Source organism: Lacibacter cauensis (genome assembly GCF_007830055.1).
In the GTDB taxonomy this organism is placed as follows: Bacteria; Bacteroidota; Bacteroidia; order Chitinophagales; family Chitinophagaceae; genus Lacibacter; species Lacibacter cauensis.
Genome location: NZ_VLLE01000004.1, coordinates 1 through 57,671 on the forward strand (window position 1 = coordinate 1; position 57,671 = coordinate 57,671).

A 57,671-nucleotide genomic window follows, 5' to 3' on the forward strand; every position below is an offset into this window, starting at 1 on the left:
ACGCCGCATTCAACCAATTTTTAGGGATAGGTTAGCAAGGTCTGTACTGAGGGCTGATATAGGTACATAAAAAAACCCCTTCATGATATTGAAGGGGTTTAGAATAAATATGGCAGCTACCTACTCTCCCGCATTGTAGTGCAGTACCATCGGCCATGAGGGGCTTAACTTCTCTGTTCGGTATGGGAAGAGGTGAACACCCTCGGAAAAACCACCATAAACTCTTAAATAAGATCATATTGGGAAAAGTTGTAATTGCAGTTGGCAATTAAAAAAAATTAAAGCTTACGGGTAATTAGTACTACTCGACTTTACTGTTACCAGTTTTACATCTGTAGCCTATCAACGTCATCGTCTTTGACGGCCCTTAAAAGTAAACTCATCTTGTAGAAGGTTTCACGCTTAGATGCTTTCAGCGTTTATCCTTTCCGTACATAGCTACTCTGCACTGCACCTGGCGGCACAACAGATACACCAGCGGTACGTACGACCCGGTCCTCTCGTACTAAGGTCATGCCTACTCAATTTACTAACGCCCACCACAGATAGGGACCGAACTGTCTTGCGACGTTCTGAACCCAGTTCACGTGCCACTTTAATCGGCGAACAGCCGAACCCTTGGGACCTTCTCCAGCCCCAGGATGTGACGAACCGACATCGAGGTGCCAAACCTCCCCGTCGATATGAGCTCTTGGGGGAGATCAGCCTGTTATCCCCGGAGTACCTTTTATCCTTTGAGCGACGGCCCTTCCATGCAGAACCGCCGGATCACTTTAGCCAGCTTTCGCTCCTGCTCGACCTGTATGTCTCACAGTCAAGCACCCTTATACTAATGCGCTCTACGTACGATTACCAACCGTACTGAGGGTACCTTTGCGAGCCTCCGTTACTTTTTAGGAGGCGACCACCCCAGTCAAACTACCCACCATGCACTGTCACCCGTCAGGGTTTAGATTCTAAATCAAAGAAGGTTGGTATTTCAACGACCGCTCCACAACTGCTGGCGCAGCTGCTTCAAAGCGTCCCAACTATGCTACACATCCGTAATTCAAAATCAATGCAAAGTTGTAGTGAAGGTTCACGGGGTCTTTCCGTCCCGTGGCGGGTAACCGGCATCTTCACCGATACTACAATTTCACCGGGCTCGTGGAGGAGACAGTGTTCAACTCATTAGACCATTCGTGCAGGTCGGAACTTACCCGACAAGGAATTTCGCTACCTTAGGACCGTTATAGTTACGGCCGCCGTTTACTGGGGCTTCAGTCAGAAGCTTTGGCTTGCGCCGAACATCCTTCCTTAACCTTCCAGCACCGGGCAGGTATCAGGCTCTATACGTCATCTTTCGATTTTGCAGGGCCCTGTGTTTTTGCTAAACAGTTGGTTGAACCATTTTACTGAGACCATCCGAAGATGGTACGCTTTATCCCGAAGTTACAGCGTCAATTTGCCTAGTTCCTTCTCCACGGCTCACCCGAGCGCCTGAGAATATTCATCCCGTCCACCTGTGTCGGTTTACGGTACGGGTTGTTTATGCCTAGCCTTAGAGGTTTTTCTCGGAGGTCTGATTAGGATCACTATCCACGCTGCCGAAGCTTTGCGGTACTATCACGTTCGACATCTCTTGCGGATTTACCTGCAAAAAATATATCTACACGCTTTAACCTGGTATTCCGTAACCAGGCGGATCTTTCACTACCCCGTCACCCCATCGAAACATAAACAAGTGTTGGAATATTAACCAACTTGCCATCAGGTGCGCCTTTCGGCTTTCCCTAAGGACCCGACTAACCCTGATCTGATTAACATTGATCAGGAAACCTTGGACTTACGGCGAAGTAGTTTTTCACTACTTTTATCGCTACTCATTCCTACATTTTCTTTTGAAATCGCTCCAGCATCCATCACCAGACACCTTCGCAGCAGATTTCAATGCTCCCCTACCAATTGTACAAGTACAATTTTAGAACTTCGGTTCGTAGTTTGATGCCCGATCATTTTCCGTGCAAGACCTCTCGACCAGTGAGCTGTTACGCACTCTTTAAATGAATTGCTGCTTCCAAGCAAACATCCTGGCTGTTATAGAAGTCTCACCTCGTTTGTTCAACTTAACTACGTATTAGGGACCTTAGTTGCTAATCTGGGTTATTTCCCTCTCGGCCACGGACCTTAGCGCCCGCAGCCTCACTCCCGGAGATATGTATAAGCATTCGGAGTTTGTCAGGGTTTGGTAGGCGGTGAAGCCCCCTAGCCCAATCAGTAGCTCTACCTCTTATACACTTCTTAAATCCGAGGCTGTTCCTAAAAACATTTCGGGGAGAACGAGCTATCTCTCAGTTTGATTGGCCTTTCACCCCTATCCACAGGTCATCCCATAACTTTTCAACGTTAATGAGTTCGGTCCTCCATTCTGTGTTACCAGAACTTCAACCTGCCCATGGATAGATCACAAAGTTTCGCGTCTACCCCCACTGACTAAGCGCCCTGTTCGGACTCGCTTTCGCTTCGGCTCCGTTACTGAAGAACTTAACCTCGCCAGTGAGGAGTAACTCGTAGGATCATTATGCAAAAGGCACGCCGTCATCCATTGCTGGACTCCGACCGCTTGTAGGCGCACGGTTTCAGGTACTATTTCACTCCCCTGTTTCGGGGTACTTTTCACCTTTCCCTTACGGTACTGGTTCACTATCGGTGTCTGAGGAGTATTTAGCCTTACCGGATGGTGCCGGCAGATTCAGGCAGGATTCCTCCGGTCCCGCCTTACTCAGGATACTGCTCGTCCATCTCAATTTCTATCTACAGGGCTATCACCTGCTATGGCCCAACTTTCCAGAAGGTTCAATTTGATGAGATTTTCTAAATGCAGTCCTACAACCCCTAAGCGGCACGCCGCTTAAGTTTGGGCTCTTCCCGTTTCGCTCGCCACTACTCAGGGAATCATTGTTATTTTCTTTTCCTCTCCCTACTTAGATGTTTCAGTTCAGGAGGTTGGCTTCCTTTCGGATAACACACCTTCAGTGTGCTGGGTTGTCCCATTCGGAAATCTTCGGATATAATGCTTGTGTGCAGCTCCCCGAAGCTTATCGCAGCTTACCACGTCCTTCTTCGCCTCTCAGACCCAAGGCATCCACCATGCGCCCTTATTCGCTTTAAAAGAGTTATTATACTTAAATCGCCTTACTAAACAATTACAACTTGTTACATCCCAATATGTCAAAGAACTTTAACCCCCATCCCCTAAAGGGGAGTAAGAATTATGTTTGATAACACGGTTACGAACCGACAGGCCTTAAGCCATTATCAAAGAAGTAAAGAACTAATTTTCGTGGAGGATATCGGAGTCGAACCGATGACCCTCTGCGTGCAAGGCAGATGCTCTAGCCAACTGAGCTAACCCCCCGAGGTTATTTGTAGACCCGCCCAGATTTGAACTGGGGACCCCTACATTATCAGTGTAGTGCTCTAACCAGGCTGAGCTACGGATCTATTTAATCTTTAGCCTAGTGGCCTCAACAATCCATAGCAACTGGCCAACTAACCATTTATAAGAACTTATTTCTTGAAAGTGGAAAAGCAACAGCATGTAAATCTAAGCATGCTCTAAAAAGGAGGTATTCCAGCCGCACCTTCCGGTACGGCTACCTTGTTACGACTTAGCCCCAGTCACTAGTTTTACCCTAGGCGGCTCCTTGCGGTTACCGACTTTAGGTACACCCAGCTTCCATGGCTTGACGGGCGGTGTGTGCAAGGTCCGGGAACGTATTCACCGTATCATTGCTGATATACGATTACTAGTGATTCCAGCTTCATGGAGTCGAGTTGCAGACTCCAATCTGAACTGAGAGAGGGTTTTTGGGATTAGCTCCTTATCGCTAAGTGGCAGCCCTTTGTCCCCCCCATTGTAGCACGTGTGTAGCCCTGGGCATAAAGGCCATGATGACTTGACATCATCCCCTCCTTCCTCACGTCTTACGACGGCAGTTTCTTTAGAGTTCCCAGCATTACCTGATGGCAACTAAAGATAGGGGTTGCGCTCGTTGCGGGACTTAACCCAACACCTCACGGCACGAGCTGACGACAGCCATGCAGCACCTTACTGGCAGTGTATTGCTACAAAACAGGCTTTCACCTGCGGTCTCCCAGCATTCTAGCCCAGGTAAGGTTCCTCGCGTATCATCGAATTAAACCACATGCTCCACCACTTGTGCGGACCCCCGCCAATTCCTTTGAGTTTCAACCTTGCGGTCGTACTTCCCAGGTGGATTACTTAATGCTTTCGCTTAGACACTAACTGTAATATCGCTAATGTCGAGTAATCATCGTTTAGGGCGTGGACTACCAGGGTATCTAATCCTGTTTGATCCCCACGCTTTCGAGCCTCAGTGTCAATGTCTCCGTAGTAAGCTGCCTTCGCAATGGGTGTTCTATGTCATATCTAAGCATTTCACCGCTACATGACATATTCCGCTTACCTCCAGAGAATTCAAGACTAATAGTATCAATGGCAGTTTTCGGGTTAAGCCCAAAGATTTCACCACTGACTTAAAAGCCCACCTACGCTCCCTTTAAACCCAGTGAATCCGGATAACGCTTGCACCCTCCGTATTACCGCGGCTGCTGGCACGGAGTTAGCCGGTGCTTATTCCTCTGGTACCGTCAGTCCCCGTAGAAACAGGGGTTTCGTCCCAAAGAAAAGAAGTTTACAACCCAGAGGGCCTTCATCCTCCACGCGGCATGGCTGGTTCAGACTTGCGTCCATTGACCAATATTCCTTACTGCTGCCTCCCGTAGGAGTCGGGCCCGTGTCTCAGTGCCCGTGTGGCTGATCATGCTCTCACATCAGCTACTGATCGTGGGCTTGGTGGGCCGTTACCCCGCCAACTACCTAATCAGACGCACGCCCATCTTTAACCGCCGGAGCTTTAATATCTAAGTGATGCCACTCAAATATACTATGGGATATTAATCCACCTTTCGGTGGGCTATCTCCCAGTTAAAGGAAGGTTGCGTACGTGTTCCGCACCCGTTTGCCGGTCGCCAGCCCCTGTATTGCTACAAAGCTGCTGCCCCTCGACTTGCATGTATTAAGCCTGCCGCTAGCGTTCATCCTGAGCCAGGATCAAACTCTCCATTGTAAATGAAGTTTGATACTGACTATTAATTCTCAAGAATTAACAGTTCAAAATCGAATTTTATTACGCTTAAAATTTACCCGTTCTATTTTCATAAAACGTTGCTGTTGCTTCCATTCTTTCAAAGATCTTTTGTTTTTCTTTCTACCCGTTTTTCGAACGGAGTGCAAAGGTAAGGGCCTCGCTTATTCTAACCAAACTTTTTTCAATTTATTTTTTAAGATATCTCCTAACTAACTCATTGAATATCACACCCTCTAACCTCATAAAGAACTACCGCTTTTGTCTTGCGGGTTGCAAAGGTAAGGAGTTAACACCTTTCAATCCAAAGCTTTTTAAAAGTATTTTTAAATGAAAAATTGAAAGCCTTTACTGGCAAGCATTTCAAAGGAAAAATAATTTTCAGCGCTCCTTAAAAACTGTATCGGGATAGCTCACGTTTATTAAAAACAACCCTTTTGCAGGTGCGGAAAAATCTGCTGTAGCTATTTGGGGTTCATGCAATAATTGATCGAATGCATACATTTCTGTTCCACCACGTGCAACACGAACCATTGTTCCAACTAAACCACGAACCATGCCACGCAAAAAACGGTTCGCTTTTACATGATAGACCAGACAACCATTTTCTTGAAGCCATTCACTCTCTAAAATGGAACATTGAAATGTTTTAACCTGGGTGTTACGCTTGGAGAAAGCGGAAAAGTCTTTGTTCGTAAGAATCTTTTGTGCACAAACATTCAAAAGGTCAATATTAAGCTTGTATGGGAAGTACCAGGCCCTGTCATCAATGAACGGATTTTTGGCATCGTAAATAAAATACTTGTACTCCCGGGCTGTTGCATGAAAACGAGAATGTGCATCGGGCACCACTTCTCTTACCGACTTAACAACAATATCGGCAGGCAGTATGGCATTAAGATTATAAATAGCCTGCTGCGGAAATTCATCTTCCCAATCAAAATGAAAATAGTTCTGTAATGCATGTACTCCTGCGTCTGTACGGGAAGATCCGGTGAGTTCAACGGATTTGCGAAAGAATACAGCAAATGCTTTTTCAACTTCAGACTGAATTGTTGCAGCATTCTGCTGTACCTGGAAACCGCTGTACCGCTCACCCTTATAGCTTAGTTCGAGAAAGTAACGGTACATGGGTTATTGATTGGGTAGCAAAGCCATGAAACGACGCTTATAATACTCGTCCTGTATTGTTTCGCCCAGTGATTTGAAGTTGACAAAATCGGTAACATAAGGCAATGCTGCATCGAAAAAGCGATAGCGGCCTTCATCTGTTAAAAAAGCAACTGAAAGATTGCGTAACTGAGCAGATGTAAAACATTTGTTGCGGAATACTTTTTTTGCTTCATCAACCATTTGCTCATCTTTTCGCTGCGAAGCCATTTTACGGCGAAGCTTAATCAAATCATCTTCGGTAGCAAAATCTTTACAATTGCTGTTAGGCAATGACTGTGCTTCCTTTTTGGGTGCCGGTTCAGCGGCAGGCGGAGTACTAACCTCTTCTTTCTTTACAACAACTTCTTCGGTTTTTATCTGCGGTTGTGTTACCAATGGTGCTGTTGCCACAGTATCCTTTTTCACTTCAGTTTGTACAGGAGTAACAATCGGCGTAACTACTGCTTGCTGTTGTGTGGTGTCTTTTTCAATAAACAGGCGCACCGTATCTTTTGATGCATTCTCAGCTTCTATTTCAAATACGAAATCTGCGCCTTCTCTGCTTTCGAATTTGCGAATTTGCTTAACAAACGATTTAGCAGGGGCTTTCCATTCCGGCTCTGTTACAACAGGCGCTTTCTTTTCAACTTCTTCTTTCTTTGTTTCTGCGGGAGGTGCTACCGTTACTTTTGCCACAGTATCTTTTACTGTTTGGACAGGTTGTTCTGTTTTAGCCACAATATCGGGTTTCGTTACTTTAGGCGTATCTGGCTTAACAACCGGCTTCGTTTCAACTGGTGCTTTTACTACCGTTACTGTTTTAACCGTACTATCCTGTGTAACTTTCGACAGCATGTTCGAAAAAGGATCGTTCGCTGGCGGAGCAGTTACTGTTTGTGTGTTTGTTTCAACAGCTGTTTTTACCTGTGCATACACAACAGAAGACGATTGCAGATCGTACAAACCCCAGCCCTTTTCATTAAAATTCTTTACCAGAAAGCCTTTATCAGCTTTATCAATAACACATTGAAATTGCTGTTCTTCTGCATTAGTTTTTGGGAAACCCAAAGCGAACTCCACTATACCGTCTTTCAGTTTTGGCAGAATTAAATAGCCAGAGGCAGAAGAACTGATAATGCGATTATTATACTTTATGTAAAAAGGCTGCTGATTATCGGTTTGCAGGTAAATAAAATGATTTAACTGAGCTAATGCCCCGGACATAAAAAGCCCGAAAGCTAGAACTACTGAAACAAATCTGCTGATCTTGAACATACGCATGGCAACAAAGCTAATTTTTTTTGCTTATCCGATTTACAAACCATTTGCCAAATTCTGCCACATCAGGGAAGCGCTTATATTTACACACTAAATAATTATATGGAAATGACCAGAAAGGCAGTTCCTGATTTTACTAAACGAATCAATTTTATGAAGAAAAATCTTACCATCTTAAGCTTACTTGCGCTAAGCTTAACAAGCGCATTTGCGCAAACTGAAGAAAAAGCGGATACCGCCTGGAAACACGAATACCGTGCAACTCCGGAAAAAACACATGCCCTCATTCACACTAAGCTGGAAGCGAGTTTCGACATTCCTAACTCGCAGTTGAAAGGTAATGTGTGGCTGACGTTGAAACCACATTTCTACCCTTCGAACACACTGGTGCTTGATGCAAAAGGAATGGAAATTGGCTACGTTGGTATACAAAAAGGAGCAAACCGCACTAAACTGGACTTTACATACGACGGCTTGCTCCTAAACATCAAACTCGATAAAGTTTACAAGAACAATGAACCCTATACTGTTTACATTCAGTATCTGGCAAAACCAAGTGAATTTAAGAGTAAAGGAAGCAATGCCATTACCGATGCACGTGGTATGTATTTCATCAATCCTAAAGGAGTTGAGAAAAACAAACCTACGCAAATATGGACGCAGGGCGAAACCGAAGCAACCAGTGTTTGGGTGCCGATTATTGATAAAACCAATCAAAAAACCACACAGGAGTTTTATTTAACAGTTCCGGCAAAATGGGTTACCCTGAGCAACGGTAAACTCATGAGCCAAAAACCAAATACGAACGGAACCCGCACCGACTACTGGAAAATGGACCAGCCGCATTCTCCCTACCTGTTTTTTGTAGGTGCCGGCGATTTTGCAGTTGTAAAAGACAGCTGGAGAGGAAAAGAAGTGAATTACTATGTAGACAAGGAATACGCTTCGGTTGCTAAAAAGATCTTTGGTCTTACACCCGAAATGATGACCTTCTTTTCGAAGATTACAGGCGTTGATTATCCTTGGGTGAAGTATAGCCAGATAACCGGACATGACTACGTAAGTGGTGCGATGGAAAATACAACCGCTACTTTACACAGCGATGCTGCGCACCAGGATGCACGTGAACTGGTTGACGGTAACAACTGGGAAGGCACCATTGCCCACGAATTATTTCACCAATGGTTTGGCGATTATGTAACAACTGAGAGCTGGAGCAATCTTACGCTCAACGAATCGTTTGCCAATTACAGTGAATACTTATGGGATGAATACAAGTATGGAAAGGACAGAGCTGATGCTACCCATTACAGTGCGATGCAAGGCTATTTAGGCAGCGGCAGCGAAAAGAAAGATCTGGTTCGTTTTTACTACAGCGATAAAGAAGACATGTTTGATGCGGTTAGCTATAACAAAGGCGGACGTATTTTACACATGCTCCGCAACTACATCGGCGACAGTGCATTTTTCAAATCACTCAACCTGTATTTAACTACCAACAAATACAAAACAGCAGAAGCACACCAGCTGCGTTTGGCTTTTGAAGAAGTTACCGGTAAAGACCTGAACTGGTTCTTTAACCAATGGTACTTTGGTGCAGGACATCCCACACTTGATATTACTTACAGCTACGACGACGCTTCTAAAAAAGCAATGGTGGTTGTAAAACAAACTCAAAAAGATAAACTGTTTCAACTACCCGTTGCCATTGATATTTATAACGGAAGCAATAAGATTCGTCACCAGGTTTGGGTAAAAAATGCTGTTGATACGTTTTCGTTTGATGCAGCAGTAAAACCTGATCTGATCAACTTTGATGGCGATAAAATTTTATTAGGTGTTAAGAAAGAAAACAAAACACTGGAAGAATATATTCACCAGTACAAATATGCAGGTTTATACCTCGACAGACGTGAAGCCATTGACTTTGTTGCGAAAAAACAAGACGACGCAAAAGCCGTTGCGTTTATGAAAGAAGCCCTTAACGATAAATACAGTGGTTTACGCAGTTTTGCTTTAACAAAACTGGATCTAAAAAAAGCAGCTGTTATTGAAGCAACTGTAGAAAGCATTGCCAAAAAAGATCCGAGCCGCATTACACGCAGCCGTGCAGTTGAAATACTGGGCAATCTTAAAAAGCCTGCATATAAAGCTCTCTTTACTTCTTTGTTAAACGATTCTTCGTATACATTAAGTGCTGCAGCTTTAACTGCACTTGAAAAAATAGATGCAACTGCTGCTCTGGCAGAAGCAAAGCGTTTATCAAAACAACCAATGAAAGGCAATTTGGTAGAAGCTATTGCCACAGCGCTGATCAAAAGCGGTGATGAAAGCAGCTTCGACGAAATCATTGAGTCGTACAGTAAAATGGGTGTAACACAAGCGAAATTCAACCTTACATCATCACTTGCAAATTTCCTCGGCATTATTAAAAACACCGAAAAAGTAAAGCGTGGTGTTGATGAAATTGTACAGTTCCGCAATGCAATTCCCGAACAATTTGGCGTAACACCGGTTATTGACAGTTTCCTGAAAACTGTGATCGGCAAAAAAGAAACTGCTAAAAAGAGCGGTGAAGATGTAACTGCATTACAAGAGCAAATCGATTACATCAAGAGCAAGTTGAAAAGTTAATTTGTTCTTCCCGAAAGACAGATAAGAAACAGCCGGTCAAATGACCGGCTGTTTTATTTACATCGAAAACAACAATGCTTTAGGCATACGGAATACTTGCCACTCATCCTGCTTTACTGCGCATCAAACAAAAACAATCCCTGCAGATATAAATCTGTCGCAAATACAGGAAGCTGAAAGCCGCATTACTGTAGCTTTGCTGCCCAATAAATGAGTATATGATGAAACGTTTCAGCATTGCAGTGGTATTTTTTATTGCTCTTTCTATTCCGTACATAAGCATGGCATGGGGTACACAAGGGCATCGTATTACAGGAGAAATAGCAAACAGTTATTTAACCAAAAAAGCAAGAAAAGCAATTATTGCTATTCTCGGCAATGAATCAATTGCCATGAGCAGCAACTGGGCTGATTTTGTAAAATCAGATACCGGCTACCGTTATCTCTCCAATTGGCATTACATCAATTTACCAGCAGCATTAACTAAAAATGCAGTAGAAAATTTTCTTGCTGCAGATACAGCTACTGATGTGTACACGAAAATCAACTGGCTAACCGAACAATTAAAAAATAAATTGCTCAGCTCCGATAAGCAGCAGCTCTATCTTCGTGTACTTATTCATTTGGTTGAAGATGTGCATCAGCCGATGCATGTTGGTCGCCCCGATGATTTAGGTGGCAACAGAGTAACCGTAAATTGGTTCAGCGAAGCTTCGAACCTGCACCAGGTATGGGATTCGAAGCTGATCGATTTTCAGCAATTGAGTTATACCGAATATGTTGCTGCAATCAATTTCACAACCAAGCAGCAACGTAAACAATGGATGGCAGAACCGGTAAGTGAATGGATCTGGCAATCGTATCAGCAGGCAGAAAAAATTTATGCAGGAGTTAAAACAGGCGACCGTTTAGGCTTCGATTACAACTACAAATACATTGCTACTTTGAATGAGCAACTGTTAAAAGCTGGTGTACATTTAGCAGGTTTGCTGAACAGCATATTTGGATAGACTTTTCTATACAACTATCGCATTAAGAACTTTCTTGTCAATAAAAGAAGCCAACCCAAAAGGTTGGCTTCTTTTATTATTGCCTTTAATAACATTCCATAACTTCTTTACCAATCGCCACCGGCACCACCACCACCAAAACTTCCACCACCGAAACCGCCGAAGCCACCTCCACCACTGCTTCCGCCGCCGCCCCAGCCGCCTCCGCCACCACCGGGGAACCAGATAGGCGGTGTGTTATCCCAACGTCGGTAACCTCTTCTGCTCATCATACCACCGCCACCACGTTTATTGATGTTTGACACAATGATGAGTATAATTACAACAACGATAATTGTTCCTAACGGAAGACCACCACCTTTTCCTTTACCTCGTTTACTATAACCTGCAGGCGCTTTGTACTCGCCGGCTGCAGCACGCATCAAATCGCTGGTACCTTCATCAAGACCACGATAAATATCCTGCGCTTTAAAATTGGGTACAATATCATTTTCAATAATCTGCTTGGCAGTAATATCGGGTATTGCACCTTCCAGTCCATAGCCTGTGGCAATCCATACTTTGCGTTTGCCACGTTCTTTATCTTCCAACACCACAATCAGCACACCATTGTTGAATTCCTTACCACCAATGCCCCACTTACGGCCAAGTGCAACCGCAAAATCGCTGATGTCGTAATCGCCGATATCGCCAATGGTAACAATAGCGATCTGGTTGCTGGTGCTGTCGTCGTAAGCAACAAGCTTACGCTCCAGCGCATCTTTCTGTTCGGGCGTAAGCTTACCAATAAAATCATTCACCAGCCTGGGCGGGTTGGGCGCAGGCGGAATATATTTTTCTATTCCCTGTGCGCCGGCAAACATGGCCTGCACAAGAAACAGTAACAACAGTATGGAGGAGGATAAAATTTTCATGTTATACTATCGTCCGAAAACGATATCGTCGGGTAATTCATTCCTGTCTTCTTTCTCGTAAGGGAAATGATGAACAAGAGCGTTTCCTATTTCTGTTATAATCTGAACAAGACCATCAGCATAATCCTGCTTGCCGAAAGAAGCAATCATCTTCTTCACTTCTTCATTCCAGAAAGCAGTGCCCACTTTTTCATGAATACCTTCATCGCCAAATACAGCCAGCTGATGATCTTTCATGGCAATGTAGAGCAGCACACCATTCCGGTCTTCCGTTTTATCCATCTGCAACCCAAAAAACACTTCGGCTGCACGATGCACGGGATCAACGTAACTGCAGCGGCTTTCAACGAATAGCCGTATTTCGCCCGATGTACGTTTCTCCGCTGCACGAATGGCCTCAACGATCGATTCGTGTTCAGCTGCTGTAAACCAATCTTGCTTTTTGGTAAAGAATGAAAAGATGCCCATGGGGTTGTTATCAGAATTTTACTTCGGGTGCTTTATCACTACCAGGTTCTGCTTCAAAATAACCTTTTGCTTTGAAGCCCATTAAACCTGAATAGATGTTATTCGGGAAACGTTTGATCAATGTATTAAACTCCTGTGTTGCACTGTTAAAGTCGTTACGTGCAACTTTAATTCTGTTCTCCGTTCCCTCGAGCTGTGTTTGCAGGTTACGGAAACCTTCGTTTGCTTTCAGGTTTGGATAATTTTCAGTGATCATTAACAAACGACCCAACGCCTGCGATAACTGACCCTGTGCAGCCTGAAATTCCTTTAATTTTTCCGGACTCAGATCATTCGGGTCAACCTTTATCTGTGTAGCTTTTGAACGGGCTTCAACAATATCTGTAAGCGTTTTCTGTTCGAAATTCGCTTCACCTTTAACGGTATTCACCAGGTTTGGAATAAGATCTGTACGACGCTGGTATTCGCTTTGTACGTTCGCCCACTTGCCTTTAATATTTTCCTCTGCGGTTACGCCTTTACGTTGAAAATTAATAGCTCCACAACCTCCAAACAGAACGATTGCGCCAATTATTGCCACCAGTATAAGTGTACTTCTTTTCATGTTATACTTTTTTGTTTTAGTAAATGATAAGTATTGTGTTATTTGAAATTGTTACAACTGCAGATAAATAAACAAGTCGTGAAGCTGTTGTTATACCCTTTAAATTTACTTGAAACATTTTATTTGCCAAGGTGAATTTTAAATAACACAAAGGGTGCCGACTTTAAAAAGCTGACACCCTGACGTTTTATTTCAAGTAAAACTAGTTATGCTTTCACCGCAGCAATACCCGGCAAAGTTTTTCCTTCGAAGAACTCAAGCATTGCACCGCCGCCGGTTGAAATGTAGCTTACCTTATCGGCGTAGCCAAAATCATTAACCGCAGCCACACTGTCGCCGCCGCCTACCAATGAGAATGCTCCCTTAGCAGTTGCTTCAGCTGCAGCCTGTGCAATAGTTTTTGTTCCATGCTGAAACTTTTCCATTTCAAACACACCCATCGGGCCATTCCATAAAATGGTTTTGGAATGCAACAATACATTTCTGAACTGTTCGCATGCGTTCGCACCAATATCTAATCCCATCCAGCCATCAGGTACCTGGTTGCTTGGTGCGGTTGACGTATTGGCATCTGCAGCAAATTTGTCGGCAATTACCGAATCGCTCGGCAGGTGAATAGCTACACCTTTTGCAGCTGCTTTTTCCAAAATAGCTTTTGCCGTATCCAAACGATCTTCTTCGCAAAGCGAATTTCCGATATGACCGCCCATGGCTTTCATAAATGTATACGCCATGCCACCGCCAATGATAATATCGGTTGCACGTTCCAGTAAGTTTTCAAGGATGAGGATTTTATCACTCACCTTCGCACCACCAATGATTGCTGTAAAAGGTTTTTCAGCCTGCAACAATACTTTTTCTGCTGCAGCCACTTCACCTTCCATCAACAAACCAAACATTTTCTTTTCTGCAGGGAAAAACTGTGCAATTACAGCTGTAGAAGCATGTGCACGGTGAGCGGTACCAAAGGCATCGTTTACATACACATCGCCCAACTTGCTGAGTTTTTCTGCAAAAGCAGCATCGCCTTTTTCTTCTTCTTTATAAAAACGAAGATTCTCGAGCAACAATACTTCACCTGCACGCAACATACCTGCGGTTAAGTAAGCCTGCTCACCAATACAATCGTTGGCAAATAAAACAGGTGTATTGCCGCCCAGCAGTTCTGCAAGATGGCTGATAAGATGTTTCAATGATGATTTTTCTTCGGGACCATCTTTCGGACGACCGAGATGACTCATCAGAATAACGCTGCCACCATCTGCAAGAATTTTTTTAATAGTGGGGATGGCAGCACGCATACGTGTATCGTCGGTAATAGCTTGTGTCTGTTTATCAAGCGGAACATTAAAATCAACACGGATCAATGCTTTTTGTCCGCTGAAGTTATAGTTTGAAAATTTGCTCATAGTTATGTTGTTTTAATAGTTGAAAGCGGTTACGAAGTTATTATTTGCAGTAATATAATTGCAGCTAAAATCAGTTGATTGATGCCAGCAATTGTTCAACACAATTGATATTTCGCTCAACATCATTTTCGCCGGTAATTTTTACACGCATCAATCCTCCGCTGATGAGTTTATAGCCTTCTACAGCCTGTGCTTCATTGTAAAAACAATTATTCCAGGCGGTAAGCTCGTTGGCATACGCCATACTTACTTTATTGCCGTAAAACTTTATTGGCTGCGCATACCAGGTGCCGCCGGGGTTTTCGATATTGTTGTCTTTTGCATGCTGGTACAATGCCAACAAAAACTGCAGGTATGCACGAGTGCGTTGTTTTATTTGTGCAGGCGTTTCTTCTGTTGCCGGCTTTTTACGCCAGCTATGCATTGGAGCCGCATACGGATCGGACTTGGATGCATTGGTTACCGGCTGCACATTAACACGTTCGTCCGGATTGGCCTTATCAACAGGAAAAGTTGAATAAAAACTGAACTGTGTTTTGTTGTTCCCTTCCGATTGATCGATGAGGTAACGCTCCTTCGGTACATCCTGCTGTAAGCTATCCGGTTGAAGTACCAACAGCTTTTTACTGTTATCAAACGTCCAGTTGCCCTGTTCAAATAACAGATCGGCACAAAGTGTATACTTCCCCTCCGGATAAAAGCGAAGCATGTACACTCCGATCTTGTTTAACCCATCGTCTTTCTGCTTATCCAGCTTTACATACCACTCACAATTTTTAGGATCGGGAGGTAAAAACGACTCGGTTTTGGGACCGCTGTTGCACGCTAAGAATAAAAAAGGGATACTCCATAAGAAATATCCCTTTACAGTTTTTGTATTCACAAAGTTTAATTACTTGATGAGTTTAGCAAAATAGTGAAGTGTACGCACCAACTGGCTTACATAACTCATTTCGTTATCGTACCAGCTAACTACACGCACCAATTGTGTATCGCCTACAGTTTGTACTCTTGTTTGTGTTGCATCAAACAAAGAACCGTAGCTGATGCCAATGATATCGCTGCTCACAATTTCATCTTCGGTATAACCGAAACTTTCATTTGCTGCTGCTTTCATGGCTGCATTTACTTCTTCTGCCGTTACTTTCTTACCCAATACTGCAGTTACTTCAGTTAAAGAACCGGTAAGGGTTGGTACACGTTGTGCACTGCCATCCAGTTTACCTTTCAATGATGGTAATACCAAGCCGATTGCTTTTGCAGCACCTGTACTGTTAGGCACAATATTTTGTGCGGCTGCACGTGCACGACGCAGATCACCTTTTGGATGAGGAGCATCCTGTGTGTTCTGATCGTTGGTGTAAGCGTGGATGGTTGTCATTAAACCATTCACAATTTCAAATTTCTCTTCGAGCACCTGTGCCATTGGCGCCAGGCAGTTTGTAGTACAGCTTGCGCAGCTGATTACGGATTCGCTACCATCGAGAATATTGTGGTTTACGTTGAATACGATTGTTTTCAGATCGCCTGTTGCAGGAGCACTGATTACTACTTTTTTCGCACCGGCAGTAAGGTGAGCTTCTGCTTTAGCTTTATCGGTAAAGAAACCTGTACATTCCAGCACCACATCTACATCGTGTGAACCCCATGGAATTTGTGCAGGGTCTTTCTGAGCATAAATTTTTATTTCGTTGCCGTTAACAATAATGGAGTTCTCTGTACTTTTTACATCTTCTTCAAAACGGCCCTGTGCTGTATCGTACTTTAATAAGTGTGCCAATACTTTAGGTGAGGTAAGATCATTGATTGCCACTACATCGATGCCTTCCATTTTAAAAATCTGGCGATAAACCAGACGACCGATACGTCCGAACCCATTAATCGCAACTTTAACTGTGCTCATGAGATTTTAATTTAGTAGTTATAAAAATGCGGTGCGAAGGTAATGAGTTTACGAATTAAAGCCTGTTAGTTTTCAAACATAATCAAGGATGACTTCAGGCATCGGTTTGCATCTGTTTTTTCGTTATGGAAAAAAGTTTCAAGAAATATCTGAAAAATTGTTTGGGAGAAAAGATGCATGACCCTATCTTTGCACTCCCAAAAACAAATGCCGCGTTGGTCAAGGGGTTAAGACGCCTCCCTTTCACGGAGGAATCACGGGTTCGAATCCCGTACGTGGTACAAAGGCCTGGTTTAAAACCGGGCTTTTTCATTTTTCGGCACTTTCCGGTGATTTTCAACAATTTTTTCTATTTGCCGGATCAGGCTTTGGCTGACTTTCAAAACCCGACCCGGCAATTCTGTCAACTCTGTTTTTAGATACCAATCTCAAAATGCATTTCCGGAATTAGTACATCGGTAAATCCTTTGCGCATTAAACGTTGCTGAAATGCATGCTGCACATCGTACTCGCCATGCACGATAAATAATTTTTCTACCTGCTTCGGATCCTGGCAAGCCAGCCATTGGCTCATGTCTTCATAATCGCCATGGGCACTCATGCTGCGTATTTGCCCGATCTCTGCATGCACTTCCTTTTCCACCCCGAATATTCTTACCTCTTTTCGTCCGGCTAACAACTTGCCGCCCAACGATCTTGGTTCGCAATAGCCCGTAAGGAGAATGGTGTTGCGGCTGTTTTCAATGGCATTGTTGATGTGGTGTTTTACACGTCCCGCATCGGCCATACCACTTGCACTGATGACCACATACGGGCCGCTTTTGAAATTGAGGAGTTTTGACTCGTCGACTGTTTTCACAAACTTCAACCCCTTAAACCCAAATGGATCATTATCGGTTTGTAATACTTTTTGAATGCGCTTATTAAAATACTCCGGATAACTTTTTACGATCTGTGTTGCTTCCATACTCAGCGGACTATCGACATAATATTCCAGATCGGGCAGGCGACGCTCCAGTTCCAGCTGATTAAGATCGTACAACAGTTCCTGTGTTCGGCCAACGCTGAATGCAGGAACAATCAGTTTTCCTTTTTTCTGCAGACAGGCTTTTTCAATCCACTGCAATAACTGATCGGGAGTTGAAATGGCATTATCATGTAAACTGTTACCATAGGTTGATTCCATGATAATGATATCGGCTTGCGGAAACTCCTGCGGCGATTTTAAAATCACATCACGGTAACGGCCGATGTCACCCGAAAACGTAATGGCCTTTGTCTTGCCATTTTCTGTAACCCGTAAATGCACACAGGCACTGCCAATGATGTGCCCGGCATCGGTAAACATGGCTTCAATACCATCGGCTACTTTAAACCATTGCCCGTACTCATGCTGAACAAAACGATTGAGCGCTGCTTTTGCATCTTCAATGGTATACAACGGCTGCAGGTAAGGCATGTTCATGGCTGCACGGCGCTTGTTTTCGTACTTCACATCATCTTCCTGAATTTCTGCACTGTCTTCGAGCAACACTGCGGTTAAACTTGCAGTAGCATCGGTGCAATGTATTTCGCCTTTGTATCCATCCTTACACAACTTCGGAATTAGCCCACTATGATCAATATGTGCATGACTTAAAATCATGTAATCAATTTCTGCCGGATCGAAGCCCCAGTGCCTGTTCATAGCATCGGTATCTTTTCCCATACCCTGGAACAAACCACAATCGAGCAATAAGCGTTTACCGTTTACAGTTAGTATATGTTTGCTGCCTGTAACACAACGTGCAGCTCCGTGAAATGAAAGTTTCATAATAACCCCCTCCGCCCCCTGAAGGGGGAACTGTAACACTCCGCCCTTCAAAGAGATTTTTATTTTTAAAGTTTCTAATTCTTTGCTTTAAATGACCATGTAATATAAAATTCTGCAACAATCTCACCGGCTTTGTTTTGGCCGATTGATTTTGCTTTGATTGTTTTTGCTTCGCCTGTAGCAATTGCCTCGTCTACCAACCGTTCAAATTCCTTACCGGCCTCACAAACAAAGCTTGTAACATCGGTTGCTTTCTTAAAAAAATTTCCTTCGATTGATACCACCAGCATGGATACTGCAGGCTTTCGTCCGCTGATCTGCATTAAGCCCAATACACCCGTTGTCATTTCTGCAGCCATGGCCAAACAGGCAAAATAAGTTGAGCGAAAAGGGTTTTGCGAAAACCACTTGTACGGCACCGTTACCACGCATTGTTCTTCCGTAATTGATTGGATGCGTACGCCACTGAAAAAAGCTGCAGGCAGCTTGAGCAGCAGAAACAGTTTCCCTCTTAACGGATGTGTAAGTTGTTTAATAAACTGTGTTGCAGATTCTTTCATATGGCATTGCAGGTGAATCGCCCGCCTCACTAAAGATAAAGCGAACAGATGAGCATCTGTTACTTTGTTATTTCAACAATACAAGCTACTACATTATTGGCATCACCGTTCACATCAAAACGCATCGTTCCTTTTCCGGTTGATGAATAACGCACATTACGAATAAGCGATGAACCGAGTGCCCGGTTGAGCCTGCTGCCAAAATCGGCCGAAGGATCACTGCTGATCTGTTGATTAAGCTGATACCAATCGAGCTCCTTCTTACTCACCACTACTGCAATTACATCACGGTTGCCGATACTGTCAGGCGTCATGCTTTTATCTTTCGGAAACAAACGCACACCGGTAATACCACAGAACGGCGAATATTTTGTTTTGGTTGGATCATCGGTGCGTGGATAAGGAAACAACGTATAACTGGTTCCATCCACTTCTTTACCGAACACATACACATAACACTCGGTTGTGTTCTTCAGCTCCATTTTAAATTTATCGCCGGGACGAAGAGCTGTTGTTGTTTCAAAACGATTACCGCCCATATTGCGTAATGCAATGTAATCTCCGGCTACTGTCTTCTTTCCATCATATTGAACACTAACCAATCCTACTTCGCAAGCAAACTGTTGTACATCTTCGTTACCTGCATGCATCGGATTAACACCGTACGCTTCACGTACAAAATTTTGAAAATCGCCGTAACGTACCCAGGCAAAACCATTTACTCCCCATTCCTGTCCCCAACTGTTCATCAGTAAAAATGAACCACTGTATTTTTTATCATCATACCCCACCACGCACATTGCATGACCGCCAAAGCCCATCATGCTTCTGTCGCCGGGAGCAGGCACCCACAAGTCTTGACCCATCATGGGTTGCATAAAACTTTGTCCTACCATCATTCCAATAACAACCGGTGCACCTTGCGAAAGATTTTGTTTGATGGCCTGCAGATCAACTACATCATTCCGGTCGCCCAAACTCAAACGGTTAAATCCCCGCATACGATACTGCTGGGCCGTTTGTTGCAGATTATTGTTGGGCTGCGTTTGGCAATCCTGATCGTTGTATGGAAACTGATCGAAGGGAACATCGCCACGTTTGGTCATAAATTCCATGGCACGAATAATGTACGAACCCTGGCAACCATCGAGACCAATTTGATTGTACATGAACGAGGGAGAGAACGCAACTTCGTTTGGCTGTTTGCCTGTACGTGCAGCTTCTAAAATCGTATGCGCTGCAAATGCACTACTCCACGCCACACAACTTCCCTGCGAACCTTGATTCTGTGGTGTAGGACAAAAGCGTTGCAGGTTGGCAGATTCAGGCAACGGATTTTTTGTATCATCATCAGCAAGCGGTTCGTAGATCTCTGCTTTTTCAAATTGTTTCGGATCGAGAAATCCGCCAGTTGCAAGATTGGCAAGATCGCTTACATTGCAACCTCCACGACCCAATAAAAAGTAGGCGCCAAGAGCTACTACCAATAACAATATAATTCCTTTGCCACCACCTCCACCACCACGGCCAAACATACTCAGCAATAAAGGCAGCAGGTTGAGCAAACCACCGCCACCTCTTCCGCCGCCACCCGGGCCAACGGGAAAATTTCCACCACCTCCACCATCGTTGTTGTATTGTTCCTGTTGATCCTGCGGATCATCTGTCATGCGTATAGGCATTGTTCAGTGTTTTTATACTGATTAAATGTAATGTAAGTTTTTGAAGAACGGAACAGCATCTGCCCGTAATCAATCTTATCTTTCGAAAAAAAGAATCATGCGAAATATCATGGCGTTTGTATGTTGTTTTATAATAGCTGAAGCATCATTAACGGCTCAAACAAAAACAGATACTTTAGCTGTAGCAACAAAAGATGTAGAAACTGTTGATGCTATTATTGCGGCGTTGTATAACGTCATCAGCGGACCTGCAGGTGAAGTAAGAAACTGGAACCGCATGCGGAGTTTGTTTTTGCCCGAAGGAAAACTGGTAGCTACTGCAGTTCGACCAACAGGTGAAGTGGTGAAGCGTGTTTTAACTGTTGAAGAATATATTGCCGGTAATGGACCTATATTGGAGAAGAATGGATTTTTTGAAAAAGAAATTCTCCGCAAGCAGGAAGTGTACGGACATATTGCCCATTGCTTCAGCACGTATGAAGCAAGAAGAACTGCAACCGATGCTGAACCGTTTATGCGTGGCATCAACAGCATTCAATTGTATAACGATGGAAAACGTTGGTGGATCTTAACCGTGTTCTGGCAAACAGAGAATAAAGATTTGTTGATACCGAAGGAATATTTGAAACAATAAGCTACGGCTCCACCGTACTTCCCAACCAAGCCATCATCGCCATACCTGTTTCAATTGCATCCTCATCAATATTAAACGTTGGTGTGTGTACACCGCTGCTGATGCCTTTTTCTTTATTCATCACACCTAAGCGGAAGAAACAACCGGGTATTACCTGCGAGTAATAACCAAAATCTTCAGCACCCATACGCAACTCTGTTTCTTCTACATGTGTTGCACCCATTAATTCCGCAGCTTTTGTTTTTGCTTTTTCGTTGAGGGCTTCGTTGTTGTAAACAGTTGGATAACCAATATCAATATGCAGATCCAATTCACCACCCATACTTTCTACCAACAGTGTTGCATTGCGGCGAATCAACTCATGCGCTTCAAAACGCCATGCTTCATCCATTGCACGGAAGGTGCCCATGATCTTTACTTCGTTTGGAATAACATTGGTGGTGGTACCTGCATTAAATGCTGTGATGGATAATACTGAAGGATTATGCGGATTACGGTTGCGGCTGATGATCTGTTGTAAGCTTACCACCAGGTGCGATGCAATTAAAATAGGATCAACTGCTAAATGCGGTGCAGCTGCATGGCCGCCCTTACCCCTCACCGTTAGATATAATTCATCGGCACTGGCCATTACTTTTCCTCCACGGAAACTTAATTGACCCAACTGCAAACCGGGATGCACATGCAAGCCAAAAATGCATTGCGGCTTAGGATTCTCCAGCACACCTTCTTTGATCATGATACTCGCACCACCCGGATTTTTTTCTTCACCCGGTTGAAAGATGAGCTTCACTGTTCCTTCCCACTCTGCTTTTAATTCGTTGAGAATTTTTGCAGCGCCGAGCAAACAGGTGGTATGCACATCATGTCCGCAGGCATGCATTACACCATCTACTTTCGATTTATACGGCACATCATTTTCTTCCAGTATCGGCAGCGCATCCATATCGGCACGCAAGGCAATAACTTTAGAAGATGGATTCTTTCCCTCAATCAAACCAACCACACCTGTTTCGGCCATTACCGTAAATGGAATACCAAATGCTGTAAGTTTTTCCTGTACAAACTTTGATGTTTCAAATTCTTTATAGCTGAGCTCGGGATTTGCATGCAAATGCTGACGCACTGCAATAAATTCCTCTTTGTATTGTTTGGCGAGTTGCTGTATCTGATCTTTTAACATAGATGCGCAAAAATACAAAAACCTGCAACGCTGCAGGTTTTATTGAAAACTGTTCGCCTAAAAGGCAACAAACAAAATAACTTATTCCTGAATTTCTTCTTTCTCCGGAGGTGCTTTGTATTCAATATCGCTTGGGATGATGAAAACACCGGTTGGAAACATTTTTGCTAATTCTTTTTTCAGGTCATCTGCTTCGTTACGCTCAACAAAATTGCCGATGCGGAGTTTGAAATAAGGTGCCTGGTACAAAAGATAGGTTTTATGCTCGGGGTATTGCGCCAGCAATTTCGATTTTGCAGCCAAAGCCTGCGTACGGTCGGTGGTATTTAACACCTGTATGCGAAAACCTTTGGTGGGTCTTCTTGCATCGGCTGCCTTTTTATTGATCTCAGCTTTTTTCTTTGCAAGCAAATCAATACGGCTGTCTTTCACAACAAATACATTGTTGCTTACGGTATCGGTTATCATTTGTGCATAGGTTGCAGCACTAATGCTTACAAAAAGAAAAAGCAGGATAAACTTGTACATATTACTGGTTCAAACTTTCTTTTACAATGGCAACGCTGGCACTGCAACCCAACCTGTCGGCTCCTGCTTCCACCAATTGTTTGGCAAAAGCATAATTGCGGATACCACCCGATGCTTTGATTTTGATGTTAGACGGCAAATGCTTCCGCATCAGTTGCACCGCCTCTAAAGTAGCGCCTTTCTCGGCGTACCCGGTTGATGTTTTTACAAAATCTGCGCCAAGTTCTGCATATATTTCACAACAGCGGATGATCTCCTCATCGGTCAACACACCACTTTCAATAATAACCTTGATGTGCTTTTCCTTTTTATGCGCCATCGGTATCAGCACTTCGCCTTCGTGTTTAATAAAATTCCAGTCGCCGTTTTTAATGGCTGAAATATTGGCCACCATATCAATTTCATCCACACCATCAACTATCGAAAGTAATGTTTCTGTAACCTTTGCTTCAATAGCCGAATAACCAAACGGAAAACCGATCACTGTTGCTGTTTTTACACTCGTTCCACCCAGTAAGCCTTTGGCAAATTTGGTAAACGGCGGCGGTACGCAAACAGCTGCAAAATTGTAAAGTGTAGCTTCGGTACAAAGCTGTTCAATATCGCTTACCAAAGTGGTTGGCTTCAGAATAGTATGATCGATATAAGAAGCGATGTTCATGGGGCAAATGTATTTTTAAAATGAGTAGAAACAAAGAATGTAAAACAGCTAAAAAAACCTCCCGAAGGAGGTTTTAGTTTTATAAATCTTTACCGTGACATTGTTTGTATTTTTTACCACTTCCACAAGGACAAGGATCGTTACGGCCAATCTTCGGACCGGCAACAACAGGCTCCTGTTTTACATTCTCTGATGGATCGTAGTAATCCGGTGTTTCCATTAACTCGTTACCGGCACCTGCTGCAACCATATCTTCTTTGCGCTGACGCAACTTACTCATATCGGTTTTTTGCTCACGGCCTTCACGAATTTGTCCGGCATTGTTTTCTTCAACAGGTAAACCAGCATGTGCAAGGAAAGAAACAATGTTCTTATTGATCTCGCTGTTCAACTGTTCAAACAATGTGTATGCTTCCACTTTGTAAATCACCAACGGATCTTTCTGTTCGTAGGTAGCATTTTGTACCGATGTACGCAGATCGTCCATTGCACGTAAGTGCTCTTTCCATGCTTCATCAATAAAGGCGAGTGTAGCAGTACGCTCCAACGCACTTACAAGTTCAGTTGCTTTACTGTCGATGGTTTTGTTCATTGATGCAAGCACCTGTAAACCACGTTTACCATCGCTGAACGGTACAAACACATTTTCAATATGTGCACCCTGTGTTACCTTAATATTCTGGAACACCGGCAAGGCATCTTTTTTCAACACATCGCATTTACGCAGGTAAGCAGTTTTTGCTTCTACATACAATGCTTCTGCCAGTGCATTGTTATCCGATTTATCGAGTTGTTCTGCCGTAATGGTTGTATCAATACCGAAGTTGATGATAGCAGCCATTTTAAATCCTTCATGATCGTTCTGCTCTTTAAACGAAGCAACCAATCCTTCAGCAACAGCATAAAATGCATTATCAATATCCAGCGCTAAACGTTCGCCGCTTAATGCGTGGTTACGACGGGTGTAAATAGCTGAACGTTGTTTGTTCATTACATCATCGTACTCGAGCAAACGCTTACGGATACCGAAGTTGTTCTCTTCTACTTTCTTTTGTGCACGCTCAATTGATTTGGTGATCATGCTGTGCTGGATCACTTCACCTTCTTTGTAGCCAAGTTTATCCATCATGCCGGCAATACGATCACTACCGAACATACGCATCAGATCATCTTCAAGCGATACATAGAATTGTGATGAACCGGGATCGCCCTGGCGACCGGCACGACCACGCAACTGGCGATCGACACGACGGCTATCGTGACGCTCTGTACCAAGAATAGCCAAACCACCTGCTTCTTTTACACCTGCGCCCAGTTTAATATCGGTACCACGACCGGCCATGTTGGTAGCAATGGTTACTGCACTTGGCAAACCTGCTTCGGCAACAACCTGTGCTTCCTTAGCGTGTTGTTTTGCGTTCAATACATTGTGCGGAATCTTTTTCACCTGCAGCATCTTGCTCAGCAACTCACTCACCTCTACCGATGTTGTACCCACCAGTACCGGACGACCGGCTGCACGCATCACTTCAATTTCTTCAATAACTGCTTTGTATTTTTCACGCTTGGTTTTGTATACGAGATCCTGCTTATCATCACGAACCATTTTCAGGTTGGTAGGAATTTGTACCACATCTAATTTGTAGATATCCCAAAACTCACCTGCTTCTGTTTCGGCAGTACCCGTCATACCACAAAGCTTGTGATACATACGGAAGTAGTTTTGCAACGTGATGGTAGCGTAGGTTTGTGTTGCTGCTTCGATGTGTACGTTTTCTTTCGCTTCAATTGCCTGGTGTAAACCATCGCTGTAACGACGACCATCGAGGATACGACCTGTTTGTTCATCTACAATTTTTACCTGGCCATCCAACACCACATACTCCACATCTTTTTCAAACAAGGTATATGCTTTCAGCATTTGCAGTACAGTATGAATACGATCTGCTTTTGCTGAATATTCGCTGAGTAATGATTCTTTCTGATGTAATTTTTCTTCGGCAGCAGCTGCACTTCTTTCAATTGCAGCTAATGCTGTACTGATGTCGGGCAACACAAAGAAAGTAGGATCTTCATTTTCCTTGGTGAGCATGGCCAAACCTTTATCAGTCAGCTCAACAGAATTGCTCTTTTCATCAATATGGAAAAGCAAACCTTCATCCACCTTCGGCATTTCTTTTTGCTGATCGGCGAGGTAATAGTTTTCTGCTTTCTGCAGTTTTACTTTAATGCCGGGCTCACTTAAATATTTAATTAACGGACCGTACTTTGGTAAACCTCTCCATGCACGCATTAACGCAAGGCCACCGCTTTTCGGATCGTCGTCGCCTTCTGCAATTGCTTTCTTCGCATCGTTCAAATATTGTTGCGCCAAACGTTTCTGTGCTTCCACCAGTTTTTCAATACGTGGACGCATGTTGTGGAACTGCTGCTCGTTGCTGCCTGTACCAACAGGACCGGCAATGATCAATGGTGTACGGGCTTCGTCAATTAAAATACTATCTACCTCATCCACCATCGCAAAGTGCAGTTTGCGTTGCACTTTTTCTGCTGAGTTCACCACCATGTTATCACGCAGGTAATCGAAACCAAATTCGTTGTTGGTTCCGTAAACAATATCTGCTAAATAGGCTTTACGGCGCTCTTCGCTGTTGGGTTGATGTTTATCAATACAATCAACAGTTAAGCCTAAGAACTCAAACAAGGTTCCGTTCCATTCACTATCACGACGGGCCAGGTAATCGTTCACGGTTACAAGGTGTACACCTTCGCCTGCAAGGGCGTTGAGGTAAGCAGGTAAAGTAGATACAAGCGTTTTACCTTCACCGGTTGCCATTTCGGCAATTTTACCTTGGTGCAGTACACTACCACCAATCAACTGCACATCGTAATGCACCATGTTCCAGGTAACCAGTCCACCTGCAGCCATCCACGATTTTTTATAGAATACCTGGTCGCCTTCGATACGCATGTGCGGACGTTTGATCACCAGGTCACGATCGAGTTGTGTTGCTGTTGCCTGCAGTTCTTCATTGTTGGTGAAACGGCGGGCAGCTTCTTTTACCACAGCAAATGCTTCGGGGTGAATCTCCTCCAGGATTTCTTCAATCTTTTTATCACGCTCTTTTTTCAGCTTATCAATTTGCTGGTAAGCTTCATCTTTCTGCTGAATCTGGTCTTCCGTTAACGCATCCGCTTCGCTGGTACGGTTGGCAATTTCTTCGTCAATTGCTGCCAGGTGCGCTTTAATACGCTCACGAAACTCCTGTGTTTTATTTCTGAGCTGATCGTTACTTAAGCTTTGGTATTGCTGAAAAAACTGGTTGGCCTTTTCAACGATAGGAGTAAGTTTCTGTACATCCTTTTCACTTTTACTGCCTCCGAAGAGTTTCGATAGGAATCCTAACATGAGAATATATTAATGAGTCAATTTATTGGTTAAAGTTTTTGTTCAGTCAAATACAGTGCAAGGTTTTACTTAAAGCCAATTTGACAGAAATACCCCTTTTACAGAGGCTGACAAAGGTAATGATTAAGTAGTGAGAGATACCTGCCCTTGTTTCTTTTTTGCAAAGCAAGTTTCGGGAATACAGCTGCCCGAACTGATTGCCCGTTAATACTTTAACAGAATTGAAAGACAGGCAACAGCTTTTTACCCTCCTGTACGGATAGACATTGGCCACTGAAGGGATAGATTTGCCTTTCATCCATAATATAAGGGGCTATGCAAGTTTTAGAAGAGCATATCGTCTATATTTTAACAATTTGCATTTTCACTTTAAAACGAAAATGTTCGTATTTCGCATCTCAAACATGTTTATGAAGAATCTATTACTCATTATCCTTATCGTTCTTGCTTCCGTACCAGCATTTGCACAAACCACCGGCATAAGCGGAAAAGTGACCGACTCTACCGGCTCGAAAGGCTTGGAAAAAGCAACGGTTAAACTGGTAGAAAAAGATTTACCCAAAGACACTTTACGCACCATCACCAATGCAAAAGGCGAATTCAGCTTTACAAAAATTCCTGCATCGGCTTATTCAATTATCATCAGCTACTCGGGCTATAAACCCATGGTGAAGGAGTTTTTTAAACCTTCTGCCGGCGTATCGAATATTGATCTTGGTGAGTTAGTACTTACCAATACCTACCTCGATCTGGCTGAAATTGTAATTGAAGCCCCTGCTGTAACTATGAAAGAAGATACAGTGGAATATCGTGCAGGTGCCTTTCAAACCAAACCCAATGCAACAACTGAAGAGTTATTGAAGAAATTACCGGGTGTACAGGTAGACCGCCAGGGCAATATTACTGCACATGGCAAACAGGTTACACGGGTAAAAGTAAATGGCAAGGATTTCTTTAACGGTGATCCGAAAACTGCTACACAGGAAATTCCTGCCGATATGATTGATAAAGTACAGGTGGTAGATGACTACGGCGATCAATCGAACGCATCGGGTATTCGTGATGGCGAGCCTGAAAAAGTAATTAACCTGCAGCTGAAAAAAGATAAAAACAAAGGTGTTTTCGGAAGGGCAATGGTAGGCTATGGTACCGACGACCGTTATATTGGCGCTGTTGCTTTGAACCGTTTCAATAACAGCAAACAGCTTTCGCTTATCATCAACAGCAATAACAACAACACCTCAACTTTCCGTGCCAACGATGGTGGTGGCGGAGGAGGCGGTGGCGGTATGCAGTTTGGCGGCGGTGGTAACCAAGGCGGTGGCGGCGGCAACCAAAACGGTATTACCAAACTCAACTCCATCGGGCTTAACTTCCGTACCGACTTTGGAAAGCGTAACTCATTTTACGGCAGCTATACCTATACCGACAGAAATACATTTACTGAGTCGTATACATCCAAAGAACAGCTTTCGTTTCCGCTGCTTACAAACACAAACCAGTTTTCGACCAATAAAAACGGTACACACCGTGTTTTTGCCAACCTTGAATACTGGATCGATTCATTCAACTACATTAAGTTAAACCCTAATTTTTCTTACACAGACGGGAACAATGTTTCTACCAATTTCTCGGATTACTTCAGTTCTAAGCTGCAGACAAGAGCCGACAGTAACCAAACAGCGGTGCTTTCAAAACGCCCCGATTTCAGCACATCATTGCTGTATAATCACCGGTTTAAAAAGAGAGGCAGGAACTTTTCGTTTAACGGCCAGCTTACATTATCGGGTAGCGAATCCGATCAGCTGAGAGAAAACTATACCCACTTTTACGACAATAACGGCAACTTCTTCAGAGACTCGCTGCAATTCCGGAACACCATCCAGAACAACCGTAACAGCGGCTTTAATGGCAGACTTACCTATACAGAGCCGATACGTGTAAACCGTTTCCTTGACCTCAGTTATAACTACAACCGCAGTTTTTCTGGCAATAATAAACGGGTGCTTACAAAAGATCCTTTAACCGGAAACGATTATGCTTTTGTTGATTACCTGAGTAATAATTACGAAACCGATTTCAACTACAACCGTATCAGCGCAGCTGTAAGAACGGTAATGAAGAAATATAATTACAGCATTGGTATTATGGTACAGCCGGTAATTTTAAACGGCTACAGCATTACAAAAGACAGTGCTTATAAACCCATCACCAATTTCAACTGGTTCCCTGTTGCACGTTTCCAGTATAATTTCTCACGCTCAAAAACATTCAACTTTAACTACAACGGTAGTGCAAGACAACCCAGCTTCGACCAGTTACAACCTGTACTGGAAGAAAGCAGCCAGTTGAATAAATCGAGTGGTAATCCTTTCCTGAAACCATCAACAAGTCATGTATTCAATACAACTTTCAACAATTTCAATTTTGGCTCGGGTAAGATTTTCCTTGTAAATGCTTCATTCAATTTTGTTGACAACCAGATTGTAAACAAGGTTACCAACTTTAAAGACAGTGCCAACAGGTTTACAGGTGCTACTTTCAGTCAGCCGGTAAATGTTGATGGTTACTACAATGCCAACATGTTTATCAACTATGGCCGTCCGTTTAAAAACCGTAAGTATGTACTGGGTTTAAGAAGTATGTTGAACTATAACAACAACGTAAGCCTTTCAAACAATGTTACGAAAACACGTACCGATAGTATTGTTGGACCGGATATTAAAAACATGGCCCGTAACTGGATATGGAGCCCTGGTGTAGATTTTGAATACAATCTTCCCTGGCTTGAACTGCGTACTGGTGCAAGCTACAACCTGAACTATACGGATAACACCAACAACAAAAACATCAGCCGACTTCACACCATCACCTTAAGCAACGACGGACGTATTGACTTTGGTGCAGGCTTTATTCTCCGTTGGGATTTCGACTACTTTATCTACGAAGGGTTGACTTCTTCCTTACAAAAAAACATCGCCATGCTGAATGCTTCGTTTGAAAAAGAGGTGTTTAAAAAGAAGAATGGTATTATTAAACTGGCAGGCTTCGATATCTTCAAACAAAATACAAGCATCAGCCGTACGCAAACAGATCAGTTTATTACCGATAACCGCACCAACCGTTTAACGCAGTACTTCATGTTAAGCTTCACCTATCGTTTTAATAAATTCAGCGGTACACAGGGTGGCCAGCAAAACAACAATTTCCGCCGTGCGGAAGGTCGTAACATGATGATGATGCAGAACAACGACTAACACAAACCGTAATAACAAAAAGCAGCTCTCCGGGGCTGCTTTTTTTGTTTTCAGCAAGTCCCTATTAAAAGGGGCTGCAGCCTCCGGTTACGGCAGTCATGGAGGCTGGCTTTTCCCCGAATCCCGCTTTTCCACAATTTCGGCTTTCGCTTGGGGATGTAAGCCTGTTTCCTTTACCTTTGCGGCCTGAAAATAAACGTGTAACCATGCCCGGACAATTAAAAGAGGTACGTAACAGGATCAAAAGTGTACAAAGTACGCAGCAAATCACCAAGGCAATGAAAATGGTGAGTGCGGCTAAACTGCGTAAAGCACAGGATGCCATCATCCAGATGCGCCCTTATGCTCAAAAACTGCAGGATATGCTCAGCAATATTGTGAGCAACAGCGATGGTAGTGTGAGTATGAAACTGGCTACCGAGCGTCCGGTAAACAAAGTATTAATTATCCTTGTTACCAGCGACCGTGGTTTATGTGGTGGTTACAACGCCAACCTCGTTAAACTTGCCCGCCAGGTTATTAACGAACAATATGCCGAGCAAAACAGCAAAGGCAATGTGGAAATATGGGGTATTGGTAAAAAAGGTTACGAAGCAATGCAACGTACCGGCTACAAAGCAAACGATACCTTTAAAGATCTGTTCCTGCAGCTTTCGTTCGAAAACGTACAAAAAGCATCTGCAGCAGCAATGGAAGCTTTTTCAAAAGGCGAATTCGATGTAGTTGAACTGGTATACAGCCAGTTTAAAAATGCAGCTACACAGCAATTTAAAACAGAGCGCTTCCTCCCTATTCCGAAAGTGGAAAATAAAGGTGCGGCTGTAAAAACAAAGTCCGACTTCATTTTCGAGCCCGGTAAAGAAGAACTCATTACCGAATTAATGCCGAAAATCCTCAATACACAATTATTTAAAGCTGTATTGGATGCCAATGCTTCTGAGCATGGCGCCCGTATGACGGCGATGGATAAAGCAAGCGATAACGCCAACGAACTGTTGCGTTCGCTCCGCATCAGCTACAACCGTGCACGCCAGGCAGCAATTACGACCGAACTTACCGAGATCGTTAGTGGTGCAGCAGCATTAAATGGATAAGCTTATTTCCGCCGAAAAAACAGGCAATTACGTAAGATTGGAGGATTTCACTTAATTTTCAAATTCTCCAATTTTCAAATTTTCAAATTACGAATGGAATTAAGTGTTATCATCCCGCATATTGAAGCGCTGATTTTTGCAGCTGAACGCCCGTTGACTACATTAGAACTGTGCGATCTGGTGAATAATGCCCTGGGCTTTATTGAAGATCGGGCAAGTCTTGACCAGACGGAAGCGGCAATCGCAGCCATCAAAGAAAAATATGCAGCCGAGTTTTATCCGTTCGAAGTACGTGAAAGCGGCGGCGGCTGGCAGTTCCTCACCAAAAAGGAATACCATAAAACAGTTGCACAAATCAATGGCGATAAATTCCTGAAACGTCTGAGTACTGCTGCACTGGAAACACTTTCCATTATTGCCTACAAACAACCGATTACCAAAGGTGAAATGGAGGCCATTCGTGGTGTAAACTGCGATTATGCTGTACAGAAATTATTAGAGAAAGAACTCATTGTTATACTCGGACGTAACGAGAAACTGCCCGGTCACCCATTGGTGTACGGCACTTCCCGTTCGTTTATGGATTACTTCGGTATCAACTCCCCCGAAGATCTGCCCAAGATCAAAGAAGTGATTTCAACCGACATCATTGACCCGACTGCAGTGCAAAGCGATACCTTGCATGTTGCAGGCGAAGAAGCACTGGAATTGGAAACAGGTGAAACTTTGATTGTAACAGAAGATGGTGAGTTGTTAGAACAATCGGTTACAGAAGAGACCAGTGCAGAAGAAGTAGTTATTGAAGTGAAAGAAACAATTGAAGAAACTGTTACAGACGAATCAGCTGCAGAGGAAGAAATTGTTGATGTAGTAGCAGAAGAAGAAATGTCGGGAGAAGCTGAAGAGGAAGAGACAACTGAGGAAACAGAAGCTGCAGAAGAGCAGGCAGAAGAAGAAGGCAACGACGATGATCAATCGAACGAAGAAGAAACAAAAGCATAAATAAAACCCCGACCGAGACGTCGGGGTTTTTCTTTTACAAAATAGCTTACAGATGATCGTTTCACAATGGATTCAGGCCGCTGATACTCCTCTACAAATCTTCAGGAAAGATCAAGCGGCCAAACTTAACAAGAATCTGTTTTTAAACTAATTTCGCAGCCAGCAAAATTTACAATGACGACTACAATACCCACCAACCAACTCTTAGAAATTGCAGCAACTTACGGCACGCCTGTTTATGTGTATGATGCCAACAAAATAAAAACGCAATACGAAAAACTGGTAAACGGTTTTTCTATTTTAGATACACGTATTTTTTATGCCTGTAAAGCATTAACCAACCTGCATGTGATCAAATACATCAACAGCCTTGGTTGTAATATCGATTGCAGCAGCATTAACGAAGTAAAGCTGGCCTTGCATGCAGGTGTTGCGCCGGAAAATGTTTTGTACACCAGCAACGGTATTTCGTTTGCAGAAATTGAAGAAGCAGTTGCTGCAGGTGTACACATCAACATCGACAGTTTATCGAACCTGGAAAAGTTTGGAAAGAAATACGGCCACAGTTATCCGGTGGGCATCCGTCTTCGCCCCAACATCATGGCAGGTGGTAACTTAAAAATTTCTACCGGTCATGATAAAAGCAAGTTTGGAATACCGGTGGAGCAGATCAGCGAACTGGAGCAGATTGTAAAAGACAACAACATCTTCATCCGTACGCTGCACATCCACACCGGCAGCGACATAAAAGATGCGGAAGTTTTTGTAAAGGGCATTGAAGTGTTGTTTGAATTGTTTCCTCATTTTCCAGAGTTGGAAGTAATTGATCTCGGTGGTGGTTTTAAAGTGCCTTATAAAGAAGACGAAAAGGAAACCAATATTGCCGCCCTTGCACAAAAACTGAAACAGGCATTTGCCGATCATCCGTTGGCAAATGGAAAAGAATTACAAGTGTGGTTTGAGCCGGGAAAGTTTTTAGTAAGTGAGTGCGGTTATTTATTAGCCGAAGTAAATGTGCTCAAACAAAATGCAGATGTCATCATTGCCGGCATCAACACCGGATTAAATCATCTCATTCGCCCCATGATGTACGATGCGTATCATTACATCAGCAACTTAAGTAATCCCAACGGTGAAGAAAAGAAACACATGATCACCGGCTATATCTGCGAAACCGATACGTTTGCCAGCGACCGCATGTTGCCCGAAATAAAAGAAGGCGATATCCTCTGCATCCACAACGCAGGTGCGTATGGTTACGAAATGGCCAGCAATTACAACTCACGCTACCGCCCAGCCGAAGTATTGGTGAAAGACGGCGAGGCAATCCTCATCCGCAAAAGAGAAAGCTTTGAGGATCTGCTGAAGAATATCATTTAACTCCCGATTACATTATAACAAGAACGAAAAGTGGTCCCAAAATCCACTTTTCATTCTTTTCGTACCTTGCCGCCCTGTTTAGATTGTTAACGATTGATTGCATAATTGAAACGTATGAATAAAGAACAATTGCGCCGGCAGCAGGCATTGGAGTATCATGCCAAAGGCCGTCCCGGTAAAATCGAAGTCATTCCCACAAAAGAAGCAAAAACCCAGCGTGATCTTTCATTGGCTTATTCGCCCGGTGTGGCCGAGCCTTGTATGGAAATTTTCCGCAACCCTGAAGATGTGTACAAATACACAGCAAAAGGAAATCTTGTAGCCGTTATCAGTAATGGTACAGCGGTACTCGGTTTGGGTGATATTGGTCCCGAAGCTGGTAAACCTGTAATGGAAGGCAAGGGCGTACTCTTCAAAATTTTCGCAGACATTGATGTGTTCGATATCGAGATCAATGAAAAAGACCCGGAGAAATTTGTGGAGATCGTAAAAGCGCTGGAACCAACATTCGGCGGTATCAATCTCGAAGACATTAAAGCGCCTGAATGTTTTTACATTGAAAAGCGTTTGAAAGAAGAGATGAAAATTCCGCTGATGCACGACGATCAGCATGGCACCGCCATCATCAGCGCTGCTGCCCTCATCAATGCATTGGAATTACAGAAAAAGAAAATCGATAAAGTACAGATTGTGGTGAATGGTGCAGGTGCTGCAGCTATTTCCTGCATCAGACTGTATGTTGCATTGGGTGCAAAAAAAGAAAACATTAAAGTATTCGATAGTAAAGGTCTTATCCAGGACGAACGAACCGACCTCGACGATCAGAAAAAAGAATTTGTGATCAAGAGTAAACCGATGACATTGGAAGAAGGCATGAAAAATGCCGATGTGTTTATTGGGTTAAGCAAAGGCAATGTGGTGTCGAAAGAAATGGTGAAGAGTATGGCCAAGAACCCCATTGTATTTGCTATGGCCAACCCCGATCCGGAAATTTCATACGATGATGCATTGGATGCACGCAAGGATGTGATCATGGGTACAGGTCGCAGCGACTATCCGAACCAGATCAACAATGTACTGGGCTTCCCTTACATTTTCCGTGGTGCATTGGATGTGCGTGCAACCAAGATCAACGAAGAAATGAAACTGGCTGCAGTAAAAGCATTGGCCGAGTTAACAAAAACAGTAGTGCCCGATATTGTAAACATGGCGTACAACGAAAAAAATATTTCGTTTGGCCCTACTTACATTATTCCCAAACCACTTGATCCACGTTTACTAAGTTATGTGGCACCTGCAGTAGCCAAAGCAGCCATTGAAAGTGGTGTTGCGCAACATGTAATTACCGATTGGGAAGCATACGAAGATCAACTCAACAAACGCCTTGGTATCGATAACCAGTTGTTACGTGCCATTGGCAGCAAAGCACGCAAAGATCCACGCCGTGTGGTGTTTGCCGATGCAGAAAATGTAAAAGTGTTGAAGGCTGCACAAATGGCTTTCGAAGAAGGTGTAGCTTACCCGATTTTATTGGGCGATGTAAACAACATCAAAGACATGGCCGAAGTAAATGGTATTGATCTGGATGGTATTCCTGTACTCGATCCAAAAAGTAAAGATGCTGAAACAGAAGCGATGCGTCAGAAATTTGGCGAACTGTTTTTCCAGAAACGTCAACGTAAAGGGTTAAACCGTTACGAAGCGGTGAAAGCCATGAAAGAACGTACACACTTTGGTTGTATGATGGTGGAAACAGGTGAAGCAGATGCGTTGATCAGTGGTTTGAGCCGTAAGTATGCCGACACGATCCGTCCTGCTTTGCAGATCATCGGAAAAGATGAAAATGCAGGTAAGATTGCCGGTATGTATATTATGTTGACCAAACGTGGACCGTTGTTTCTTGCCGATGCAACGGTAAACTTTAACCCCAAAGCAGAAGAGCTCGCCGATATTACACAGCTTGTTGCAAAAGAAGTACGGGCATTTGGTATTACTCCACGTGTAGCCATGCTCAGCTACTCCAACTTTGGCAGCAGCGACAGCCCTGAAGCAAGGATGGTGGCGAAGGCAAGAGATATTGTAAAGCAGCGTGAACCAAATCTTGTTTGCGATGGCGATATTCAGCCGCTGGTAGCTTTCAATAAAGAAATTTTGAAAGAGAATTATCCGTTCAGCGAACTGGTAAACGGTGAGCCGAACGTCCTCATCTTCCCCAACCTTGCCAGCAGCAATATTGCGTACAACCTGTTGCAGGAAGTAGGTGATGCCGATGCCATCGGACCAATCTTATTAGGTTTGAAAAAGTCGGTACATATTCTGCAGTTAGGCAGTTCGGTGCGTTCTATTTTTAACATGGTGCTTATTTCTGTTATTGATGCGCAGATGAAAGGCAGAACGGATGTTGATGAAGCTATTATTAAATCGCCATGGTGGAAACGCTTTCGTAAAGTAAGTCACGATATGTAATAATCGACGACAGATTACAGACAACGGACCACAGCAGATTATGCTGATTAATCGTTACCAGATTAGTTTCATATTTTGCTGTGGTCTTTTTTATATTGCCCGTCAGCTACATCAATTACAGATCATCATTTTTAATTGTTAACTAATTGGTATAGTACGCTGCTGTTGTCAGTCGTCCGTGGTCTATTGTCTGCCGGCTAATCATTATTTCACTATCTTCATTCTATGAATTTTTTCACCCACTTTGGCCGTTACCTGCTAATGATCAAGGGTATGTTTTCCAAGCCGGAAAACATGCGTCTTTACTGGAAAGAACTGATGCATCAATGCAACGAAATCGGTATCCGTTCGGTAGGTATCGTGGTTATCATTTCGGTGTTTCTTGGTGCGGTAACAACTGTTCAAACTGCCTATCAGCTGGTTACACCGCTTATTCCTAAAACCGTTATTGCTGTAATTGTTCGTGACAATATTATTCTTGAACTTGCTCCTACGTTGATATGCGTTGTACTGGCCGGTGTGGTTGGCAGCCGTATTGCATCGGAGTTGGGCAATATGCGCATCAGCGAACAGATTGATGCGTTGGAAATCATGGGCATCAACACCAAAGCATATTTGATTATGCCGAAAATTTTAGCGGCGTTGATTGTTGTTCCTTGTTTGGTGGTGCTGGCAGCTGTTCTCGGTATCTGGGGTGGTAAAGTAGCCGGTAATTTATCCGGCATTCTTCCGCCAAGCATTTACAACGATGGTTTGCTCGAAGATTTTATTCCCTACAACGTATTCTTTGCACTCAGCAAAACATATACCTACGCCTTTATTATTTCCAGCATTCCTGCCTACTATGGTTATCATGTAGAAGGTGGTTCGCTGGAAATTGGACGTGCAAGTACAAAGAGTGTAATTGTAAGTTGTATTCTTATTTTATTGGCCGACTATGCGCTGGCTGCATTACTGTTATAACACATGATCGAGATTAAAAATATCAGCAAAGGCTTTAACGGACGTACCGTAATTGATAATGTTTCTGCTACGCTCGAAACAGGCAAGTGTAATTTAATTATCGGTGCAAGTGGCAGTGGTAAAACGGTAATGATGAAATGTTTGATTGGTTTATTTGAGCCCGATGCAGGTGAAGTGCTGTATGATGGCGACAGTATTACCAATATGAACGAAGAAGGACGAAAGCAGTTACGTCAGCAGATTGGCATGCTGTTCCAGGGTTCGGCTTTGTTTGATTCCATGACGGTGGAACAGAATGTGATGTTTCCGCTCGATATGTTTACCAAGCTTAACCTGAAACAAAAACACGAGAAAGTAAACGAAGTACTGGCTCGTGTAAACCTCACCGGTGCCAACGATAAATATCCTGCGGAGATCAGTGGGGGTATGAAGAAACGTGTGGGTATTGCACGTGCCATTGTGCTGAATCCGAAATTTTTATTTTGCGATGAACCCAACTCCGGCCTCGACCCCAAGACATCGTTGGTAATTGATAAGCTCATTAAAGAAATTACTACTGAGTTTGGTATGACCACTGTTGTCAACACACACGACATGAACAGTGTAATGGAAATAGGCGATAACATTATTTTCATGCACCAGGGCCATAAAGAATGGGAAGGTTCTAACAAAGACATCATCTTCAGTAAAAATGAAGAGCTCAACAAATTCATTTTTGCATCCGACTTTTTGCAGGATGCAAAAGATATGCGCATGTTGGAAGCAAAAGGAAAAATTAAGACCGACAGGGATATGGATGAAATGACGAAGTAACGGCCACACTTGCGTGCCGGTAAATTTGCAGTATCTTACTGCAACAGAAAACAATGCCATGAAAAGAATTAACTCTGTTTCGTTACTTGTTTTTCTTTTGCTTGCTTTACCACTTGCCGGTCATGAATTCTGGCTTGAACCTCAGCAATATCTATTTTCCCGTACTGATGAAGTCAATATCCGTTTTCGGGTCGGCGAACATTTTACCGGCGAGAACTGGACAGGTAACCGTCAAAAAATAAATACCCTTAAACTTTATTATGCTGATATCAGCGACGACCTCAGCGATGCATTAAGCGAAGATGAAGGCGACTCTTTGCAATTTTCGATACATGAGGAAGGTACGGTGATGGTTGCTTTCAACAGCAGCAATTCCTTTATTGAACTGGATGCTGCAGCATTTACTACTTACCTCGAAGAAGATGGATTGTACAACGCAATTGACCTGCGCAAACACCTCAACGAAACCGATTCTGTCGGCAGGGAATATTACCAGCGTTCAGTTAAAACCATTGTGCAGGTGGGCGCACTTAAAACCAATATTTACAAAAAGCAAACAGGCTTACCTGTTGATCTTATTCCACTCTCCCATCCCTATCAACTAAAAAATGGCGACTCTATTACAGTTCAGGCGTTGTTTAAAGGCGAACCGTTGAGCAATGCGAAAATCCGTACCTGGCATAAACTGCCAACCGGTGTAACAACGAACAGTTACATGAGCAATGCCAAAGGTGAAATCCGCTTTCCCGTTACCACAAGCGGCGAATGGATGGTGAGCTGTGTGCAGATGATCCGTTTGCAAGATGATGCCAATGCAAACTGGCAAAGCTATTGGGGCAGTTTAACCTGGGGTTATACGGGAAAGAATATCAACACAGCAATGGCGAGATAAAGATTCCAAAAAACAAAAGCCAAATTCCAATGGGCAAACTACTTCATTACCCTGTAAGACTTTTGTTCTTTGCACATACTATCAATGTACTTTTAGTTACCTGGCTGTATTGGAATATTAACGACTATAATACAGCAGCACAAGTTTCATCAACTAAAATTTCAACATTCAAGCTACTGAATGAACTTTTAAAAGGCATTGCTGATACACTACAGCAATGGTTACTTTTTTTATGTTTGGTTGCAGTACTGTATGTTTTGTTTTTGATCGCATTAAAAATGGTTTGTCGCATTAGGATTAAAGAGTTACTTCTTTTCGCACTCATCACAGCACATGGAATGTTCATAATCTTGTTGATCTTATCTGCCACTATAACTGGCCACATTGCAAACTATCTGTTTGTTTTCCTCCTGTTGCTGATTAACTTTCTTCTGCTGAAGTTTTCAGACTATTGGAATTATACTGCTGACGGGCTGCCCGATTGAAGCGGTAGCTTGCCACACCCCAACAGCGGCTGTAAGCCCTGTGGGCGGTTGGCAACTACAAGCGTAAAGCGGGAACAATTGTTCGTTTTTGCAGCAGCGAAGAAAGCCCCTTCTCTTGTGTTTTAATTGCCCCAAACTTATCAATCATCCCCTATCTTTGCGGCACTTAATAAAGTATTCCAAATGAGCATCCTCGTTAATAAAAACTCCAAAGTAATTGTGCAGGGTTTTACCGGCACAGAAGGTACTTTCCATGCAACGCAAATGATCGAATACGGCACCAACCTTGTTGGTGGTGTTACACCTGGTAAAGGCGGTACTACGCATCTCGATCGTCCTGTATTTAACACGGTAGAAGAAGCCGTACAAAAAGCAGGTGCCAACGTGAGTATCATTTTTGTACCCCCTGCATTTGCAGCCGATGCCATTATGGAAGCTGCCAACGCAGGTATTGAACTGGTGGTTTGTATTACAGAAGGTATTCCTGTGCAGGACATGGTTAAGGCGAAGAATTATCTTGTTGGAACCAACACCCGTTTAATCGGACCAAACTGTCCCGGTGTAATTACTGCCGGCGAATGTAAGGTTGGTATCATGCCCGGTTTTGTATTTAAGCAGGGACGTATCGGTATCGTTTCAAAAAGCGGTACACTTACCTACGAAGCGGCTGACCAGGTGGCGAAAGCTGGCTTGGGTGTAAGCACAGCAGTAGGTATTGGTGGCGATCCTATCATTGGCACTACTACCAAGGAAGCGTTGGAATTGTTTATGAACGACCCCGAAACGGATGCAGTGGTAATGATCGGTGAAATTGGTGGTGGTATGGAAGCAGAAGCTGCACGTTGGTACAAAGAAAATGCAAAGAAACCGGTGGTTGGTTTTATTGCCGGACAAACAGCGCCTCCCGGCCGTCGTATGGGTCATGCCGGTGCAATCATTGGTGGTGCTGAAGATACTGCTGAAGCGAAAATGAAGATCATGGCTGAGTGTGGCATTAACGTAGTAGCAAGCCCTGCAGATATTGGTAAAACAATGGCTGCGGTATTAGGTAAATAAGATTTGTTTTAAGAATATGATTGAAACCCTGCACTAGTGCAGGGTTTTTGCTTTTAAAAACAATCTGTTTTGCTGTTTAGCGTTATTACAAAAAAGGAAAGATGCATCGCTTATGTATTTTAATTCTGCTTTTATTCGCAGGCTTTGTAAGCATGGCCCAAAGCCAGTCGGTTACTGAAAAAGATTTTCGCTTATTAATTGACGGGAAACAGTACACAGATTCTGTAAACAGTATTTCACTTGCAGATCTCTTGAAAATGCAAAAGGTTGCTGCAAACTTTTCGTGGATAACTGTGAAAAGTATTGTTATTTATTATGAACCTCCTTTTGGGGAAACAGCCTTTCAAAGATGTACTGTCGATACCATTTGTAATGATGCAAAAGAATTGATTAAAAAATTTAAACCCGGTTATCTTATTGGCATTTCGGCTGACGAAGCCGTTAACAGACAAGGAAAAAAGATTTATATAAAGGAAGTATTTTTCCGGATAAAATAATTCTGTTACTGTTATCAGGCTTTCATTAATTCCTTTTACTTTAGTTCAATGCAAATCGACTACATCGAAGACGAAGAATTTGAAGGCATTGATTTTACAAGCAACGCTTTCAAAAAAGGTGAATACGAAAACTGCACATTCACCAACTGTAATTTTGCAGAAGTAAATCTTTCAAAAACAACTTTCATTGATTGCATTTTCGACAACTGTAACCTGAGTGCAGCCAATGTTAATGGCACAGCATTTCAGGAAATACAGTTTAGCAATTGCAAGCTCATGGGGTTGCGTTTTGAAGATTGCAATACATTTTTATTTGCTGTAACCTTTACCAACTGTCTGCTGAACCTTTCTACTTTTTACAAACTGAAACTAAAGAACACACGCTTTACCAATTGCAGTTTGCAGCAGGTTGATTTTACCGAAGCTGATTTGAGCAGTGCTGATTTTACCGATTGTGATTTACTGCACACCACATTCGACAATACGATCCTGGAAAAAGCCGATTTCAGAACAGCCCTCAACTTTTCGATTGACCCTGAACGAAACAAGCTGAAGAAAGCAAAATTTTCAACAGCGTCATTAGCCGGACTACTTGCCAAATACGATTTACAAATTGATTAAATTACAAGCATGAACAGCGTACAACAAGCCTATAACAGTTGGGCACAGCAATACGACAGCAACGAAAATAAAACCCGTGACCTGGAAGCAAGATCGTTACGGGAAACACTTGCGCCTTTAAGCTTTGAACGCTGCCTGGAAATCGGCTGTGGTACGGGCAAGAACACCGTTTGGCTGATGGAGAAAGCTGCATCGGTTACAGCTGTTGATCTGAGCGAAGAAATGCTGGGCAAAGCAAGAGCAAAAATCACCGCAGCACATGTACAGTTTGTGCAGGCCGATATTACTCAACCGTGGAGCTTTGCTGCTACACAATTCGATCTGGTGGGCTTTAGTCTTGTGTTGGAACATATCGAACAGCTTTCGCCTGTATTAAAAAAAGCAGCCGACGCTTTAAAGCCCGGCGGTTATCTCTATATCAGCGAACTGCATCCCTTTAAACAATACAACGGCAGTAAAGCAAGGTTTGAAACCGAAACAGGCACACAGGTTGTTACCTGTTTCAATCATCATATAAGCGACTTTATGGATGCAGCCAAAGCAAATGGTTTGCAGTTACTTTCACTTACAGAATATTTTGATGAAGATGACCGTACTACAATTCCCCGTTTACTCACATTACTGTTTCAGAAAAAATAAAGAAGCCTCCGTTTCCGGAGGCTTTCAGGCTGGTGCTTTTACTGAATACCTTCTTAATCTCTGTAAGAAGCAATGTATCGTGTCAATTCTGTTTTGCTTGTTCCGTAACTAAACGCATCGTTCACAATAAAATAACTGTTCCTATCGGTTGTGTAACGGTAAGCATACTTCGCCAACTCGAGTTTGTTTTGTTCAAAACTCATCAACTGTACCAACTCTTTTATCTGTTGTGCACTAACGGGATTGTTGGGTAAAACCGAACGGAGTAATTCCATTTTGTTATCATCGAAATTGCTGCGTTCAACCGATTGTTTCAACTGCTGAAACTTCTGGTAATCCATCGGCTGGTAACGGTTATTACCATTGTTGCCCCATCCATCGTTATTGCGATCGTTACCCCAACCACCATTGTTGCGGTCGTCACGGTTATTCCAGCCATCATCGTAACGGTTATCAATTGCCTGTTCATCCACAAACACTTTACCAAAACGGTTTACAACAATATCGGTATGCATACCTCTGCGGATATTGAGGTTGGTGTTGTAGATGAGTTCATCACGGTTGTTACCAAATATTCCCCTGCGCCGGTTATTGTTGTTGTTATAATTAACTGCATAAATCTGCACACGGTGATAACCCGGGTTTAAATTGCTGATGCGGAACTCACGGTTTCCAACCTGCACCTGTCTGCCATCCACCATTACACGAATAGGATTCACCGACATACTGGTGATGCTTAATCTTCCATCGTCCCAACCTGCAAATACTGCTGTGGTCATTAAAAGAAAAGCGACGAGTGTAAAAATTCTGTTCATAAAAACCTCCTTTGTTTATTCATTCAGACGCAACAACAAAGCCGAAGGCAAAATACAGGCTGATAAAGATTCGTTAAAGCATTTCCGTTGTCAGGACGTCGCAGACGTCAGACATCTGAAATGCTTATTAAAAGTATCTGAGGTCTTCCACGTCCTGCTACTGCTTTATGTAATTCCTTGTTTCTTTGCATCTCAACAGCACAGTATTGATTACCTTACATAAAATGCTTTCTATGTATTTGAAACGTCTTTCGCTTGTTAACCTTTTTATCCTCCTGTTCAGCATGAGCTTATTTGCACAAAACAAATTCAACTATTCGGCTGCATGGAAAAAAGTGGATGACCTTCTTTCTAAAAAAGGATTAACCGAATCGGCCTTAAAAGAAGTAAAGACCATTTACGATGCCGCCAAAAAAGAAAAGAACAACGGCCAATTACTCAAAGCAGTACTCTTCCGTTTGTCGTTACAGCAACAGAAAGAAGAAGAGGCTGATGTAAAAGCCATTGCAGAAATTGAAAAAGAAATAACGCTTGCGGCAGAGCCATTAAAATCAGTGTTGACCAACTATGCAGCCGAAGCCTATTGGCAATACCTGCAAAATAACCGTTGGAAATTTTACAACCGTACCAATACCACCGGTTATGTAAAAACAGATCTAGCAACATGGACTATTGATGATTTTCATAAAAAGATCAGCAGCTTATACCTTGCTTCGTTGCAAAATAAAAAACTGTTACAACAAACAAAGCTCGATGCATTTGATGCAGTGATCAACAAAGGAAATGTACGGCATCTGCGCCCAACACTGTACGATCTGCTGGCGCATCGTGCAATTGCTTACTTTACGAATGATGAACGCAGCATCAGCAAACCCGAAGAAGTATTTGAATTGAACGTAGCTGCAGCGTTCGACCCTGCTGCCGATTTTATTACACGTAAGTTCACCACCGCCGATGCAAATTCGCTTACATACAAAGCATTGCTGTTGTACCAGGAGTTGATTGCCTTTCACATCAACGATAAAAAAGCAGATGCATTGATCGATGTTGACCTGCTGCGTTTGCAGTTTGTAAAACAGCATGCAACACTGGAGAACACTACAGAACTCTACCGCCTGGCATTACAACATATCATCAGCCAATACAATAACCAGCCGATAGCAGCGCAGGCAACTTACCTGCTTGCAAGAGATTATGCTGATTATGCAGCCACCTACGATTTTAAAAAACATAAAGTAAACGACGAACAGAACCCACGTTATTACTATCGCAAAGCAATCGAACTTTGCAAACAGATCCTTGCACAAAAAGAACTCACCGAAGGCAGAGCCAACTGCAGCAACCTGTTGCAGGAAATACAAAGCAAAGAACTCTCCTTAACATCAGAAGAAGTGAATGTGCCCGGCAAACCGTTCCGTTCATTGCTGAAATACAGGAATGTATCAAAAGCATATTTCCGTATTGTTGCTATTGACAGGGAAACCTGGCAGAACATGGAGAAGAACCGTTGGGATGATGCGTATTGGCAAAAGTTAACGGCGTTAAAACCAATCAACAGCTTCAGTTACAATTTACCTGCCACCGACGATTACCAACCACATAGTACTGAACTAAAAATACCGGCGTTACCGGTTGGTACTTATTTGTTGTTAACCGGTGCCGATGAAAAATTTACACTTACAAAAAACATACTGGCTGTACAGTTTTTCCACGTAAGCAATCTTGCATGGATGCATTACAGCAATCATGTTTTTGTCGTAAACCGTGAAACAGGTACGCCGCTGCATAAAGCAAACGTTATAGTTTGGGAACAGGGTTACGATTACAATCAACGTAAAAACGTAAACAACAAAGCTGGCAACTATACAACCGATGCAAATGGTTACTTCAGCATTACCAACAGCAAAAGCGAAAACCGTTACAACCAAACACTGGAAGTAACGTATGAAAAAGATCATTTGTTTGTGGATGACAATGCCTACAGTTTTGTGTATGAAAATAAAAAGCAACCGGTTGATGAAGTAAGAACAAGACGTACGTTTTTCTTTACTGATCGTTCCATTTATCGCCCCGGACAAACAATTTATTTTAAAGGCATTGTTACTGCAACGGATGCTGCAACAGAACGTCCGAAAGTAGTAAGCGGGCTTACAACTATTGTTTATCTCTACGATGCCAATTACCAGAAAGTAGACTCACTAAAACTTACAACAAACGAATTTGGTTCCTATGCAGGAAAGTTTGTATTGCCTGTTGGCCGCATTAGTGGACAATATTATTTACAGGAATCGGCAACCAGCGGTATGGTTTATTTTTCGGTGGAAGAATACAAGCGTCCGAAGTTTTTTGTAGAGTACCAACCCATCAAACAAACATTCCGCATCAACGATAAAATAACAGTTACAGGCGAAGCAAAAGCGTATGCCGGCAATAATATTGACGGTGCAAAAGTTAAGTATCGTGTTGTGCGTGAACCACGTTTACCCTATCCCTGGCTTTGCTGGAAATGGGGCTGGCCGCAAATGGATGAACAGGAAATTGCACATGGCGAAGCAATCACAAAAGCCGATGGCACATTTGAAATTTCGTTTACAGCTGTTCCTGATAAAAAAATACGGAAAGAACTGGAGCCGGTATTCGATTATAAAGTTATTGCTGATGTAACCGATCTTAACGGTGAAACAAGAAGCGGCGAAACCTTTATAAGCGTTGGTTACAGTGCATTGCAGTTAGATATCAGTTTGCCAAAAGGCGCATTGCAAAAAGCATCTCAATTTAAAAGCATTCAGGTTCGTACATCAAATATGATGAATGAGTTTGTGAAGAGTACCGTTACGGTGCGTATGTACAAATTAAAAACACCAGACCGACTTATTCGTGAACGCTACTGGGAAGCACCCGATCAATTCATCATTAATGAAAAAGATTATCTCACCGATTTTCCGAACGATGAATACAACAATGAAACAGAAAAAGAAAATTGGGAGAAGGGCGCCGTGTTGTTTGAACAAAAAGTCACAACAAAGGCAAGTGGTGAGTGGTCAGTAGTGAATAGTCAGTTAAAACCCGGTTGGCATTTAATTGAAGCAACTGCAACCGATAAGGATGGTAAAGAAGTCAAGAATCAAATCTATGTGCAGTTAACAGACGATAACAACAAACTGTCAACGCCGGAATATGTTTGGCCCTTTGCATCTGTTGTTACTGCAGAACCCGGAACCAACGCCAATCTGCAGTTTGGCAGCAGTGCCGAAAATATTTCTCTGGTACAAATAGATCCATCTCTTTCAATTGGTAATTTTCAGTTTCATCAGTTGAATAACGAACAAAAGCAAATTACCGTTCCCGTTACCGAAAAACAACGTGGCGGTTTTGGTTATGTTTATTCGTTTATTAAACACAATCGCATCTTTAGCTATACACGTGCAGTAAACGTACCATGGACCAATAAAGATTTAAACATCAGTTATGAAAGCTTCCGTGATAAAACATTACCGGGTAGTGAAGAGCAATGGAAAATAAAAATCAGTGGTTACAAAGGCGATAAGGTTGCAGCAGAATTGCTGGCAAGTATGTACGATGCATCATTGGATCAGTTTAAACCGCATCAATGGAACAAGCCGGATTTGTTTCCGATTAATTATATGAAGAATAGTTGGAGCGGTGGAGGGTTTAAGTCAATCAATAGTGATGAAAAATCTTATTTTGAAGAAACTGATATCAGTTTCACCAAACACTATGATCTATTCAAACAAATCGGTAATTACTTTGGAATGTTTGAGGGAGTAGCATATAAAAGAACATCGCCTGTTACTCTTGCTGATGCTCAAATGGTTGCTGCCCCGGCTCCGGAAGCGGCTGAGAAAGAAGAGGGGGCTACAAAAATGGAATTTAATTTAGGTCTGGTTGATTCAATGACGTTTCAATACAACACCAAAAAAGAAGAACCGAAAAAACAAGATAACAATCCGAACATCCGTACCAACTTTAACGAAACAGCTTTCTTCTTCCCCGACTTAAAAACAGATGCAGAAGGAAATATCACGTTCAGCTTTACAATGCCGGAAGCATTAACGAAATGGAAAGCACAGTTGTTGGCGCATACCAAAGATCTGTCGATGGGGTTAAGCGAAACAAGCATCGTTACACAAAAAGACCTGATGGTGCAACCCTTTGCGCCACGCTTCTTACGTGAAGGTGATCGTTTTGAATTCACTGCCAAGATCAGCAACCTTACCGATAAAGAAATTACCGGCACGAGCAATCTGCAGTTACTCAACACCGCCACCATGCAACCTGTTGATGGCTGGTTCCAGAATACATTTCCGGTACAGCATTTCACTGTCGGGCCAAAGCAAAGCACCGTGGTGAAGTTCCGCACCGAAGTACCGTACAATTTTAATGAAGCACTCACCTACCGCATCATTGCCAAAGCAGGTAACCAAACCGATGGTGAAGAAGCAACGCTTCCTGTATTAACCAACCGTATGCTGGTAACAGAATCGTTGCCATTATCGATGCGTGGCGATGGAACAAAAACATTCAACTTCAGCAAACTGTTAACGGCTGAACAATCTGAGAGCTTAACGCATCATCGCTTTACCATTGAGTTCACCAGTAATCCTGTATGGTATGCAGTACAGGCATTACCATACTTAATGGAATATCCGTACGAATGTGCAGAGCAAACATGGAATCGTTTTTATGCAAACGCATTGGCATCGCATATCACCCAAAAACTTCCACGCATACAGCAGGTGATGCAGCAATGGAAAATAAAAGATACTGCTGCCCTCCTGAGCAATCTGCAGAAGAATGAAGAACTCAAATCTGCATTGCTGCAGGAAACGCCCTGGGTATTGCAGGCGAAGGACGAAGAACAGCAGAAGAAAAACATTGCATTGCTGTTTGATATGGTGCGGATGAACAGCGAGCTGAGTAAAAACCTGGCACTGCTGCAACAGATGCAATCGGCCAATGGGGGCTTTGTGTGGTTCAAAGGCGGACCGGATGATCGTTACATTACCCAATACATTGTTACAGGTATCGGTCATTTGCAAAAGCTGAATGCAGTACCGAAAGAACAGCAAAGTGCATTGAATGAAATGGTTACCAAAGCAATTGTTTATCTCGACAAACGATTGAAAGAAGATTACGATTATCTGCTGAAATATAAAACGCCGTTGAAGAATAACAACATCGGTTCAACACAAATTCAGTATTTGTACATGCGCAGCTTCTTCCCTGCCGTTGCACAAACAAAAGGAACAGAAACGGCATTTACTTATTACAATACACAGTCGAAACAATACTGGGTAAAACAAAGCAAGTACATGCAAGGCATGATTGCTTTGGCGCAGCACCGCAGCAAGGATAGCAAAACAGCTACTGCCATTGTGCAATCGTTGAAAGAAAATGCGCTCTTCAGCGAAGAGATGGGCATGTACTTTAAAGATTTTACTTCGGGTTATTACTGGTACCAGGCACCGGTGGAAGCACAGGCATTGATGATTGAAGTATTCAATGATGTAACTGCTGATAAAAAAGCAGTAAACGATTTAAAAACATGGTTACTAAAACAAAAACAAACACAAAACTGGAAAACAACCATTGCTACTGCTGAAGCATGTTATGCATTGTTGCTGCAGGGTGGCGAATGGATTGCAACAGAACCTGTGGTGGAAATAAAAGCAGGTGATCAATTGTTCAGTACATCAACAGAAAAAACAGAAGCTGGCACCGGTTATTTCAAACGGAGCATCGATGGTAATTTTGTAAAGCCATCGTTCGGTACTATCAATGTTACTGTCAATAAATCGAACGGACAGCCAACATGGGGAGCTGCTTATTGGCAGTATTTTGAAAACCTCGATAAGATCACTGCTGCAGCAACCCCTCTGAAATTACAGAAGAAATATTTTGTAGAACGTAACTCTGTAAACGGACCAGTACTTACGCCGGTGAACGAAGGCGATGAATTGAAAGTGGGCGATAAAATTAAAGTGCGCATTGAATTACGTGTTGACCGTAACATGGAATATGTACACATGAAAGACATGCGCCCAAGTTGTATGGAACCGGTGAATGTATTGAGTCAATACAAATGGCAGGGAGGTTTGGGTTATTACGAAAGCACCAAAGATGCCAGCACCAGTTTCTTCTTCAGCTATCTTAACAAAGGCACGTATGTGTTTGAATATCCTCTATTCATTACACATGCAGGTAATTACAGCAGCGGTATTACAAGTATTCAATGTATGTACGCACCGGAGTTTACAAGCCACAGCGAAGGAGTAAGAATTAAAGTGATGAATGAGGAATAACGCCTGCTCTCCGTAGTTTTAACGAAGGAGAAAGTGATAAGTATAAAAAGAGGCAGCTTTCGCTGCCTCTTTGCTTTGGTTAAAGTTGGAACAAATCAAAACAGGATGATTTCTTCCTTTGCTTTTTTCTTTTTAGTAAACCATCGGCGGCGTTCTTTCACCGGTTTATAAATTTCTTTTGCTTTGATGACCAGCTGTAACATTTCCTGTTGCCAGTAATCGTTCGAGTTTACACAGGTGTTAAGTAAATTAATTAACGATTCCCAACTATACACTTTCAGGTAAGGCGATTGTTTCAACATTAATCCAAACATCGCAACAGCAGCTGAGAACCGATAATTACTGTCAACTGTATACAACGATTTATAGTTGTTGGTCAGTCTGTATGTTTCCGTTTGCTTTTCTTTTGTGTTGACCGTTTGATAACCCAGCTCGGCAGTAGCAAGTTCCTCCTCTGTATTGTATGGGCTGTTCATCTCCACTTCAAAAACGGCCGTAACAATATGCCCTGTTCCTATTTCACCACCTTCTAAAATACTTGCACTATCGGCCAACACATCTTTCCGGTTATCGAAACCAATTAAGCGGTACTTCTTTATTTGCCTTGCATTAAAGGAAGCATTCAGGTACGCATCATCTACCACCACATACAAGGTTTGCATCAACTCTTTTACCAAAACTTTTTCTGCTTCGGGTATATTATCGAGGTACGCAAAGTTGCCGTTTCCTTTTTTTGCCAGCACCTCCAGTTTCGAATCTTTATAGTTACCCATACCAACACCAAGGCAGGTAAGATAAATACCCGTCTGTTGCTTTTGAGTAATGAGCTGCATCAATGCTTCTTCGCTCGATTCGCCTACGTTGAAATCACCATCTGTTGCAAGGATAACACGGTTGTTACCACCTTTAATAAACTGACTCTGCGCAAGCCGGTATGCCTGCCTGATGGCTGCTTCACCCGGCGTATCACCACCTGCAGCAAGCGAGTCAATCACTTTCATGATCTTTTCTTTTTCGTTACCACCTGTTGGTTGCAGTACTGTACCCACAGTACCACCATACACCATAATAGCCATGGTATCAATTGCACGCAGGTTCTGCACCATCATGCGTAAAGCAGTTTGCAATAAGGGTAACCGGTTTGGCAGATCCATCGATCCGCTTACATCAACCAAAAAAACAAAATTGCTGGGTGGTAATGAATCGTAATTGATCTTTCGTGCATGTAATTGTAAAAACAACAAACGGTCCATCGGATTCCATGGGCAATCGGTGAGTTGCGATTCAGTATAAAATTCTTTTCCCAGCTCGGGTGCTTTGTATCGTTGCGGAAAATAGTTGAGCATTTCTTCGATACGCACCGCATCTTTCGGTACAGCTGATTTCATATTAATAAACCGCCTGATGTTGCTGTACGATGCTTTATCAACATTCAACGCAAAACCAACCGAAGGATATTCTGCTGCATAATTAAAACTGTTTTCAATTTGCTCCGAATAAGTTTCACCGTTGGCAATACCAAAACTATTCCGCTCCTGTACTTTATCCTTTGTTACAGAAATTAATTTGCGTTTCGGATTACTGATAGCTGAACTGGGTTTTAACTCTACCGTGTTGAACTCGTTGCTGCTAAGCACCACTGTTTTTTCATCGTAGCCATGCAGGAAAAAGCTGACGGTATCGCTTACTTTAGCCGAAGGCAACCCAAAGCCACCAGTTGAACCGGATTGATAAAATGAATTGGAAGAATGAACCCGGATACGTACCAATGCAAGCCCAACACCAGCTGCATCTTTTACTTCGCCACGGAAATAGTATTGTGCATCCGCCACAAGTGCGAACAGGAGCAAGCACACCAAAGTAATGAACCGTGGTTTCATAATAATCTCCTGCTTCGCCGGGTTAGTAAGTGGCTTATCAGGCAGGGTTCTCTGTGAGCTGGTAAATTTCTTTGAGGTTACGCCCAAGACCATCATAGTCTAACCCATAACCCAGTAAGAATTTATTCGGCACCGAAAAACCTAAATAATCAATTTGTATAGGGTAGGTTGTTGCTTCGGGCTTGTGCAATAAGGAAGCAATTTTTAACGATGCAGGATGCTGGTTATGCAACTGCGGTAAAAACTCGTTCAGCGTTTTACCGGTATCAATAATATCTTCAATCACCACCACATGCCTGTCTACAATATCGGTATCTAAACCTATAGCGGTTATTACCTGGCCTGTTGACTTTGTTCCTTTGTATGAAGCAAGTTTTATAAAACAGATTTCTGCATCGATATGTATTTGCTTGAACAGATCGGAAGCAAACATAAACGATCCGTTAAGAATGGCAATAAACAACGGCTTCTTGCCTGCATAATCAGCATCAATTTGTTTACCCAAGTCGGCAATGCGTGCAAGCACGGTTGCTTCCGTCATGTACGGAGTAAAATATTTATCGTGGACCTTGATGATTTCTGACATGCAGCTTATTTATTAATGATGAGTTCTGTTCCTTCTTTTAATTCAGTACCGGCCAGTTTATTCCATTGCTGAATTTGCGTCAGCGATACTTCGTATTTTTTTGAAATACTATACAAGGTTTCTTTTGGCTGTACAACATGTACAATTACATCTTTGTGCTGCACAACTGCTGCTGTTTCGCCAGTTACGGGTTGCGTTGATACTTCTTTTACAGCTATTGCCAATTTGGGTGTTGCCGGCGCAGGCGATTGTAAATACAATTGCTCACCTACGGCAGGCTGCATATTCACAGTCATCTGGTTTAACTGCAGCAATGCATCTAAACGGATGCCCTGGCTTTGTGCAATATCGTAAACTGTTTCACCTGCTGCCACTACATGCACCGGATTAACTCCTGTTCGGCGTTTGCGTTGCAGGTACACGAGCTGATCTTTTTCCAGCACTTCTGCTTCTTTCAGATCATTAAAATCGAACAACCATTTTAACTGCACATTGTACTGCTGTGCAATAGCCAAAAACGGCGTTCCTTTTGTTACATACACAACTCTTGTATCATTGATTTTGAATTCGCCGTTTGGATAACTTACTGTTGTTTTTACAATTTCTGTTTTTGGTTGTTCTTTTTTAGGCTCTTCCTTTTTCGACTCTTCTTTCTTTACAACTACAACTACTTCCGATTGAGATTTTACTTCTGCCTGCGGAGCAACAGGTTGATGTACAGTTGCAACAGTTGCTATTACCGGCGTTGTTACAACAGGTTGCTCGTTCTTTGCAAGAATGGGTTCGCTACCTGTTTTCTTACCTAATGCAATCAGTGAATATTCGTTGAGGTTATATCGTTCGATATACTTGATGAGTAAAGCAGGATAGGCAGGGTTGGTTGCGTAACCGGCTTTCTTTAAACCATATGCCCAAGCTTTGTAATCAGCAGGATCCAGACTGAACAGAAAATTATAATGCTTACGAGTGCGTAAGAAATTAGAATGATCGATGTATGATTCCTCCGCATTGTTGTACACACGGAAACATTCGCCCGGAGCGTCATCATCATGACTCACAGACGGTCCTGTCCATGTTTCTTTACACTTGATGCCAAAATGATTGTTTGATTTTTTTACCAGCTTACTGTTGCCATTCTCCGTTTCAACAATGCCCTGTGCCAATGTAATAGATGCAGGAACACCTGTGCGGATCATTTCCTTGATTGCAATTTCCTTGTATAGATCAATGTACTCTTCAATTGTAATTGTTTGTGCATTTGCAGTTACAAAAGCAAAAAGAGCCATAGACAGATACAGCAGTCTCCTCATAGTATATTTTATTTTTTTCGGATGAGAAACAACCCGTCTCTCAGTGTTAACATTATTTTTTCTACTTCCTCATCAGCAGCAATCAGTTCATTGAACGCATGTACTGCTTTGCCGTTTTTACCTTTGATTTCTTCTTCCAGCACATCGCCATGAAACAGCACATTGTCTGCAAGTATCAACCCGCCACTTCTTAAACGTGGTTTCACCAGCTCGTAGTATCTGGCATAACCTGTCTTATCTGCATCAATAAACACCAGATCCCATGTTTCGTTCAGCTGCGGAATAATTTCCAGTGCATTGCCAACATGTAGCTGAATACGATCCTGCAAACCGGCTTTTTCAAAATTCGATTGTGCTATCGCCGCATCAGTTTCACGCATTTCGATGGTATGTAGTACTCCATCTACAGCAAGTCCTTTTGCAAGGCAAATACTGCTATAGCCAACCATGGTTCCAATTTCGAGTATGCGTTGAGGTTGTACCAGTTTGCTGATGATTTCAAGGAACTGTCCCTGGAGATGACCGCTGAGCATATGCGGCTGCTTGTGCGATTGTTCCGTTTCGGCTGTTATGCGCTTTAACACTGCATCTTCTCTGGAAGAATAAAGTGCTGCATATGCTTCGGCTTTCGGGTTGATCAACTCCAAGTAAAAACGTTTCGGCAAAGATAAAACACATGACCCGAAAACAGGCAATAAACCCCAAGCAATTGGCAATACCTACTGGCTGACAGTTTGCTTTGTTCCGGCTTTATGTGAGATGGTTAACAAACCAATAAAGGTTAAAAGTCCGTTGATGATGAGTAACTCGAGCCCTACTTCGAACGAACCGAATAACTGCTTTTGAAACTTATCAATAAAAAAGCAGATGACGGGAGCCACAATACATACAACAGGCACCAGCCGGTCTTTCACCGCACGTTTTGTAATAATGCCAAAAGTAAACAAGCCAAGTAACGGACCGTAGGTATATGCTGCTACTTTTAAAATAACACCAATCATGCTTGGTTCGTTTATCCATTTGTAAACCATCACCAACAAAAGAAATAAAGCAGCAAATGAAAGGTGCACACGCTGGCGTAATTTTTTCTTTTCAGCATCACTTATATCGGTGCGGCGCTGCATACCAATAATATCAATACAGAATGATGAAGTGAGCGCTGTAATGGCACCATCTGCACTGGGAAACAAAGCAGAGATGAGTGCGATGATGAAGATCACGGAAACAATCGGCGGCATATGGTTCAATGCAATGGCCGGGAATAATTTATCGCCAACAGCTGTAATACCCTGTTGCTCTGCAAACAATAACAATACGCCACCAAGGAACAGGAACAACATCAATACGATCATTAAAATAAAACCCAGCGTAAGTACATTCTTTTGGGAATCTTTCAATGTCTTCACGGAAATATTCTTCTGCATCATTTCCTGGTCCATACCCGTCATGGTAATGGTAATGAACGCACCGGCTAATATCTGTTTCAGGAAAAACAATTTACTGGAGGGATCAGTAAAGAAAATCTTCGAATACCCTTTTTCATTCATGGCAGAAATACTGTCGCCAAAGCTCAAGCCCATTTGGTTTAACAAGTATATAACGCATATTACCAGGCCCGATAACATAAACGTTGTCTGCAACGTATCTGTCCACACAATTGTTTTTACGCCGCCTTCGTACGTGTAAAGCAATATCATGAGCAGAATAACAAGTGTAGTAAGCCAGAATGGAATGTTGATGTTAGCAGGTAATGCATCCTGCAGAATTTTTACAACAAGATAAAGCCTTGCAGTTGCTCCTAATGTTCGGGAAAGAATAAAAAAAGAAGCGCCTGTTTTGTAGGCTTTAAATCCCAGTCGGACACTGAGATAATTGTAAATGGAAGTAAGATTGAGTTTGTAATACAACGGCAACAACACATAAGCAATGGCCACATAACCGATGAGGTAACCGATGGTGATTTGAAAGTATGCGAACGACTCTTTTGCTACCGCACCCGGCACACTTACAAACGTAACACCGCTGAGCGAAGTGCCGATCATACCAAACGCCACCAACATCCAGTTACTGCTGCGGTTACCGATAAAAAAGGAGTCGTTATTGGAGTTTTTGGAAGTATACCAGGCTACAACAAGCAATAGTAAAAAATAACCAAGCACAAATGAAAACAGCAATAAAGGCGACATACCAAATTGTTTAAAAATGAAGATAAAGAATTAATCGTACGGTAAACCAGTTTCTGTATTTTGCGTTACAGAACTTTAACTATGCAACTATCCTCACTCGCTGTTTTTTGCGGATCAAAATCGGGCAACGATCCTCTGTTTATTGCTCATGCAAAAGAGCTTGGTCACTTAATGGCCGAACGAAATATTAAATTGGTGTATGGCGGTGGTGGCAAAGGCCTGATGGGAGCTGTTGCAGATGCGGTGATGGAACGCAACGGAAAAGTTGTGGGTGTTATTCCCGAAGTATTATTAGAATGGGAAGCCCAGCACAAAGGCATTACGGAGCTGCATGTAGTGGCAGATATGCATGTGCGTAAAAAAATGATGTACGAATTGTGCGATGCGGCAGTAATACTTGCCGGTGGGTATGGCACCTTGGATGAGTTATTTGAAATGCTTACCTGGAACACACTGAAGATCCACAATAAAAAAATCTTCATTCTCAACAGCAATGGCTTTTACAACAATCTAATTGCACACATGCAAAAAATGTTCAACGAAGATTATTTATACGAACACCCCGAAGACCGGATTGTTTTTGTAAACAGTCCGGCAGAAATTTTTGCTTAACGTTTTTGCGGCTTCAGGTAAAACATAAAGCCTGTGCGGAAAACAGGCAGTAATGTATTTGTTTGCCTGTCTACATACGGCGAATTTGGCTTGCGTAATACATCAATCATAATGCTTGTAAAAAACTGCGCCCTTCCTATTTGCCTTGTTCCATAACCTGCACCTACCAATACGCTGGGGCTGGTATACACATCTTTTACCGAACCGTATTGATCGCTGTACTTTTCTGAAATCCTGTTGTATTCAAACTGGCCGGTTATAAAAAACTGGTTAACGATCCAGCCTCGAACGTATGGCCCTGCACCGTATGCAAAGAATTTGTACGATGTGCCTCCGCCAAAATTTTGTGTGATATAGTTGATATTGGTGGCAATACCCACATCAAGAAAGTTGTTTAAACTATAGCCGATCTCAGGGTTAAGACCAAGTATCCAGCCCTGTGAAAAACCTACGTTAATACCTGAACCAATGTACATCTGGTCTTGCTTAAACCCTTTTTCACGTTCATCTTTTTGTGCAAAAAGGTTGATACTAATCAATAGTAAACAAAAAGCAACTACAGTTCTTTTCATACTTTCTATTCGTTTATTACAGATCGAAAATTTTACCCGGGTTAAGAATATTATTGGGATCGAAAGCACGTTTTATTGCACGCATCAGTTTCAGGTTGGCTTCTTTCATTACAATATCCATATACCCTTTTTGAATTAAGCCAACACCATGTTCGCCGCTGATGGTTCCGCCAAGCCCATGTACCAATGCAAACATAGCACGCAAGCACTTCGCCATTTCTGCATCGCCATAGCTGTTGGGCGTACCTTCTTTGTGAATGCGTATATGCAGATTACCATCGCCTGCATGACCGTAACACACCACTTTAAAATCGTACTGTTTGCCCAACTCTTTTACACCTTTAATCAAAGCAGGCAGTTCTGCACGTGGCACCACTGTATCTTCTTCAATAGTATACCCAACCATCTTTACCGCTTCTGCCACACGACGACGCAACTTCCACAGTTCAGCTTTTTGCTGCGCATCATCTGCAAAGTACAATTCGCCAATATCATATTTCGTTAACAGTTCGCCAATTGCCTCCATGTCTTTCATCAGCACATCCATGTCGTTACCATCTACTTCAATAATCAAATGTGCAGCTGTATCTTCTGTAATTGGTACGGCAGAACTATCTACTATTTTGCTTACAATTTGCAATGCATCAATCTCCACCAACTCTAATCCGCTCGGTACAAATCCTGCTCTGAAAATTTCGCTTACAGCTTCACCTGCCTGTTCTAAATTTTTAAACGGAACCAGCATCAGCAAATCGTACTTCGGCAATGGAATTAACCGCAATACAATTTTGGTAACAATACCCAATGTGCCTTCGCTGCCCACAATTAAATGCGTAAGATTATAACCGGTTGAATATTTCAACACATTGGCGCCTGTCCAGATTACTTCGCCGTTTGGCAACACTACTTCCAGGTTCAGCACATAATCACGCACCACACCATACTTTACTGCTTTAGGACCTCCACTGTTGGCCGAAATATTACCACCAATGAAACAGCTGCCCCTGCTGCTGGGATCGGGCGGATAGAACAAACCAACTTTCTTCACTTCTTCCATGAGCACTTCGGTAATTACACCCGGCTCAGTTATTACCTGGTGATTACGTTCATCAATTTTGAGTATGGTCGTAAACCGCTCGGTAGAAAGTAATACGCCACCTTTATCGGCCAAGGCTGCACCGGCAAGTCCTGTACCTGCACCACGTGGAGTAACAGGAATACGCATTTCGT

The 57,671-nt window shown here is 42.8% G+C and carries 40 protein-coding genes, 3 tRNA genes and 3 rRNA genes (1 of these 46 running past the window's edge); 18 read left to right on the forward strand and 28 right to left on the reverse strand.

Annotated elements, in window-relative coordinates; genetic code table 11:
• Positions 1 to 107: 107 nt before the first annotated feature.
• The 7 genes from rrf to IQ13_RS10215 all read right to left on the reverse strand — a co-directional run bounded on the left by rrf (position 108) and on the right by IQ13_RS10215 (position 7,526).
• Positions 108 to 219 (reverse strand): 5S ribosomal RNA (gene rrf, locus IQ13_RS10185).
• A gap of 56 nt (positions 220 to 275) precedes the next feature.
• Positions 276 to 3,151, reverse strand: a 23S ribosomal RNA gene (locus tag IQ13_RS10190).
• A gap of 172 nt (positions 3,152 to 3,323) precedes the next feature.
• Positions 3,324 to 3,397, reverse strand: a tRNA-Ala gene (locus IQ13_RS10195).
• Positions 3,398 to 3,408: 11 nt separating this feature from the next.
• A tRNA-Ile gene (locus IQ13_RS10200) sits at positions 3,409 to 3,483 on the reverse strand.
• 118 nt (positions 3,484 to 3,601) lie between these two features.
• Positions 3,602 to 5,132, reverse strand: a 16S ribosomal RNA gene (locus IQ13_RS10205).
• The 16S, 23S and 5S rRNA genes sit together here with 2 tRNA genes alongside, the layout of an rRNA operon.
• 399 nt (positions 5,133 to 5,531) lie before the next feature.
• Positions 5,532 to 6,281 (reverse strand): tRNA pseudouridine(38-40) synthase TruA, encoded by a 750-nt coding sequence (truA, locus tag IQ13_RS10210; protein ID WP_144886278.1) that lies wholly within the window; start codon positions 6,279 to 6,281, stop codon positions 5,532 to 5,534.
• Between the two features lie 3 nt (positions 6,282 to 6,284).
• Complete coding sequence (locus IQ13_RS10215; RefSeq protein WP_144886279.1) at positions 6,285 to 7,526, reverse strand: DUF4476 domain-containing protein; 1,242 nt, start codon at positions 7,524 to 7,526, stop codon at positions 6,285 to 6,287.
• Between the two features lie 207 nt (positions 7,527 to 7,733).
• Here IQ13_RS10215 and IQ13_RS10220 point away from each other — a divergent pair, with 207 nt between their 5' ends.
• Positions 7,734 to 10,214: a M1 family aminopeptidase gene (locus IQ13_RS10220; RefSeq protein ID WP_144886280.1), complete on the forward strand. Its 2,481-nt coding sequence runs from the start codon at positions 7,734 to 7,736 to the stop codon at positions 10,212 to 10,214.
• Between the two features lie 218 nt (positions 10,215 to 10,432).
• A complete protein-coding gene (locus IQ13_RS10225) occupies positions 10,433 to 11,224 on the forward strand; it encodes a S1/P1 nuclease (protein ID WP_144886281.1) in 792 nt (263 codons plus the stop codon).
• Between the two features lie 107 nt (positions 11,225 to 11,331).
• On the opposite strand, the gene IQ13_RS10230 is transcribed toward IQ13_RS10225, so the two are convergent.
• From IQ13_RS10230 to gap, 6 genes are all read right to left on the reverse strand, one after another.
• A complete protein-coding gene (locus IQ13_RS10230) occupies positions 11,332 to 12,138 on the reverse strand; it encodes a TPM domain-containing protein (protein WP_199758234.1) in 807 nt (268 codons plus the stop codon).
• A gap of 6 nt (positions 12,139 to 12,144) precedes the next feature.
• The gene (locus tag IQ13_RS10235) at positions 12,145 to 12,606 is read right to left on the reverse strand and encodes a TPM domain-containing protein (RefSeq protein ID WP_144886282.1); all 462 of its coding nucleotides are present in this window, start codon (positions 12,604 to 12,606) and stop codon (positions 12,145 to 12,147) included.
• Positions 12,607 to 12,616: 10 nt separating this feature from the next.
• A complete protein-coding gene (locus IQ13_RS10240) occupies positions 12,617 to 13,210 on the reverse strand; it encodes a LemA family protein (protein ID WP_144886283.1) in 594 nt (197 codons plus the stop codon).
• 206 nt (positions 13,211 to 13,416) lie between these two features.
• Positions 13,417 to 14,619 carry a phosphoglycerate kinase gene (locus IQ13_RS10245; RefSeq protein ID WP_144886284.1) on the reverse strand — a complete coding sequence of 401 codons (1,203 nt, stop codon included), beginning with the start codon at positions 14,617 to 14,619 and terminating at the stop codon, positions 13,417 to 13,419.
• Positions 14,620 to 14,689: 70 nt separating this feature from the next.
• On the reverse strand, positions 14,690 to 15,502 hold the full coding sequence (locus tag IQ13_RS10250; protein ID WP_144886285.1) for a hypothetical protein: 813 nt from the start codon (positions 15,500 to 15,502) through the stop codon (positions 14,690 to 14,692).
• 9 nt (positions 15,503 to 15,511) lie between these two features.
• Positions 15,512 to 16,522, reverse strand: coding sequence for a type I glyceraldehyde-3-phosphate dehydrogenase (gene gap / locus IQ13_RS10255; RefSeq protein WP_144886286.1), 1,011 nt, complete (start codon positions 16,520 to 16,522; stop codon positions 15,512 to 15,514).
• A 209-nt stretch (positions 16,523 to 16,731) separates the two neighbouring features.
• Here gap and IQ13_RS10260 point away from each other — a divergent pair.
• Positions 16,732 to 16,803, forward strand: a tRNA-Glu gene (locus IQ13_RS10260).
• 134 nt (positions 16,804 to 16,937) lie between these two features.
• Here the strand turns inward: IQ13_RS10260 and IQ13_RS10265 are convergent.
• From IQ13_RS10265 to IQ13_RS10275, 3 genes are all read right to left on the reverse strand, one after another.
• Entirely contained in the window at positions 16,938 to 18,335 is a 1,398-nt protein-coding gene (locus tag IQ13_RS10265; protein WP_144886287.1) for an MBL fold metallo-hydrolase RNA specificity domain-containing protein, read from the reverse strand.
• A gap of 74 nt (positions 18,336 to 18,409) precedes the next feature.
• Positions 18,410 to 18,895: a DUF4442 domain-containing protein gene (locus tag IQ13_RS10270; RefSeq protein ID WP_144886288.1), complete on the reverse strand. Its 486-nt coding sequence runs from the start codon at positions 18,893 to 18,895 to the stop codon at positions 18,410 to 18,412.
• Between the two features lie 59 nt (positions 18,896 to 18,954).
• A complete protein-coding gene (locus tag IQ13_RS10275; protein WP_144886289.1) occupies positions 18,955 to 20,577 on the reverse strand; it encodes a C1 family peptidase in 1,623 nt (540 codons plus the stop codon).
• Positions 20,578 to 20,674: 97 nt separating this feature from the next.
• Between IQ13_RS10275 and IQ13_RS10280 the strand changes: the two genes are divergently transcribed.
• Positions 20,675 to 21,211, forward strand: coding sequence for a hypothetical protein (locus IQ13_RS10280; RefSeq protein ID WP_199758235.1), 537 nt, complete (start codon positions 20,675 to 20,677; stop codon positions 21,209 to 21,211).
• Between the two features lies 1 nt (position 21,212).
• On the opposite strand, the gene IQ13_RS10285 is transcribed toward IQ13_RS10280, so the two are convergent.
• The 4 genes from IQ13_RS10285 to secA form a co-directional block, all read right to left on the reverse strand.
• Positions 21,213 to 22,394, reverse strand: a complete 1,182-nt coding sequence (locus tag IQ13_RS10285; RefSeq protein WP_144886290.1) for a M20 metallopeptidase family protein — start codon at positions 22,392 to 22,394, stop codon at positions 21,213 to 21,215.
• A gap of 81 nt (positions 22,395 to 22,475) precedes the next feature.
• Positions 22,476 to 22,922, reverse strand: coding sequence for an SPOR domain-containing protein (locus IQ13_RS10290; protein ID WP_144886291.1), 447 nt, complete (start codon positions 22,920 to 22,922; stop codon positions 22,476 to 22,478).
• A gap of 1 nt (position 22,923) precedes the next feature.
• The gene (deoC, locus tag IQ13_RS10295; RefSeq protein WP_144886292.1) at positions 22,924 to 23,583 is read right to left on the reverse strand and encodes a deoxyribose-phosphate aldolase; all 660 of its coding nucleotides are present in this window, start codon (positions 23,581 to 23,583) and stop codon (positions 22,924 to 22,926) included.
• 79 nt (positions 23,584 to 23,662) lie between these two features.
• Complete coding sequence (gene secA / locus IQ13_RS10300) at positions 23,663 to 26,992, reverse strand: preprotein translocase subunit SecA (protein WP_144886293.1); 3,330 nt, start codon at positions 26,990 to 26,992, stop codon at positions 23,663 to 23,665.
• A gap of 410 nt (positions 26,993 to 27,402) precedes the next feature.
• Between secA and IQ13_RS10305 the strand changes: the two genes are divergently transcribed.
• The 12 genes from IQ13_RS10305 (at position 27,403) to IQ13_RS10360 (ending at position 42,157) form a co-directional block, all read left to right on the forward strand.
• Entirely contained in the window at positions 27,403 to 30,249 is a 2,847-nt protein-coding gene (locus tag IQ13_RS10305) for an outer membrane beta-barrel protein (RefSeq protein WP_158637366.1), read from the forward strand.
• Positions 30,250 to 30,455: 206 nt separating this feature from the next.
• Positions 30,456 to 31,343, forward strand: coding sequence for an ATP synthase F1 subunit gamma (gene atpG / locus IQ13_RS10310; RefSeq protein WP_144886295.1), 888 nt, complete (start codon positions 30,456 to 30,458; stop codon positions 31,341 to 31,343).
• 93 nt (positions 31,344 to 31,436) lie between these two features.
• Entirely contained in the window at positions 31,437 to 32,345 is a 909-nt protein-coding gene (gene scpB, locus IQ13_RS10315) for an SMC-Scp complex subunit ScpB (protein WP_144886296.1), read from the forward strand.
• Positions 32,346 to 32,519: 174 nt separating this feature from the next.
• Entirely contained in the window at positions 32,520 to 33,725 is a 1,206-nt protein-coding gene (gene lysA / locus IQ13_RS10320) for a diaminopimelate decarboxylase (protein ID WP_199758236.1), read from the forward strand.
• A 114-nt stretch (positions 33,726 to 33,839) separates the two neighbouring features.
• The gene (locus tag IQ13_RS10325) at positions 33,840 to 36,191 is read left to right on the forward strand and encodes an NADP-dependent malic enzyme (protein ID WP_144886297.1); all 2,352 of its coding nucleotides are present in this window, start codon (positions 33,840 to 33,842) and stop codon (positions 36,189 to 36,191) included.
• 225 nt (positions 36,192 to 36,416) lie between these two features.
• Complete coding sequence (locus IQ13_RS10330) at positions 36,417 to 37,154, forward strand: MlaE family ABC transporter permease (protein ID WP_144886298.1); 738 nt, start codon at positions 36,417 to 36,419, stop codon at positions 37,152 to 37,154.
• A 3-nt stretch (positions 37,155 to 37,157) separates the two neighbouring features.
• Complete coding sequence (locus tag IQ13_RS10335) at positions 37,158 to 37,967, forward strand: ABC transporter ATP-binding protein (protein ID WP_144886299.1); 810 nt, start codon at positions 37,158 to 37,160, stop codon at positions 37,965 to 37,967.
• A gap of 58 nt (positions 37,968 to 38,025) precedes the next feature.
• Positions 38,026 to 38,859, forward strand: coding sequence for a DUF4198 domain-containing protein (locus IQ13_RS10340; RefSeq protein WP_144886300.1), 834 nt, complete (start codon positions 38,026 to 38,028; stop codon positions 38,857 to 38,859).
• Between the two features lie 668 nt (positions 38,860 to 39,527).
• A complete protein-coding gene (sucD, locus tag IQ13_RS10345) occupies positions 39,528 to 40,400 on the forward strand; it encodes a succinate--CoA ligase subunit alpha (RefSeq protein ID WP_144886301.1) in 873 nt (290 codons plus the stop codon).
• Between the two features lie 257 nt (positions 40,401 to 40,657).
• On the forward strand, positions 40,658 to 40,897 hold the full coding sequence (locus IQ13_RS10350; RefSeq protein WP_144886302.1) for a hypothetical protein: 240 nt from the start codon (positions 40,658 to 40,660) through the stop codon (positions 40,895 to 40,897).
• A gap of 48 nt (positions 40,898 to 40,945) precedes the next feature.
• Positions 40,946 to 41,518 carry a pentapeptide repeat-containing protein gene (locus tag IQ13_RS10355; protein WP_144886303.1) on the forward strand — a complete coding sequence of 191 codons (573 nt, stop codon included), beginning with the start codon at positions 40,946 to 40,948 and terminating at the stop codon, positions 41,516 to 41,518.
• Positions 41,519 to 41,527: 9 nt separating this feature from the next.
• Positions 41,528 to 42,157 (forward strand): class I SAM-dependent methyltransferase, encoded by a 630-nt coding sequence (locus tag IQ13_RS10360; protein WP_144886304.1) that lies wholly within the window; start codon positions 41,528 to 41,530, stop codon positions 42,155 to 42,157.
• Positions 42,158 to 42,210: 53 nt separating this feature from the next.
• Here the strand turns inward: IQ13_RS10360 and IQ13_RS10365 are convergent, their stop codons facing one another.
• Entirely contained in the window at positions 42,211 to 42,972 is a 762-nt protein-coding gene (locus IQ13_RS10365; RefSeq protein ID WP_144886305.1) for a proline and serine-rich protein 1 family protein, read from the reverse strand.
• A 233-nt stretch (positions 42,973 to 43,205) separates the two neighbouring features.
• On the opposite strand from IQ13_RS10365, the gene IQ13_RS10370 reads away from it, so the two are divergent.
• Positions 43,206 to 49,295: an alpha-2-macroglobulin family protein gene (locus IQ13_RS10370; protein ID WP_144886306.1), complete on the forward strand. Its 6,090-nt coding sequence runs from the start codon at positions 43,206 to 43,208 to the stop codon at positions 49,293 to 49,295.
• A gap of 95 nt (positions 49,296 to 49,390) precedes the next feature.
• Here IQ13_RS10370 and IQ13_RS10375 read toward each other — a convergent pair whose 3' ends face one another.
• The 5 genes from IQ13_RS10375 to IQ13_RS10395 all read right to left on the reverse strand — a co-directional run bounded on the left by IQ13_RS10375 (position 49,391) and on the right by IQ13_RS10395 (position 55,257).
• Positions 49,391 to 51,175 (reverse strand): vWA domain-containing protein, encoded by a 1,785-nt coding sequence (locus tag IQ13_RS10375; RefSeq protein ID WP_158637367.1) that lies wholly within the window; start codon positions 51,173 to 51,175, stop codon positions 49,391 to 49,393.
• 37 nt (positions 51,176 to 51,212) lie between these two features.
• Positions 51,213 to 51,761, reverse strand: a complete 549-nt coding sequence (gene hpt / locus IQ13_RS10380; RefSeq protein ID WP_144886308.1) for a hypoxanthine phosphoribosyltransferase — start codon at positions 51,759 to 51,761, stop codon at positions 51,213 to 51,215.
• A gap of 5 nt (positions 51,762 to 51,766) precedes the next feature.
• On the reverse strand, positions 51,767 to 53,071 hold the full coding sequence (locus IQ13_RS10385; RefSeq protein WP_144886309.1) for a glucosaminidase domain-containing protein: 1,305 nt from the start codon (positions 53,069 to 53,071) through the stop codon (positions 51,767 to 51,769).
• An 8-nt stretch (positions 53,072 to 53,079) separates the two neighbouring features.
• Positions 53,080 to 53,718 carry an O-methyltransferase gene (locus IQ13_RS10390; RefSeq protein ID WP_144886310.1) on the reverse strand — a complete coding sequence of 213 codons (639 nt, stop codon included), beginning with the start codon at positions 53,716 to 53,718 and terminating at the stop codon, positions 53,080 to 53,082.
• A 72-nt stretch (positions 53,719 to 53,790) separates the two neighbouring features.
• Complete coding sequence (locus tag IQ13_RS10395) at positions 53,791 to 55,257, reverse strand: sodium:solute symporter (RefSeq protein WP_144886311.1); 1,467 nt, start codon at positions 55,255 to 55,257, stop codon at positions 53,791 to 53,793.
• A gap of 81 nt (positions 55,258 to 55,338) precedes the next feature.
• Here IQ13_RS10395 and IQ13_RS10400 point away from each other — a divergent pair, with 81 nt between their 5' ends.
• Positions 55,339 to 55,869, forward strand: a complete 531-nt coding sequence (locus IQ13_RS10400) for an LOG family protein (protein ID WP_144886312.1) — start codon at positions 55,339 to 55,341, stop codon at positions 55,867 to 55,869.
• On the opposite strand, the gene IQ13_RS10405 is transcribed toward IQ13_RS10400, so the two are convergent.
• On the reverse strand, positions 55,866 to 56,441 hold the full coding sequence (locus IQ13_RS10405; protein WP_144886313.1) for a hypothetical protein: 576 nt from the start codon (positions 56,439 to 56,441) through the stop codon (positions 55,866 to 55,868). The genes IQ13_RS10400 and IQ13_RS10405 overlap by 4 nt on opposite strands.
• Positions 56,442 to 56,457: 16 nt before the next feature.
• Positions 56,458 to 57,671 carry the 3' portion of an FAD-binding oxidoreductase gene (locus IQ13_RS10410; protein WP_144886314.1) on the reverse strand. It continues 205 nt past the right edge of the window, so only the last 1,214 of its 1,419 coding nucleotides appear in the window; its start codon lies beyond the right edge, outside the window — the gene reads right to left on this strand; it ends in the stop codon at positions 56,458 to 56,460.

Bases quoted from the DNA above. Each gene is read 5' to 3' on its own strand.
- truA (WP_144886278.1), bottom strand. From the start codon at position 6,281: ATGTACCGTTACTTTCTCGAACTAAGCTATAAGGGTGAGCGGTACAGC.
- IQ13_RS10215 (WP_144886279.1), bottom strand. From the start codon at position 7,526: ATGTCCGGGGCATTAGCTCAGTTAAATCATTTTATTTACCTGCAAACC.
- IQ13_RS10220 (WP_144886280.1), top strand. From the start codon at position 7,734: ATGAAGAAAAATCTTACCATCTTAAGCTTACTTGCGCTAAGCTTAACA.
- IQ13_RS10225 (WP_144886281.1), top strand. From the start codon at position 10,433: ATGATGAAACGTTTCAGCATTGCAGTGGTATTTTTTATTGCTCTTTCT.
- IQ13_RS10230 (WP_199758234.1), bottom strand. From the start codon at position 12,138: ATGAAAATTTTATCCTCCTCCATACTGTTGTTACTGTTTCTTGTGCAG.
- IQ13_RS10235 (WP_144886282.1), bottom strand. From the start codon at position 12,606: ATGGGCATCTTTTCATTCTTTACCAAAAAGCAAGATTGGTTTACAGCA.
- IQ13_RS10240 (WP_144886283.1), bottom strand. From the start codon at position 13,210: ATGAAAAGAAGTACACTTATACTGGTGGCAATAATTGGCGCAATCGTT.
- IQ13_RS10245 (WP_144886284.1), bottom strand. From the start codon at position 14,619: ATGAGCAAATTTTCAAACTATAACTTCAGCGGACAAAAAGCATTGATC.
- gap (WP_144886286.1), bottom strand. From the start codon at position 16,522: ATGAGCACAGTTAAAGTTGCGATTAATGGGTTCGGACGTATCGGTCGT.
- IQ13_RS10265 (WP_144886287.1), bottom strand. From the start codon at position 18,335: ATGAAACTTTCATTTCACGGAGCTGCACGTTGTGTTACAGGCAGCAAA.
- IQ13_RS10270 (WP_144886288.1), bottom strand. From the start codon at position 18,895: ATGAAAGAATCTGCAACACAGTTTATTAAACAACTTACACATCCGTTA.
- IQ13_RS10275 (WP_144886289.1), bottom strand. From the start codon at position 20,577: ATGCCTATACGCATGACAGATGATCCGCAGGATCAACAGGAACAATAC.
- IQ13_RS10280 (WP_199758235.1), top strand. From the start codon at position 20,675: ATGCGAAATATCATGGCGTTTGTATGTTGTTTTATAATAGCTGAAGCA.
- IQ13_RS10285 (WP_144886290.1), bottom strand. From the start codon at position 22,394: ATGTTAAAAGATCAGATACAGCAACTCGCCAAACAATACAAAGAGGAA.
- IQ13_RS10290 (WP_144886291.1), bottom strand. From the start codon at position 22,922: ATGTACAAGTTTATCCTGCTTTTTCTTTTTGTAAGCATTAGTGCTGCA.
- deoC (WP_144886292.1), bottom strand. From the start codon at position 23,583: ATGAACATCGCTTCTTATATCGATCATACTATTCTGAAGCCAACCACT.
- secA (WP_144886293.1), bottom strand. From the start codon at position 26,992: ATGTTAGGATTCCTATCGAAACTCTTCGGAGGCAGTAAAAGTGAAAAG.
- IQ13_RS10305 (WP_158637366.1), top strand. From the start codon at position 27,403: ATGAAGAATCTATTACTCATTATCCTTATCGTTCTTGCTTCCGTACCA.
- atpG (WP_144886295.1), top strand. From the start codon at position 30,456: ATGCCCGGACAATTAAAAGAGGTACGTAACAGGATCAAAAGTGTACAA.
- scpB (WP_144886296.1), top strand. From the start codon at position 31,437: ATGGAATTAAGTGTTATCATCCCGCATATTGAAGCGCTGATTTTTGCA.
- lysA (WP_199758236.1), top strand. From the start codon at position 32,520: ATGACGACTACAATACCCACCAACCAACTCTTAGAAATTGCAGCAACT.
- IQ13_RS10325 (WP_144886297.1), top strand. From the start codon at position 33,840: ATGAATAAAGAACAATTGCGCCGGCAGCAGGCATTGGAGTATCATGCC.
- IQ13_RS10330 (WP_144886298.1), top strand. From the start codon at position 36,417: ATGAATTTTTTCACCCACTTTGGCCGTTACCTGCTAATGATCAAGGGT.
- IQ13_RS10335 (WP_144886299.1), top strand. From the start codon at position 37,158: ATGATCGAGATTAAAAATATCAGCAAAGGCTTTAACGGACGTACCGTA.
- IQ13_RS10340 (WP_144886300.1), top strand. From the start codon at position 38,026: ATGAAAAGAATTAACTCTGTTTCGTTACTTGTTTTTCTTTTGCTTGCT.
- sucD (WP_144886301.1), top strand. From the start codon at position 39,528: ATGAGCATCCTCGTTAATAAAAACTCCAAAGTAATTGTGCAGGGTTTT.
- IQ13_RS10350 (WP_144886302.1), top strand. From the start codon at position 40,658: ATGCAAAAGGTTGCTGCAAACTTTTCGTGGATAACTGTGAAAAGTATT.
- IQ13_RS10355 (WP_144886303.1), top strand. From the start codon at position 40,946: ATGCAAATCGACTACATCGAAGACGAAGAATTTGAAGGCATTGATTTT.
- IQ13_RS10360 (WP_144886304.1), top strand. From the start codon at position 41,528: ATGAACAGCGTACAACAAGCCTATAACAGTTGGGCACAGCAATACGAC.
- IQ13_RS10365 (WP_144886305.1), bottom strand. From the start codon at position 42,972: ATGAACAGAATTTTTACACTCGTCGCTTTTCTTTTAATGACCACAGCA.
- IQ13_RS10370 (WP_144886306.1), top strand. From the start codon at position 43,206: ATGTATTTGAAACGTCTTTCGCTTGTTAACCTTTTTATCCTCCTGTTC.
- IQ13_RS10375 (WP_158637367.1), bottom strand. From the start codon at position 51,175: ATGAAACCACGGTTCATTACTTTGGTGTGCTTGCTCCTGTTCGCACTT.
- hpt (WP_144886308.1), bottom strand. From the start codon at position 51,761: ATGTCAGAAATCATCAAGGTCCACGATAAATATTTTACTCCGTACATG.
- IQ13_RS10385 (WP_144886309.1), bottom strand. From the start codon at position 53,071: ATGAGGAGACTGCTGTATCTGTCTATGGCTCTTTTTGCTTTTGTAACT.
- IQ13_RS10395 (WP_144886311.1), bottom strand. From the start codon at position 55,257: ATGTCGCCTTTATTGCTGTTTTCATTTGTGCTTGGTTATTTTTTACTA.
- IQ13_RS10400 (WP_144886312.1), top strand. From the start codon at position 55,339: ATGCAACTATCCTCACTCGCTGTTTTTTGCGGATCAAAATCGGGCAAC.
- IQ13_RS10405 (WP_144886313.1), bottom strand. From the start codon at position 56,441: ATGAAAAGAACTGTAGTTGCTTTTTGTTTACTATTGATTAGTATCAAC.